Source organism: Sulfitobacter sp. F26169L (assembly GCF_026410285.1).
Taxonomy (GTDB): Bacteria; Pseudomonadota; Alphaproteobacteria; order Rhodobacterales; family Rhodobacteraceae; genus Sulfitobacter.
Genome location: NZ_JAPMLP010000001.1, coordinates 343163 through 400597 on the forward strand (window position 1 = coordinate 343163; position 57435 = coordinate 400597).

Below are 57435 nucleotides of genomic sequence, written 5' to 3' on the forward strand. Positions count from 1 at the left end.
GCGCAAGGCCTGCCATCGTGGTGATGGTGGTCAGCAAAACAGGGCGGATACGCGCCTGCGCGGTGCGAATGATCGCTTCGATCCGCGGCATGTACTGGCTGTATTCTTGGTAGGTGTCGATCAGGATAATGTTGTTGTTCACCACAATCCCGGCCAGCGCGACAATCCCCGTGCCTGTCATGATGATGGAGAACGTCTGGTCCATCACCAGCATTCCGATCAGCACGCCCGTGGTCGACAAAACGACAGCCGTCAGAACCAGTATCGAATTATAGAGCGAGTTGAACTGCGCCAGCAGAATAATAAACATCAACCCAAGTGCAGCGGCAAAGGCGGAACTGAGAAACGCCTGACTTTCGGCCTGTTCTTCCTGATCGCCCGTCCATTCATAGGTGATCCCGTCAGGCAGATCGGCGGTTTCGACCCATTTGGTGATTTCCGCAATCCGCTCGTTGGCGTTGACCGGCACCAGCCGTAGTTTCAACGCATCGTAATCAGCTTGAAAATCCAGTCCCGCAGCCGTCGCCGTGCGGTCGGTGATCTTGTACTGCGTTCCGTCAACTGCGGTAAAATCGGCATCCTGTCCCGCTGGGCGCAGCGTGGCGAGCGTCGGGGCAAGCGCCGCGTTTTCGCCTGCGCGGGTCGCCTTGACGATCTTTACCAATCCCGCCGTTACGTCGGCCTTCACATCCATATAGCGTTTCTGGTCAATGCGGCTGATCTCGGCCAGCTTTGGCACAGGGGTGCGGGTGACAAAGTTTGACAGCGGGATCAGCCCGTCAGGAGTGCGCACCTTTAGCGTATCAAGGGTGGACAGCAGGCGGTCCGCCTCTGGCAGACGGACACGGATTTCGATTTCCTCGTCCGAACTGTCCACGCGCATTGTGTCCAGCAGCAGGCCACGCGTGACCAGTTGCACCATCGCACCGACGCTAAGCACATCCGCGCCGTACTGACCTGCCTTTTCCACATCAACGTCGATCTGCCAGTCAATGCCGGGCAGGGGGCGTGTGTCTTCTATCAGGGTCAGACCGGGCACGGTGTCGAAGTGATCGCGCGCCATCGCTGTGGCCGCCACCAGATCATCGAAACTGTCGCCTTTCAGGCGCAGGTGAACCGGCTTGCCCGATGCCGGCCCCATATCCAGCGATAAAACCTCGATCTGGATACCCGGAATATCCGAAAGCCGCTCTGTCAGTTCGGCAATCACGATGTCGCCGTCCAGTTCCGGCTGGAACATACGGTCTTCCCACGGAATGGTTTCGAATTGTACCTGTCCGATCAGGTCCTTGGGCGCCTGAGAGCCGCCTGTATTGCTGTTCAGTCCGCCTTCCCCGGCAAAGGCAAATGCCGTTGCAATGCCGGGGTGATCCAGCACAATCTGTTCAGCTTGGCGCAGCAGGTCATCTTTTTCATTTAGAGACAGGTTGCCGCGCGCCAGAACATATACGATCGCCTGTTCCGGCTCTGACTCGACAAAGAATTCGACCCCTTTGGAGTTGTTGGAGAAATAGATCATCGTGGTGCCGACGAACACAAAGACAAATCCGCACATCACCAGCGGCATCACCGGATTTCCGGTAATCATTTCGATCAAACGACCGAAGGGCGAGCGTTTGTAGCCTGCATAAATGCGGTCCGGCTCTTTGCGAAACAGCCGCGCGGTAAGCCAGCGGCCCCATTTGCCCATCCGTGTAACCACCGCAAACAGCGCAAGCAAAAGCACCATGAAACCGGCCAGTGCCAGCACCAGCACCGCAACCGCGATCAACACAAGTGCGAACACTTTGGCAAATGTCGGGATCACCGATGTCAGCAGGTCAAGCCCGTCCATCGCCGCGAATTGCATACCGATCCATGAAAATAACAGCCCCGGCGCATTTGGCGCAGAGGGGGCCAGCAGGGAAAGGGCAGGAAAAATCATCAGGAATGCAGCGGGGAAGAACAGGATGTGCAAATACCAGGGCAGGCCGGCGATCCGTGCCATGTTTGCGGACATCCACTGTTCCAGCCGTCCGGTGACACCGCCCATAACCGGCAGATAGACCAGCGCAACCACCAGCGACGCAGATAGAACAAAAATCAGCGTGACCGGCAACATGCCCATAAATTCACCCGGAACACCGGGCCAGAACAGCATCGGCAGGAAGGCACACAACGTCGTTGCCGTAGATGATATCACCGGCCACCACATGCGTTTTGCAGCCTCGACATAGGCCTGCATCGGGCCGGAACCCTTTTGCTGCTGCTGGTCGGCGTATTCCACAATCACAATTGCACTGTCGACCAACATGCCGACAGCCAGAATAAGGCCGAACATTACGATGTTGGAAATTGATATACCCATCAGCGCCAGAAAGGCGAAACACAGCAAGAACGACGTCGGAATCGCAAACCCCACCAGCAGGGCCGCGCGGATACCAAGAGCCGCAAGCACCACGATCATCACCAGCGCAATTGCTGTAAAGACCGAGCCGAGCAGCTGCTGCACCATACTATCTACAACGCGGCTCTGATCGTTTGAGGTGCCAACCTCGACGGCTGTCCGCAACTCTTCGGGCCATTTGGCGCTTTTCTCTGCGACCAGTTCCTTCACCGCAGTCGCCGTGTCGATCAGGTTGAACCCCTTGCGTTTGACAACCTGTAGCGCGACGGAGTTTTCACCGTCAAAGCGGGAGGTGCCAAGCCGGTCTTCGAATGTCAGATGGATTTGCGCAAGATCACCCAAAGTCACCACGCGGTCACCATTGGTTTTTACCGGGAGGTCATAGACATCCTGCGGCTCGTTGAAGCTTGACGGGATCTTGACCGAAAACGTGCCTGTATTGCTTTCAACTTCACCCGCCGCAATCAACTGGTTGTTGTTCTGGACAGTCTGGATCAGCTCGTTTGCCGTAACGTTGTAGGCCTCCAGCTTGAGCGGGTCGATCAACACCTCAAGCATTTCGTCACGGTTGCCCGCAATACCCGCTTCCAGCACCGCATCAAGCCCCTCCAGATCATCCTGAAGCTGCTTTGCATAACGCGCCATCGTGCGTTCCGGCACAGGGCCGGTCAGATTAACGATGATAATCGGGAATTCGGAAAAGTTGATTTCGTTGATCGTATAGGTTTCTGCCCCTTCGGGGAACTGGGCCTCGGCTGTGCTCATCGCGTCGCGCACATCGGCGATGATCGATGTCTTGTCCCATCCGAATTCGAATTCCAGCGCAAGGCCGGCATAATTCTCTGCGGCCGTGCCGGACATTTTTTTCAGACCGTCCAGATCGCTCAACTCGGTTTCCATGGGCTTGAGCAACAGCGTTTCCGCATCCGCTGCCGAAATGCCGGGGAAGGGGACAGAAACAAACAGCGCAGGGATTTCGATGTCTGGCTCACCCTCTTTTGGCAGGGTGGAGTAGGCATAGGCACCAACAACAAGGCTGAGCAGAATAAATGCTACAACCATGCGGGCTCGGGATGCGGCCCAGTCAACGATACCGGTCATTGAACAGCCTCGCGCGGCGTAGGGGCAACTTTCACGCCTGCGATCACGTATTCCTGACCCACAACAATCACGTTGGCCTCAGCCGGTAGTCCTGTAACCCAGACACCTTTGGCCGTGTCGCGCACCAGTTCCACTTCGTAGAATTCAACGATATTATCCGCATCCACCACCCGCAGACCCAGCGAGCCTTCGTCATTCAGCGTCAGCGCGCTTTGCGGCACTAGATGCGCATTCGCCCCGTCCGACGCAATGAGAATTTCGGCTGTCTGGCCGTCACGGATTTTCTGATCGGGGTTGGGTACGTTGATTTCAACACGGAACGTGCGCGTCTGCGGATCGGCAGAGCGCGAGATAAACGTTACTTCGCCCTGCACATCGCCCCCGCCAGCAGCCAGTCGGGCGCTGGCCATTGCGCCGACCTGGATACGGTTCACATCGGTTTCAGGAATGAAACCAACCAGTTTAACGGGGTTGAGCTGGATCACGGTCGCGCACAAAGCCCCCGGTTGCAGCAGTGAACCAAGCTCGGCGGTGTCACTTTCCAGCAGGCCACTGAACGGCGCCTTGATGACCAAACGGTCCAACTCGGCCTCTGCGCCGGCAACGGCGGCCTGCGCGGCCTCAATCCCCGACTGCGCCGCAGTCAGGCCCGATTGCGCGGAGCTGACAGCGGCCTGCGCCGTGGCTACCGCCGCGTCGGAACTGGCCAACCGCGAGTTCGAGGCAAAGCCGTCAGCGTTCAGGCGCGAGGATGCGTTTTGATTGATCTCCGCTTCTTCCAGTTGCGCGCGCGCCTGCTCGACCCGTGCCTGTGCTTCGGGGACGCGTGATTTTGCCTCGGCAAGTTGTGCGCGTGCCTGTTGCAGTGCCGCGCGGCGGGTACCTTCATCCAGCTGGCACATGATTTGGTTTTCTTCGATCTGGGCGCCTTTGCGCAGCGGCTCCGAAATCACCACCGCCGATGTTTCTGCACGCACATCAACCTGACGCGCCGCCGCCGTCTGGCCGCGCAAAACGACCGCACTGTCAATATTCTGGGCATTCAGGCGTTGCGTAACCACCTTGACCAGATTTTCCGCCGGCTGGTCGGTCTTTGCCGGTGTTTCCCCATCTTCGGGCTGCGCGGCCTCTGCGCTGTCAATTCCGAAGAACCCCAACAGAGTGGGGCGTTCGAGAATCGCCATATACATGATTGCGGCCAAAGCTGCTGCGGCTAGAATGGGAAATATACGCATATGATGCCTCGTCTTTTGGGCGACAGTCGCGCTCCTCCTAATGGAGCGCGAACGAGTCTTGTGCGCTAAGTAGTGCAACAAAAGTGAACTGCCCAGTTCCGAATGCACGCTTTTTATCATTTCTGGACCCTCTTCGCCATCTTTTTGCATGGTTTGCGGTGGTGCAGGTCCTGCTTGGGCCTTGGCTTGGGGATGCTGCTTCGTTAAGAGGGGCGAAACCGGTTAGGTAGAGGCAGCCCCTGATGAGCGATAGCGACAGTTTTATCGAAGAAGTTACCGAAGAGTTGCGCCGCGACCAGATGATGGCAAAACTCAAGAAGTATGGCTGGATTGCCGTGCTGGTTGTGCTGCTGATCGTCGGCGGTGCTGCATTTTCGGAATACCGCAAGTCGCAAACGCGTGCGCAGGCCGAGGCGCTCGGCGATGCCATGTTGGCCGCTCTGGATAATGATGATCCCGGCGCCCGTGTTGCAGCATTGCAAGCGGTTGAGGCTGAGGCCCCTCGCGCGTCCGCTGTGCTGGCCCTGCTGACCGCTTCAGAACAGTTGGGCGCAGACGATCAGGAAGGCGCCTTAAGCAACCTGAATGCGGTCGCGACCAACGGCGACGTCCCCGAGATCTACCGCCAGATCGCCCAATTCAAGGCGTTAACCCTTCAGGCAGACACAATGCCTGCCGCTGAACGCAAGCAGGGGTTTGAATCGCTGGCCATGGCGGGGGGCAGCCTGCGCCTGATGGCGCAAGAGCAACTTGCACTGATCGCCATTCAGGAAGGCGAGACTGAAGCTGCGATTGCAACGTATCAGGATATTCTTGCGGATGCACAGGTTACACCGGACTTGCAACAGCGTGCGTTGCAGGTGATTGTGGCCTTGGGCGGGGAGCCTGATCTGAGCGGCGCACCCCAAAACGACAGTAACGGATAACAGGACCGCTGCGCGTAGCCGTGCAGATGGCACCACCGGCGAGACGCAGACCAGAGTGAGCAGGCAATGACACAAACGAGCTTTCCTACGCAGCGCAAACTGACAACGCTGCCCCGTGCCATGATGCTGGGGTTTCTGGGAGCTGCGGCCCTTTTGGCAGCATGTAGCGAACCGGATGTCATCCTGCCGGGACAGCGCGAAGATATCCGTTCGGTTTTGCAGGACCAATCCGACATTAACAATGATGCAGCCACGTTTGAAGGTAATCGGTCACGCGCTATTTCGCTGCCTGCAGCGCGGGTAAATGCCGATTGGTCACATTCCACAGGCAGCGCGGCAACGCGGGTCAGCCATGCGGCGCTGGGCACCAATCTGACACTTGCCTGGGCCGCCGACATTGGCGAAGGCGACAGCCGCAAGCACCGCATCACAGCCGATCCGGTAGTGGCAGGCGGACGGGTATTCACGCTGGATGCGCAATCAGTCGTTTCAGCCACGTCAACCGCCGGCGCGCCACTGTGGCAGGTTGATCTGCGCCCCGCGCGCGATCAGGCCGGTGATGCCTCGGGCGGCGGTTTGGTGGTATCGGGCGGTACGGTGTATGTCTCGGTCGGGATCGGCGTTCTGGCGGCACTGGATGCCAGCAACGGCACCGTGCGCTGGACACAGCAACTGGATGCAAGCGGTTCCGGTACGCCGTCGGTATCTGGCGACCTCGTCTATGTCACGGCTGGCGATAACACCGGTTGGGCCGTAAACCGCAAGGATGGCACGGTCGAGTGGCAAATCGGATCGTCGGGGGACACAAACAATATTCTCGGCGCCCCTGCACCTGCCATAACGGATGATCTGGCGATCTTCGCCTTTGGTTCGGGAGAGCTTCAGGCGGTGTTCCGCCGCGGCGGCCTGAACCGCTGGGACGCATCTGTGCTGGGCAAGCGCGGCGGCCGCGCCCTCAGCAATGTATCCGATGTCACGGCTGCGCCGGTTGTGTCGGGAGATCGCGTGTATGTCGGCAACCAGTCAGGCCGTATCGCCGCGCTGGAACTGGCATCGGGCGCGCGTATCTGGACCGCGCGTGACGGCGCAATCGGCCCTGTCTGGCCCGTGGGCGGCAGTGTCTTTGTGCTAAGCGATCTGAACGAACTGCTGCGTCTTGATGCAAGTGACGGATCGAAAATCTGGGGGGTCGAACTGCCCAACTTTGTGCAGCGCAAACCCAAAAAGCAGGCAGCTGTTTATGCTCACCACGGGCCGATCCTTGCAGGCGGTCGTATTGTTATCGCCTCGGGTGATGGCGCATTGCGCAGCTATGATCCGACCAACGGCGCGCTGGTTGCGTCGGTGGAAATTCCGGGCGGGGCCACAACCGCACCTGTTGTTGCAGGCCGCACGCTTTACGTTGTCTCTGCGGATGGCAAATTGCTGGCCTACCGCTAGGGCGTCAGACCGACAGGGCTTTCGCTGCGCGGCGCTTTGCGCTATGGCGCGTGTCTAACGCCGTTTTCGGAGCCAGCCAGATGTCCTTCACCCTTGCTATCGTGGGCCGCCCCAATGTGGGTAAATCCACGCTGTTTAACCGCCTTGTCGGCAAACGCCTTGCGTTGGTCGATGACCAACCCGGCGTGACGCGTGACTTGCGCGAAGGCGCAGCGCGGCTGGCCGATCTGCGGTTTACCGTGATTGATACCGCCGGTCTGGAAGAAGTCACCGACGACAGCCTTCAGGGGCGTATGCGCCGCCTGACCGAACGGGCCGTGGATATGGCTGATGTCTGCCTGTTCATGATTGACGCCCGTGTCGGCGTCACGCCCTCGGATCTTGTATTCGCTGACATCCTGCGCAAACGCTCGGCTCATGTTATTCTGGCTGCAAACAAGGCTGAAGGCAACGCTGCCGAAGCTGGCGTTCTGGAAGCCTATTCGCTGGGGCTGGGGGAACCTGTGCGCCTGTCTGCCGAACACGGGGAGGGTTTTCCCGATCTCTATTCCATTCTGATGCCGCTGGCGGACCAGTTTGCCGAACGTGCGAATGACGACTCGCCCGAAGTGGATGTCGACATTGACGAAGAAGATGACGGAGACGTTGATGCCGCGCGCGTGCCAACATTGGCGCGCCCGCTACAGGTTGCCGTAGTCGGGCGACCCAATGCTGGTAAATCGACACTGATCAACCAGATATTAAAAGAAGATCGTTTGCTGACCGGTCCCGAAGCGGGAATCACCCGCGATGCGATATCGTTGACCACGATGTGGGACGACGTGCCGATGCGTATTTTTGATACAGCCGGAATGCGCAAAAAGGCCAAGATACAGGAGAAGCTGGAAAAACTCAGTGTTAGCGACGGCTTGCGCGCAGTAAAGTTTGCCGAAGTAGTGGTTGTGCTGCTGGATGCGGAAATTCCGTTTGAACAGCAGGATTTGCGCATCGCCGATCTGGCCGAGCGTGAAGGCCGCGCTGTCGTGGTTGCGGTGAATAAATGGGACATTGAGGAAGACCGTCAGGGCAAGTTGAAAGAGCTTAAAGAAAGCTTCGAGCGGTTGTTGCCGCAGTTGCGCGGCGCGCCGCTGATCACGGTATCGGCCAAAACGGGCAGAGGGCTGGACCGCCTGCATCAGGCCATAATGCGTGCCTATGAGATGTGGAACCGCCGCGTGACGACGGCACAGTTGAACCGCTGGCTTTCCGGTATGATGGAGGCGCACCCGCCCCCCGCACCGCAGGGTAAGCGCATCAAAATGCGCTACATGACCCAAGCCAAAACCCGTCCGCCGGGGTTCGTGGTGATGTGTAGCCATCCTGACAAAGTGCCCGAAAGCTACAGCCGCTATCTGGTGAACGGTCTGCGGGTTGATTTCGACATGCCCGGCACGCCGATCCGTCTGTGGATGCGCGGCCAGTCCGATGCGAACCCCTACAAAGGGCGCAAAAAGGCGGCACCGTCCAAATTGCGCAAACACACCGACGGGCGGCGCAAAGATCCGAAAACCGGCCGCAATGTATGAACCGTCAGGCGCGCCTTATACGGTGGCGCGCCACGCCTTGTATGTCGGCATCAGCATCGCCAGCGCGCCACCGGCGGCCAGTGCTGCGACGGTGCTGTTAACGCCAAGGTTCTGCACCACCACAGCAACAAGCGCCCAGATCACGGCAATGCCGTAGCTGGGTGCACGGCCAAGCTGGCTCTGCACACCTGACGCGATGACCAGCGCCAGAAACACCATCGCCAAAGCTGCTGTCGACGCATCCAGCAGGCCGTAGCCTGCAAGCAACAGCCCAAGCGAGACGCAGGAGGCGGCACTGAGCCACCCCGCATACAGCCCCACAGGCAAGGACGCGAACCAGCGATCCTCGACAGGGCTGCGAAACAGCGCCACCAGCGCGCTGATCAGCATCACCCAGATCAGCACCGTGGCCCAGATCGCGCTGTTCATCGCGACAACCAGCCAGATTGCGCCGACGGCAAGCGAGGGGATCAGCGCGGTGCGCATAGGATGCCAGCGCGCATCATCGCGCCGTTTCCACAGGCCGTATCCCATGCCAACCACCAGCCACAGATAAATGACGCCCCAGATTGCAAACGCATAACCGGCAGGTTGAACAGGAGGATCGACTTGCGGGATCGGGAACAGTTCGGGATCGAAGCCGCCAAAATCCTCCACCATCAGGGGCGACAGGGCAAACAGCCCTGCCAGAATAAAAACAACAATCGCGATGACTTTGCGTGACATGGTATTCTTTCTGGTCAAAACTGTTTCCTGCTTTCAAAGATATTGCACAAAGGAATTTTGCCAATGGCCAAAATCGCTATTTTTTGCGACGGAACGTGGAACAGTCCGACGATGAAACAGCCCACCCATGTTGTGCGCCTATTTGAAAAAACCCGCCAGACAAACGCCCAGCATACGCATTATTTCGAAGGCGTGGGAAGCGGCGGTGGCGAGGTCAACTTTCTGGCCAGAACCCTGATGAAGATCGGCGGCGGTGCCTTTGGCTGGGGACTGAACGAAAATATCAAACGCGCCTACGCGGCGGTCTGCGAAGATTACGAAGCGGGAGACGAAATTTTTATCTTCGGGTTTTCGCGCGGCGCCTATACGGCCCGCTCGCTTGCGGGAATGATCCGCAAATGCGGCATCCTTTCCGATCCGACACCGCAGAACCTGAGCGAGGCGTTTCGTCTTTATCGTAAACCGGGACCGGAAAACCACCCCGATGCGCTGCGTGTCCTGAATGCACGGCGCAAACTGTCCCCGCGGTTTGCGACCTCGCGCGCGGATATGGATTGGCGTCAGGTCAACCCGTGGCGCGATGATCCTGCGCAGATGCACAAGGTTGAAATCGCCTATCTGGGCATCTGGGACACAGTTGGTTCACTGGGTATTCCCGCGCCGCTATTGGGGCCTATAGCCACCCTTTGGAACAAGAAATTCCGCTTTCACGACACGCTGCTCAGCTCGCTTGTGAAATCCGCCCGCCATGCGGTGGCACTGGACGAGCGGCGGGTGTTTTACCGTCCCACCCTGTGGGACAATCTGGAAGCATCACGCGATGACGAGGGGCTAAATCGCGGTGACCGCAGTGAAATGCGCCCGTACCAGCAGGTGTGGTTCACCGGCACGCATGCCATTGTCGGCGGCTCTGCGCCCAAGGCGCGCGCGCTGACGGGGCAATCCTTGCAGTGGATTGCAGAAGGCGCGCAGGCAGCAGGACTGGATATTGACATGGATGATCTTCTGGACCGTGTGCCCGATCCCATGGCCGATAGCGCCACGTTGAGCCAGCCACCATGGCTGTACACCGTGGCAGGGCAGTGGCTGAAATGGCGCAAAGGGCCGGGGCATCCGATTGATCTGCATCCAAGCGCGGACAAGCGGGTAAAGGGGCGGCGCGATTACCGGCCCAGATCGTTGAAAAGCCTGCTGCCGGAATTGTTTGGCGAAGCGCCTATCACGCCGCCACCGCGCAGGCGGAGCGAGCCGGAGCGCTAGGCCCCGACCCGAAACGGTTTACGCAAGCGTGCCGTCCAGCGTGAGCGTGGTCTTGCCGCCAAGATAGGGCGCAAGCACAGCAGGTAGCTTTACGGTGCCGTCTTCCTGCTGACCGTTTTCCAGCACGGCGATCAGGCAGCGCCCGACCGCAAGGCCGGATCCGTTGAGCGTATGCACAAACTGCGGCTTGCCACCATCGGCGGGCTTGAACCGCGCGTTCATGCGGCGCGCCTGAAAATCTCCTGTGGTCGAAACAGAACTGATTTCGCGGTAGGTGTTCTGGCCGGGCAACCACGCCTCGATGTCATAGGTGCGCCGTGCGCCGAACCCCATATCGCCGGTGCACAGGATAATTGTGCGGTAGGGCACTTCAAGCGCCTCAAGGATGCCTTCGGCACAGGCCAGCATCCGCTTTTGCTCGGCGTCTGACTCTTCGGGCAGGGTGATCGACACCATTTCGACCTTCTCGAACTGGTGCTGGCGCAGCATACCGGATGTGTCACGCCCCGCACTCCCCGCCTCCGAACGGAAGCAAACGGTGTGCGCAGTCATGCGGCGGGGCAGATCGGCGGCGTCCAGCGTATCATTTGCAACCGTGTAGGTCAGGGGTACTTCCGAGGTGGGCACCAGCCACATGCCGTCTTCGGTGCGATAGCTGTCACTGCCAAATTTGGGCAGCTTGTCGGTGCCATACATCGCCTCGTCACGCACCAGAACAGGCGAATTCACTTCGGTCAGACCGTTCTGATCGACATGGGTATCCAGCATGAACTGGCCAAGCGCGCGGTGGATCCGCGCCACACCGCGTTTGAGCATGACAAACCGCGCGCCGGATGTTTTGGCTGCCGTTTCGAAATCCATCGAGGCGGCGACACAGTCCAGATCGTAATGCTCGCGCGGGGTGAAGCTGAAGGATGGCACATCCCCCCAGCGCTTTATCTCGACGTTGCTGTCCTCGTCCGGACCGTCGGGCACATCATCGGCGGGAATGTTGGGGATGCGCGCCAGCATATCGGTCAGCTTGGCATCCAGCTCCTTGGCTTCCGTCTGCATTGCGGCCACTTCGGCCTTTTTGTCAGATACTAGCGCACGCAGGCGTTCGAATTCTGCGTCATCACCCTTGGCCTTTGCTGCGCCCACCTGCTTGGAGGCAGCGTTCTGTTCGGCTTGTGCGGCTTCGGCAGCCTGAATTTTTGCGCGCCGCGCAGTGTCGAGTTCTAGGATAGAGGACGACAGCGCCGCATCGCCGCGCCGCGCTAGCGCTGCGTCAAAAGCATCGGGGTTTTCGCGTATGGCACGAATATCATGCATCTGTCTGTCCTTCGTTGAATGAATCGTCTACGCCGCGTTATGGCCGATAATTCCGCCCTAGAATAGAGGGGGGCCGTGCGCCGTGTCGAAACTTGTGCAAATGGGCTGTTTTGCGCGGTGCGGTGCCTTGCAAACCGCCTGTCCCGCGCATAGGTTCCAGCGAACTTTGAACCAAAGGGGCATCCCCCCCTGCAAGCCGTATAAAAGGACTATTCCATGTCAGGCATTGAGCAATTTATCCCGCTGATCCTTATTTTCGGGATCATGTATTTCCTGCTGATCCGTCCACAGCAGAAAAAGCTCAAGGATCATCAGGCGATGGTTGCGGCCCTGCGCCGTGGTGATCAAGTGGTCACCCAAGGCGGAATCGTGGGTAAGGTTGTGAAAGTCAAAGATGACGGCGAGGTCGAAGTTGAAATTGCCGATGGCATCAAGGTGCGCGTGATCCAGAGCACAATCGCAACTGTGATCAACAAGACCGAACCGGCCAAGTAACCCTTCCAACACGACAAGAGATAAAGGCGGGCGGCTCATGCTCCAGATATCCGTATGGAAACGCATCGCCATTTGGCTGACCTGTGCTGTTGGTCTGCTGCTGGCGGCGCCCAATGGTTTTTACACCGTGGTCGAAAGCCACAATGACGCGGTAAAGGAAATCGAGGTGTCGGGGAGCACGCCCGAACTTGAAGCGCAGCGCGCGCTTTGGCCCGACTTCCTGCCAAACGGCTTGGTAAATCTGGGTCTTGATCTGCGCGGCGGTGCGCATCTGTTGGCAGAGGTGCGGGTGCAGGATGTCTACGCCGCGCGGCTGGAGGCGTTGTGGCCCGAGGTGCGCGATGCCCTGCGTGGACTGACACCCGTGCGCCGTCAGGATGCCGTTGCCGGAGAACTGAAAGTCCGCCTGAGTGATGTGGACAAGATGGGCGAGGCCATGGCGATTGTGCGCGGCCTTGCGCGCCCCGTTCAAACACTGACAGGGGCAGGGGCCAGCGATATCGAAGTAGCAGGCGACAGCGGTGTCATCACCATCGTGCTGTCAGAAGCAGAGAAAAGCGCCACGGATGAGCGCACGATGCAGCAATCGCTCGAAATTATCCGCCGCCGCATTGACGAGGTTGGCACCCGTGAACCTACGATCCAGAGGCAGGGTAGTGACCGCATTCTCATTCAGGTGCCCGGCATTGGATCGGCAGCCGAGTTGAAAGAGATTATCGGGACCACTGCGCAACTGACTTTCAACCCTGTTGTGCGGCGCAGCACGGATGGCGCGGAAAGTGCGGGCATCGGGAACAAGATCATTCCCTCACTCGACCAGCCCGGGCTGTTCTACGTGATCGAAAGTGCGCCGGTGGTGACCGGTGAAGAACTGGTCGATGCCCAGCCAAGCTTTGACCAGAACGGCGGCCCTGCGGTCAGCTTCCGCTTTAACACCTCCGGCGCGCGCAAGTTTGGCGATTATACCGCCGAAAACATCGGGTCACCCTTTGCGATTGTGCTCGATGACGAAGTTGTCAGCGCCCCCACCATCCAGAGCCATATTCCCGGCGGGTCGGGCATCATTACCGGCAGCTTTACGGTCGAAGACTCCACCCGCCTTGCGGTGCTGCTGCGCGCTGGCGCACTTCCGGCAAAGCTCGACTTTCTCGAAGAGCGCACAATCGGGCCGGAACTGGGGCAGGACAGCATTGATGCGGGCAAGATCGCAACCATGGTTGCCTTCACTGCGGTGCTATTTTTTATGTGGGCAGCATACGGGCTTTTCGGCATTTTCGCTAACATCGCGTTGATTATCAACGTAGGTCTGATGTTCGGCCTGCTCAGCCTGATCGGCGCCACGCTCACCCTCCCCGGTATCGCCGGAATCGTCTTGACAGTTGGTATGGCTGTGGATGCCAACGTATTGATCTTCGAGCGTATTCGCGAAGAACTTCAAACCGCAAAGGGACCGGCGCGCGCCATCGCGCTGGGGTATGAAAAAGCGCTGAGCGCTATTCTGGATGCCAACATCACCACGTTCATAACGGCGGTGATCCTGTTTGCCATGGGTTCGGGGCCCGTGCGCGGTTTCGCGATTACGCTGGGTCTTGGAATTCTCACGTCGGTCTTTACGGCGATCTTTGTAACACGTCTGATGGTGGTCATCTGGTATGAACGCCGCCGTCCCAAAACGATTGAGCTTTGATATGCGCCTGAGACTGGTAAAACAAAACACCAACTTCGATTTCTTCTCCCGCTGGAAGCTCTGGCTGGGTATTTCCGGCATCATGATGGTTGTGGCGCTGGCTTCCTTCCTGTTGCAGGGGCTGAACTACGGTATCGATTTCAGAGGCGGCACCACCATCCGCACCGAAAGCCCGCGCCCTGTTGTTATCGCAGAATACCGCGATGCGATGGACACGCTGGGATTGGGCGACATCACCATAACCGAGGTGTTCGATCCTACATTCGGGCCGGAACAGAACGTTGCGATGATCCGGATTCAGGCGCAGGACGATCAGGAAGCGGTCACGCCCGAACTGATCGAAGCGGTTGAAAGCGCGCTGCAAACGGCACGTCCGGATATCAAATTCATCTCCGTCGAATCCGTAGGCCCGAAAGTATCGGGCGAATTGATCAACACCGCAATCATCGCGGTGAGTTTGGCAATGGCAGCGGTGCTGATCTATATCTGGCTACGATTTGAATGGCAGTTTGCGGCGGGTGCCGTTCTGGCGCTGGTCCATGATGTTGTGCTGACCATCGGTGTGTTTTCCGAAGTGCAGATCCGTTTTGATCTGGCGATCATTGCGGCCTTGCTGACAATTGTGGGCTATTCGCTGAATGATACGGTGGTGGTATTCGACCGCGTGCGAGAGAACCTGCGTAAATACAAGAACCGCCCGCTGAAAGAGGTGTTGAACCTGTCGATCAACGAAACATTGAGCCGGACATTTATGACATCTTTTACTACGCTGCTGGCGCTGGTTGCGCTGTTTGTTCTGGGCGGCGATGTGATCCGCGGATTTGTGTTTGCCATGATCTGGGGCGTGATTGTGGGCACTTATTCATCGGTTTTTGTGGCTACGGCTGTGCTGCTTTATCTCGGGGTTAAGCGCGACTGGACCAAGCCCGATGCAAATGCCGGCAACCAGTACGCCAACATAGATGCCTGATCTGCTGGTATCAGCCCTCGCAACTGACGGGCTGATCTGGTTGGTGATAGCGGTATGTGTTGCAGGTGTGGTGCGCGGTTTTGCGGGATTTGGCTCGGCGATGATCATCATGCCGGTCGCCAGTTCGGTCCTGGCCCCAGTCGAGGCTGTTATTTTCCTGATCTGTGCAGAGCTGGTTGGCCCGCTGCCCAACGCCGCGGCAGCATGGCGCGACGGCGCGCCGCGTGACGTGGGGCTGTTGCTGGCGGGGGCGATCCTTGCGATGCCGCTAGGGGTTTGGTCGCTCAGCGCAATTGATAGTGTGGTTTTCGGCTGGACGGTGTCGGTGGCCGTGGTGGTATTGTCGATCCTCACGATATCCGGCTGGCGGTTGAAACAGGTTCTGACCGCAAAACTGACGGTCCTGACCGGCGCGGTTGGCGGGTTTATGACCGGATTCGCGGGTATCCCGGGGCCGCCTGTGATCATGCTGTATATGGCCAGTCGTTTGCCTGCTGCCGTGATCCGCGCCAATTTCCTGCTGTATCTGCTGGCGATTGACCTGTTGCTGTTTCCGCTTTTATGGATGATGGGCCTGATGAATTGGCCGATTGCGTTTCTGGGGGTGCTGGTTGGCATTCCCAACCTGATTGCAAATATGATCGGCGCGCGTCTATTTGACCCATCGGCCGAGCGTATTTTTCGCGCCGTGGCCTATCTCGTCATTGCGGCTTCGGCTATTATCGGCCTGCCGATCTGGAAAGGATAATCCATGCGTCTGAATGAAGTTGTGTTCAACGATGCCAAACCGGTGGAAGGGTATGGCCCCGGATTTTTCCGTATCGGGGGGCAGGTTGTGCATGGTCCCGTGATCGCCGCTCCGTCGGGCACGCGCACTTGGGGCGGATTGGATGATATCGCCGCACTGGAGGCGCTGGCGGGGGAAAGTGATGTGATCTTTATCGGTACAGGAGCCGAGATCGCCCATCTGCCTGCCGGATTGCGCAGCCAGCTTGAAAACGCCGGTGTCGGGGTGGAGGCAATGGCATCCCCCGCCGCCGCCCGTACCTACAACGTGCTGCTGAGCGAGGGCCGCCGCGTGTCCCTTGCCATGCTGCCGATCTGACCGCATGGCCCTAAGCCTGTCAGATTTAGCCGTGGCGCGCGGCGGTGTGCCGGTGCTGAGCGGTGTGTCGTTTACGCTGGATGCGGGGCAAGCGCTGGTCATTCGCGGGCCGAACGGCTCTGGCAAGACAACGTTGCTGCGCACGATCGCAGGTTTGCAGCCCGCATTGTCCGGCAGCATTGAGGGTGCGGATGATACCGTAGCCTATGCAGGCCATGCAGACGGGTTAAAGGCGATGCTGAGCGTGGCAGAAAACCTGACTTTCTGGGCCGCTGTCTATGGTCGGCGCAATATTGATGCAGCACTTGCAGCCTATGCGCTGGCGCCGCTGAAGGACCGGCTGACAGGAACATTGTCAGCGGGGCAGAAGCGCCGCGCAGGGCTGGCGCGTCTGATGGTGACGGGGCGGCCGATCTGGGTACTGGACGAGCCGACAGTCTCGCTTGACACACACGCGGTCGGGCTGTTTGCGGATGCAGTGCGCGCCCATTTGCGGGCAGGGGGCATGGCGCTGCTGGCAACACATATAGATCTGGGGCTGGACGCCGACGTGCTGGATGTGACCCCGCTGCTTGCGCAGGCCAACACCCTGCACGGTGCCAGCGACGAGGCATTCCTGTGATTGCCCTGCTGGTGCGTGATTTGCGTCTGGCTTTTCGCGCAGGCGGCGGCTTTGGCCTCGGGTTGGCGTTTTTCTTGATCCTTGTTGTGCTGGTGCCGTTCAGCATCGGGCCGCAAAGCGCGTTGCTGGCGTCTATTGCGCCGGGTATTTTGTGGCTTGGCGCGCTGCTGGCTTGCCTGTTGTCGCTTGACCGGTTGCTAGCGCTTGATTTTGAAGACGGCACGCTGGATGTGCTGGCCACAGCCCCCTTGCCGCTAGAGGCTGCATTGGCGGTGAAAGGTCTGGCGCACTGGATCACCACAGGTTTGCCGCTGGTATTGGCCGCGCCGGTACTGGGCGTGTTGCTGAACCTCCCCGCACAGGGGTTTGGCTGGCTGGTTGTGTCGTTGGTGCTGGGCACGCCTGCGCTGTCGATGATCGGTACGTTTGGCGCGGCCCTGACCGTGGGGATCAAGCGCGGCGGCTTGTTGATGTCTTTGCTGGTGTTGCCTCTCTACGTGCCAACCCTGATTTTCGGGGCAGAAGCGGCCCGCCGTGGGGCTGTCGGCATGGCGGTGGAAACGCCTTTGCTGCTGCTGGCGGGCATTAGCCTCGGCGCGATTGCGCTGTTGCCCTTTGCCGCTGCCGCCGCTTTGCGGATGACAATCCGGTGATCCCGTCCTTTCCGATTGAGCCTTCTGTAACGGAGTATTAGATACCTCATATGTCACTTTGGGAATATGCAAATCCGGTCAAGTTTCTGGCCCTCAGCGCGCGTGTGCAGCCTTTTGCCTGGGCCGCCGCGGCTATCGGTATCTTTGTCGGTCTGGCGTGGGGTTTTTTTGCGACCCCTGATGATTTCCGCCAAGGGTCGACTGTGAAGATCATCTACATCCACGTACCCGCCGCATGGATTGCGATCAACGCGTGGATCATGATGCTGGTGGCCTCCTTGGTCTGGCTTGTTCGCCGCCACCATGTCAGCGCGCTGGCTGCCAAAGCGGCAGCACCGGTGGGGTTGGTGATGACCGTAATCGGCCTGCTGACAGGCGCCATCTGGGGCCAGCCGATGTGGGGCACATGGTGGGCATGGGACCCGCGCCTGACCTCGTTCCTGATCCTGTTTCTGTTTTATCTCGGCTACATCGCCCTTTGGGAAGCGGTTGAGGACCCCGACACCGCTGCCGATCTAACCTCGGTACTTTGCCTTGTCGGCTCGGTCTTTGCGCTGCTGTCACGCTACGCGGTGCTGTTCTGGAGCCAGGGCCTGCATCAGGGGGCCTCCCTGAGTCTTGATAAGGAAGAGAACATTTCAAACGTGTTCTGGTTGCCGCTGGTGGTGTCTATCGGCGGGTTCACCTTGCTGTTTCTGGCACTGGTCCTTTACCGCACCGGAACCGAAATTGCCTTGCGCCGTACCCGCGCGCTTGGCGTAAGACTGGACAGACACACATGATACCCGATCTTGGAAAATATGCCGAAGCGGTGCTGGGCGCCTATGGCCTTTCGCTGTTGCTGCTTGCTGCGCTGCTGATACTGACCCTGCGGCGCGGCAAGAAAGCCCGCGCTGCCCTGCGCCGGATCGAAGAGGAGACTGCACGCCATGGCAAAGGTTAGCCCGTTGATGATGGCCCCGCCGCTGATTTTTGCGGCGTTCGTGGGTTTGGCGTTTGTTGGCATGTACCGCGATGATCCCGAAGGGCTGCCCTCGCAATTGATGGGGCAGGCGGCACCCGGTGTGCCGGAACGTGCGCTGAGCGGTTTTCCCAAAGCAACAGATGCGATGCTGGCGACGGGTGAAGTGACGCTGGTGAATTTCTGGGCCAGCTGGTGCCCGCCGTGTCGCGCAGAACACCCCAAGCTGATGGAGATGAGCGCCCAAGGCATGAACATCGTCGGGATCAATTTCAAAGATACCGAGCGCGCGGCCACAACTTATCTGGTGAACGACGACAACCCGTTTGCAGGTGTCGGGTTTGACCCGCAGGGGCGCACGGCAATTGATTGGGGGGTAACCGCACCGCCCGAAACATTTATTTTGGACGGTGACGGCACAGTTCTGTTCCGCTTTGCCGGACCACTGGTTGGCAGCGATTATGAACAGCGGTTTGTGCCCGCGCTGGAAGAAGCGCAGGCACAGCTGGCTAGATAAACGTAAGCCCGAGGCCGATGATCACACCGGAAATCACAAGGTGGATCACACAGAACCCCATGATATCCTTGGCGCGCAGACCCGCGATGCCAAGGATCGGCAACGCCCAGAACGGCTGCACCATATTTGTCCATGCATCACCCCACGCCACAGCCATAGAGGCCCGCGCAAAATCAACGCCCAACGCTTCGGCGGCGGGCAGGATGATAGGCGCCTGAACCGCCCACTGGCCCCCGCCCGAGGGTACGAAAAAGTTCACGATACCGGCAGAGAGGAAGGTAAACAGCGGCAGCGTTATTTCACTGGCAAGATTGACCAGACCGGTCGAAATCGTGGCCGCAAGGCCGGTCTGAACCATAATTGCCATGATGCCTGCATAAAACGGGAACTGGATCACAATACCCGCACCGCCCTTGACCGCTTCGTTCAGCGCGCCCAGCAAGTTGCGCGGTGTGCCATGCAACAGAATTGCCAGCGTCAAAAAGGCAAAGTTAATCACGTTCAGCGACAGGCCGCTGCCCTTCATGAAGTGCTGGAGCAGCCAGGCCACACCAGCCACACCGATCAGCATGGACAGATAGGGCGTTGTCTCCAAATAATCCGCTGGTGTGCGATTTTCGGTCACTTCGGGCACATCGTCTTTCAGCAGGGCCGGATCGATGTAAACGCTGTCTTGGTCACGTGGCATCATGCCTCTGTTGACCAGCGGGATGGCTATAAACAGCGCCACGAGAATCGCGATGTTGAAAAGTGAGAAAATCGTAGCCGAGGTCGGAATGACACCGATGATGTCGGCAAACGGGTGCCCCTCTGTCGCGATGGACAGCGGCACAGACCCCGCCAGGCCACCATGCCAAACGATAAAGCCCGAATAGGCCGATGCCACCAGCAGGCGATAATCAACGCGCACCAGACGGGCCAGCTCTTTGGCGAACAAAGCACCCACAACAAGACCGAAACCCCAGTTGATCCAGCTGGCGGCAAGCGAGACAAAGCTGACCAGCAGAATTGCCGCACCAGGCGAAGAGGCCATTCCCGCAAGTGCCTGCAACCCGCGCTTCACCAACGGGGTGGAGGCCATCATATAGCCGGTAACAAGCACCAGCAGCATCTGCATCGAAAACGAAAGCAATCCCCAAAAACCATCACCCCAGTAGGTGATCACATCCATTGGTTTGCTGCCCTGTATCGCAACCGCAGCAATTGCGGCAATCAGCGTAAGGGCTGCAACAAAAACAAAGGGGTCGGGTAAATACCGGTCTACAATCCGCACCATCGGTCGGGAAACAGCGTTTAGCATGAATTTGGCTCCTTTTGCTTGCAGGTCCGTATTGAAAACGGTGTCGGACCCTCAACTGTCTATGGGACAGTTCCCGTATCAGTGGAAGTGCAGCGCAACCTTGCGCGATCACATGCTTACCTAAGGTAACATAAATGACATAGACACAAAAAAGCCCCCGCCGCCAATGCGGTAGGGGCCTTTGTTTTTCCGGAGTTAGCGGCGCGTTATTCGGCCGCGACGCCTCTGTTTGCCAGATCACGCAGCACGTAGTGCAACACACCACCGTGTTCGATGTACTCAATCTCGATCGCGGTATCGATGCGGCATTTCAGAGTGATTTCTTTCACCGTCCCATCGGCCATAGTGATCGTGCAGGGCACTTCCTGAAGTGGCTTGATAGTATCAAGACCGGAAATGCTGACGGTTTCGTCACCGGTCAGGCCCAGCGTTTTGCGCGTGTCGCCATTGGTGAATTCAAACGGAATAACACCCATCCCCACGAGGTTGGAGCGGTGGATACGTTCGAAGTTTTCCGCAATCACGGCACGCACACCCAGCAGGGCTGTACCTTTGGCCGCCCAGTCACGGGACGAACCTGCGCCGTATTGCTCACCACCGAAGATCACCAGCGGCGTGCCGGCTTCCTGATGTGCCATGGCAGCATCGAAGATGGAGGTCTGCTCGCCGTCGGGGCCTTTGGTATAACCGCCCTCAACACCGTCCAGCATCTCGTTCTTGATGCGGATGTTGGCGAATGTGCCGCGCATCATAACTTCGTGGTTACCACGGCGCGATCCGTAGGAGTTGAACTCGCGCACCGGCACCTGACGTTCGATCAGATACTGACCGGCAGGGGTGTCCTGCTTGAACGATCCCGCAGGGCTGATGTGGTCGGTTGTGATCATGTCGCCCAGAACCGCCAGCACTTTTGCGCCTTCGATGTTGGTGATCTTGCCGGGGTCCTTGCTCATCCCCTGGAAGTAGGGCGGGTTCTGCACATAGGTCGATTGTGGCGGCCAGTCATATGTCTTGGCGTCTGTCGTTTCAACGCCCTGCCACTTTTCATCACCTTTGAAGACATCCGCATATTTCGACTGGAACGCTTCGCGGGTGACGGTCTGCTCGACCAGTTCCGCAATTTCCTGTGTGGAAGGCCAGATATCTTTCAGATAGACGTCGTTGCCGTTCTGGTCCTGACCCAGCGGGCTGCCGGCCAGATCGTGGTTCATGTCACCTACCAGCGCATAGGCTACAACCAGCGGTGGCGATGCTAGATAGTTGGCGCGAACGTCGGGCGAAATACGACCTTCAAAGTTGCGGTTGCCCGACAGAACAGACGTACCGATCAGATCGTAATCGTTGATTGCCTTGCTGATCGCAGGGTCCAGCGGGCCGGAGTTACCGATACAGGTGGTGCAACCGTAGCCGACAAGGTTGAAACCGATGGCGTCAAGATCCTCTTGCAGATTGGCTGCTTCAAGATAGGCGGAAACCACCTGCGATCCGGGGGCAAGCGATGTTTTCACCCAAGGCTTGCGGGTCAGACCCAGTGCACGCGCTTTGCGCGCCACAAGGCCCGCGCCGATCATCACGTAAGGGTTGGACGTGTTGGTGCAGGAGGTGATCGAGGCGATCACGATCGAGCCGTCGTGCAACTGGTAATTTTCCTCGCCTTCAACGGTCGCAACATATCCGCGCTGATGGTGACCGGTATCGCCCGGAATTTCACGCTCGGGGGCGGGCATTCCGCCCTCGGCTTCCCAGCGGCCCTTTTGTTTCTCGTTGGCTTTGTAGCCTTTACGCTCGCCTTGGACGTAATCTGCAAAGGCTGTGTGCGCTTCGGTCAGCGCGATATAGTCCTGCGGACGTTTCGGGCCGGAAATTGCAGACACGATTGTGCCCATATCCAGCGACAGCGTGTCGGTGTAGATCGGGGCGTAATCATCGCCGCGCCACATGCCGTTTTCCTTGGCATAGGCTTCGACCAGCGCGATGCGGTCTTCGTCCCGGCCTGTTGTGCGCATGTAACGCAGCGTTTCACCGTCGATCGGGAAGAAGCCGCAGGTTGCGCCGTATTCGGGCGCCATGTTGGCGATGGTTGCACGGTCTGCCAGCGGCAGGTTGTCCAGACCCTTGCCGTAAAATTCGACAAACTTCCCGACCACGCCTTTTTCGCGCAGCATTTCGACCACTTTCAACACCAGATCGGTGCCGGTTGTGCCTTCCATCATCTGGCCTGTCAGTTCAAACCCGACAACTTCGGGGATCAGCATGGAAATCGGCTGGCCCAGCATTGCCGCTTCGGCCTCGATCCCGCCGACACCCCAGCCCAGAACGGCCATACCGTTCACCATGGTGGTGTGGCTGTCTGTGCCGACCAGCGTGTCGGGATAGGCAACTTCTTCACCGTTCTGGTCTTTGTCCGTCCAGACGGTCTGTGCCAGATATTCAAGGTTTACCTGATGGCAGATACCGGTCCCGGGGGGAACAACGCGGAAGTTGTTAAATGCCTTCTGGCCCCACTTCAGGAATGTGTACCGCTCCATGTTGCGCTCGTACTCGCGGTCGACGTTCATCTGGAACGCGCGCGGGTTGCCGAATTCGTCGATCATAACCGAGTGGTCGATGACCAGATCGACAGGGTTCAGCGGGTTGATCTGCTCTGCATCCCCACCCAGCGCAACAAGACCGTCACGCATGGCGGCAAGATCGACCACCGCTGGAACACCGGTAAAGTCCTGCATCAGAACGCGGGCAGGGCGGTAGGCGATTTCACGCGGGTTCTTGCCGCCCTTGGAACCCCATTCGGCAAATGCCTTGATGTCGTCCACTGTGACGGTTTTCCCATCTTCGAACCGCAGCATATTTTCCAGAACCACCTTCAGCGCGGCAGGCAGGTTTGAAAAATCCCCCAAGCCTGCTTCCTGCGCGGCGGGGATGGAGTAATACGCGATGGATTGATCACCCGCCTTGATCGTCTTGCGGGTCTTGGTGGTGTCCTGACCTACGATGATTGTCATATGTGGCTCCGTTCATGGGGTTGGCTACAAAATATGGGTTGTGCCCTGAATGGCCTATATCGGCGGTGTTTTCAACCTCAATCAGCGGAATTGTATACCGTTGTACACAAGAATTTCCATAATTCCGCCACAGGTCATCTCTACACGTATGACTCTCGAAACCTTGATTGGTTATTTCAGAATTGGACCGCTAGTTAGACGGGGTAAGCAGCCTCGATAGGAATCACATGTCCCGCGCCTCAACTATTCTGACAGTGGCCGCATTGGGCTTTGGCCTGTGTGCGGCACCCCCCGCCGCGGCCGAGCAGGTGCCTGTGGTGGTCGAGCTTTATACCTCGCAGGGATGTTCAAGCTGCCCCCCTGCAGACGCGATTTTTTCCAAGTTGTCGGAGCGCGATGACGTAATCGCGATTGCGCTGCATGTGGATTATTGGGACTATATCGGCTGGAAGGACGAGTTCGGCCATCCGGCTTATGCAGAGCGTCAGCGCAAGTATGCCAGCAAAGGCGGGCGCCGCTCGGTCTATACGCCGGAAATGGTGATCAACGGGCAAACAGATATCGTGGGATCAGACGCCATGGAGCTTTTCAAGGCGATCGCGCATTACAAGGAAACACCGCCGCCCATGTCGCTGGATATCACGCGCGAGGGGGGCAATCTGCACATGCAGGGCAGTGTCCCCGCAGGGGGCGCTGTGCCGATGGAAATCCATGTGTTGCGTGTGAAGCCCAGCCACACCAGCAAAATCACCCGCGGCGAAAACAGCGGCAAAACCATACAGTATTCAAACATCGCCCACGACTGGCGCGTTGCCGGATCATGGAACGGGCAGGCCCCGCTAGATCTGTCGTTTGAGGTGACGGGGGATGATCCGGTCGTTGTACTGGTGCAGGAAACAGGGGCAGGCCCGATTGTTGCAGCGGCGCGCGTGGATTAATCTTCCGGCCGCCAGCGGCGGTGCACCCAGAACCATTGGGTAGGGTCGGCCCGTACCCGCGCGGCCAGACTGTCGGTAATGGCTTGGGTCATTGTCATGGCATCTGTGGCAGGAACGGGTGCTTCCAGCACGGTTTCAAATGTCAAACCGTCCGGCTGACGGATGCCATAAAACGGAATAAGCGCGGCGTCATAGCGCAGTGCAAGTTCCGCCGCCGATAGTGCGGTGTTTGCTGGCTGGCCCAGAAAATCAAACGCAGGGGCGTCGAAAACATGCTGGTCAAACAGCAGCACTAACTGCCCCCCGCTTTTGAGATGGCGGACAAAGCCAGCGGTGCCGCGCCTGCCTTGAGGGAAGACCGGGCCGCCAAATGCCTCCATCGTCTTGACGTAGTGGGCGTTGAAGTAGGGGTTTTTCATATCGCGGTACAAACCGCCGATATCCAGCCCCCGCGCCACCAGTGCTGCGCGTGTCGCTTCGTAGTTTCCATAATGACCGGTTACCAGTATAACCGGTTTGCCGGCTGCAACCGCTTTGTCCAGCGCATCGACACCTTCGCCTGTAACCTCGTTTTGCGCCATACGTTGGGGGAAATCACGGGCCGAATAGTTTTCGATAAAACTGCGGCCCACATTGTTGAGGCATTTCGTTGCAATCTCCGCCCGCCGTTCGGGCGGCATTTCAGGCCAGATCAGCGCCAGATTGTCGAGCGCGCGGCGGCGATACCCTGCCAGCGGTCCGATTACTTTCTCTACGGCAGCCCCCATCAGGCGCACCCGCGTGGCATAGGGAAGCATCAGCGCAACCCGGATCAATCCGACAATCGCAAGATTGCTCAGGTAATGGCCGATCTTGCGGGGCAGGCCGGATTTTTGTGGGTCATTCAAAGAAGTCATAAGCGCCTGATGCAATTTGCGTAGTGGCACACTTAAACCCCGTTCCGGTCTCCAACAAGGGCGGTCTTAGGTGTTATCCTCCTCCTCTTCTTCCTCTTCGATCAGAACCAGATCACCACGGTTTTCCATATCGCGGATTGCAGCAACCACGGCCGACATAGCCTCATCTGCTGCTGCGGGTTTGATCTTGCCTGCTTCTGCCATCTCCTCGCGCAGTTGGTCGGCCATGCGGCCGGACATGTTTTCAAGGATAAAATCCCGCTGCATCGCGAAACCGGCGGCCTCTGCGCCTGCGATTGCGGTCAGCAGGGTTGCCGCATCCACTTCGCGCAGTACGCGGGGAACATCGCGCGGTGAAATACGTTCGGGGATATTGCCAAAGGTAAAGATCGCTTTGCGCACGGCACTGGCAAGCACCTGATCACTTTCGTCAAGGCCGCTTAGCACATCGTCGCGCGTGGGGGTGGAGGAGGAATTGAGGATCGCGCCCAGCCTTTCAACAGCGCCAGACATGAACGCAGGCACTTTCTGCTCGTCCAGTTGGGCCGCAAGCGACAGGCCGATACGATCAACAGCGTCAGGGGTGACATCACTGGTGAGCGAGATCGCGTAGGTGATCCGCCGCGCATCCGGGCCTGACAAGCGGCCCAGCAAGCCGGCTGCAACAGGCACATCAAGTTTCGAAAGTAAAACAGCGGCAACTTCGGTGCTTTCGGCTTTCAGAATTTTCACCAGATCATCGGCGGGCAGCGCGCGCAGCCGCTTCCAAGGGTCACCCGCCGCGCGCACGCCCGCTTCCTTGCGCAGTCGTGCAGCCGTCTCGCGCCCGATCCGCCCCTCAAGCGCGTCAAGTGCCCCTGCAATTCCGCCCGGAAACGACAGGCCAATTGATTCCAGCGCTTCGGTGAACTCTTCGACAACGGCGGCAAGCGTGACACGGTCCACCACCCGCATTGCGCCCATCTGCTGTGTCAACTGGGCCTGCAACTCGGGCGGCAGATCTTCCAGCGCGATGTCCGCCCCCTCGTTGATCAGCAGGCGCACAACGATGGCTGCTTTTGCGCGCTTGCTCAGGTTGGGTTGCGGAACAATGCGCGGCATGGACGCCGCAGAACCGGAAGCGGGGAGGGTGGATACTACATTCATCAGCGCCGATCTTTCACAAAATGGAATGATCAACCTATCGCGCGAAATGATGAAAAAATGCTAAAGCGCCTTTGACAAACGGGGCTGCCAGATAATCCGCATCTCTGCTTACCAGTTAAACGTCTGCCCCGTTGCAATTGCTGTACGCAAGGAAGCTTCGGCCCAAGTGCCGGTACCGCCATGGGACCGGATTGCGCGCAACTGTTTCAGCGCCGCCGAAATATCGCCATCTTCTACCAGCCCCTGACCCATGTAGGATCGTGCAAGTATATTAGCCGGATTTTGCGCCAGCGCGCGGCTGTAATAGAGGTTTGCTGCCGCTACATTGCCCGTTTTCCGATGGGTGAATCCCAAATAGGTCAGCGTGCGATCATCGTTCGCGGGCATCTGGGCAAGCAATGTTTGGGCATCCTCGTAACGCTCGACATAGGCCAGCGCACGTACCTGCTGGTATAGGGAATCTGTATCCAGGCTGTGCCCGTTGGAACTGACACAAGATTTGGTCTTTTTATCGTAAACAAAGCCGCTTTCACATTTCGGCTTTTTGGGCGGCGCTGTTTCGTCACTTGCGGCGAAGGCCGATAGGGGAAGGAAAATTGACAGGGCGGCCGCAAGAAAAATACGCATCACAAATGCTCCGATAAGATAATGTATCCAATGCACTCAATTTAGCGCGTGATGACGCGTGGTAAAGAAAATAGCGCCGCACGGGCCATCACGATTATTTTTTGACTGTCGCGGTTGTCAGGCTGAGACGGCAATACAGCTGTGGCTTGCCGAATCGTAAACAGTGCCTTCGGCGCAAGACATCGCTTGTTTGCCGTAGCTGCATCCGGCAGCAAAGCTAATGCTCGGCAGCAGGATCAACGCAATTGTAGAAAGTGCAATCTTCATTTTCATGTCTATCACTCCTTTTGATACATTACGCATGGTAAAGCAAATCGGCGCGATTTCAAAAGAAATCGCGCCGTACGTAATCTCGCCGCGTTTGGTGTTGAGCTATTGAGAATTGGCCAGAGCGCTTTGATCAGTCGCCGAACACCCGCTTGAAGATCGTGTCAACATGCTTGGTGTGATAACCCATATCGAATTTTTCCTCGATCTCGTCAGCACTTAGCGCGGCGCGCACTTCATCATCCGCCAACAGTTCGGTTTTGAAATCCTTACCATGTTCCCAGACTTTCATCGCGTTGCGTTGCACCAGCTTGTAGCTGTCTTCGCGGCTGACGCCTGCTTGGGTCAGCGCCAGCAATACACGCTGTGACATGACAAGGCCGCTGAATTTGTTCATATTGGCCAGCATGTTGTCAGGGTAAATCAGCATATTGTCGATAACGCCGGTCAGGCGGTGCAGCGCGAAATCGAGGGTGATGGTGGTATCCGGCCCGATCGCCCGCTCAACCGAGGAGTGCGAAATGTCGCGCTCGTGCCAGAGGGTCACGTTTTCCATCGCGGGGATCACCGCCATGCGGATGATGCGTGCAAGACCCGTCAGGTTTTCCGTCAGCACGGGGTTTTTCTTGTGCGGCATCGCCGACGAACCCTTCTGCCCGGCCGAGAAAAACTCCGCTCCTTCCAGCACTTCGGTGCGTTGCATGTGGCGCACTTCGGTTGCTACATTTTCAATGGAACTGGCGATAACACCCAGCGTGGCAAAGAACGCGGCGTGACGGTCACGCGGGATCACCTGGGTGCTGATCGGTTCGGGCGTGAGGCCCAGCTTTTCGCACACGTGTTCTTCTACAGCAGGGTCGATATTGGCAAACGTCCCTACCGCGCCTGAAATCGCACCGGTGGCGATTTCTGCACGCGCTGTTTTCAGACGGGTCAGGTTGCGGTCCATTTCGGCGTAAAAGCGCGCGAATGTCAGGCCCATGGTGGTGGGTTCGGCGTGGATGCCATGGCTGCGCCCCACGCGCAGGGTGTCTTTATGCTCAAGCGCGCGGCGCTTAAGGGCAGCAAGTAGCAGCTCCATATCCGCGATCAGAATGTCGGCGGCGCGGGTCAGCTGCACGTTGAAACACGTATCTAACACATCCGATGATGTCATGCCTTGATGCACAAACCGCGCTTCGTCACTGCCCACATGTTCGGCCAGATGGGTCAGGAACGCGATGACGTCATGTTTGGTCACCGCTTCGATTTCGTCAATGCGCGCCACATCGAACTCGACGTCTTTCGCCTTCCACACGGCTTCGGCGTTTTCGCGCGGGATCACCCCGATGTCGGCCATTGCGTCACAGGCATGCGCCTCGATCTCGTACCAGATGCGGAATTTCGTGGCAGGTGACCAGATGGAGACCATTTCAGGGCGGGAGTAGCGGGGGATCATTGCAATACCTTTTTGTGACTATGCAGGAAACGTCTGTTCAAGGGACACGGGCGCAATAGACCGTGGCGCGCCGAAGAACAAGGCGCACACAATGTTTGTGCGCCTTTTGCGGCAGGCCCGCGGCCGCCCTTGAATGCAGCCGCGCCATCACTCCGCCAGCGTTGTCTCGACCTTGGAGGTCCGTTCAAGCGTGCGGTGGACAGGGCATCGATCTGCGATTTCCAGCAGTCGCGCGCGTTGCTCGGCGGTCAGTTCGGCACCGGCGATGGTGATAATCCGCTTAAAGCTGTCGATTTTTTCCTTTGCCCCTGTTGCCGCGTCTTGGGCATGCACCTTGTCGTGGCTCACATCTACCTGCACATGCTCCAGCGGCCATTCCTTGCGCCGGGCATACATGCGGATTGTCATGGATGTACAAGCACCAAGGCTGGCGGACAAAAACCCGTAGGGCGACATGCCCATGTTTGTCCCGCCATAGGCCAGCGGTTCATCCGCCAGCAGGTGGATATGGCTGCCTGATGTGATGTCTTGCAAATATCCGCTGCGGTCGGCTTCTGACACACGCACTATGCCTTCGGGCGCGCCCGCAGGGGGGGCGGGGAGGGGGCGTTTGATATAGCGCGAAGCCCATGCTGCGATTATCTCGGCCGCATATTCCGCATCTTCGGCGCGGCTGATCAAGTGGTTAGCACTATCGAGCGATACGAAACTTTTCGGATGTTTCTTGGCAATAAAAATCTGCGTGGCGCTGTCGATGCTTACCGTGTCGTCAAGCGGGGCATGCATTACAAGAAGGGCAGCTTTCAGCGACCCGAGCACCTGCGTCAGTTCTACGCTTCCGGTATCCTCGATAAAAGACTTCCCGATGGAAAAGGGCCGGCCGCCTAACGTCACTTCGGCAGAGCCCTTTTCTTCAATTTCCGGCAAAGCATCTGAAAAGTGGTGCGTCACATGGGACGGATCAAAGGGGGCGGCGATGGTTACAACGGCTTTTATCCCGTCGAGCATTCCCGCGGCTTTGATCACAGCAGCACCGCCCAGCGAATGGCCGATTAACATACTGGGGGGCATACCCTCTTTCGTTGCCCAAGATGCAGCAGCCACCAGATCATCAACGTTGCTGGTAAACGAAGTGTTCGAAAACTCGCCTTCAGAATGGCCCAAGCCTGTGAAATCAAACCGCAGCACGGCAATGCCCATAGCGGCCAGACGCGCAGCGATACGACGCGCGGCGGGAATATCCTTACCACAGGTAAAGCAGTGGGCAAATATCGCCGTCGCAAGATGCGGACCTGATGGCAGGTCAAGACGCGCGGCAAGTTGCGATCCGTCGTGACCGGGGAAAGTAATACGCTTGGCAGCCATGAAATTCTCCTATGATAGAGTATGGCACCAAGTTGGCGTATGACGGCATCAGGTACAAGACCGTGACACCGGCTTCACACCGACGTGACACAGTGTTTGCGCCGGATGCGCGCGCAGCGTAACTGTTTCGCGAAGCCCGATGAAAGAACAGCAATAGCGGAGTGCGCGCAATGGCCCCCAACGATCTCGATAAACTTCACCCTGCGACCATCGCAGCACAGGCAGCGGGTATGCTGGATGATGCCACAGGCGGTGTTGTGCCACCGATCCACCCCGCCACAACATTTGTGCGCGACGAATCCTATGTGCCCGCCGTCGATGGCAATATCTATGCCCGTTCCCATGCGCCCAATGGCCGGATGGTTGAAAAGGTGCTTGCCCAACTGGAAGGCGCAGCCGAAGCGATGGTGTTCCCCTCCGGCATGGCGGCAGTGGCGGCTGTGTTTCGGGCGCTTCCCGCAGGGGCGTGCGTGCTGGTGCAAAGCCAGATCTATTGGGGCACTACCGCGTGGATACGTGATTTCTGCACCCGCCGCGGGATCACTCTTGTGGAGGTTGAGGCAGCAGATACAGAAGCATTCACCGCGGCTTGCGCGGCGCATAAACCTGCTCTTGCGTGGGTTGAAACGCCGTCAAACCCGTGGTTGCGCATCGTTGACATCAGCGCATGTGCGGATGCTGTGCATCGCGCGGGAGGGCTGCTGGTTGCGGATATGACCACCTCTACCCCCGTTCTGACGCGTGCGTTGTCATTTGGTGCGGATATTGCCATGCATTCCGCCACCAAGGGGTTGAACGGCCATTCCGATGTGCTCGCCGGTGCGCTGTCATCCGCGAATGCTGACTCAGCGTTTTGGCAGGCAATTCGCACAGACCGCGACACTGCCGGCGCGGTTCTGGGCCCGTTCGAGGCATGGTTGCTGTTACGCGGTATGCGCACCCTGCCGCTTCGGGTGGAGCGGATGTCGACAAATGCCCAAAAACTGGCCGAATACCTCCGCGATCATCCCCGCGTAGATACCGTCCTCTATCCGGGGTTGCCGGATCACACGGGACACGCCCTTGCCTGTGCGCAGATGCAAGGCGGGTTCGGGCCGCTGCTTTCTTTTGTGGTGAAAGGTGGAGCCGAGGCCGCGCTGGACGCGGTTGCGCGGTTGCAACTGTTTCACCGTGCGACATCACTTGGCGGGGTGGAAAGCCTTGTCGAGCATCGCCACACAATCGAGCAGCATACAGGCATTCCCGAAGGTCTGTTGCGTCTTTCTGTCGGGATAGAGAACGCTGATGATCTGATAGATGATCTCGGTCAGGCCCTAGGCCAGTAAAAGGCACGATAACACGCCGACGAACCGGACGTGTATCTCCTCCGAATGCATCCTGGGGCGCGTGTGATCACGCAGCCCTGATGCGATTGCGGACAGATCTGCCAAATTTTCGACGATCATTGTCTTATCAATTACATAGATTTGACCAATTTTGGTGCGAGCATGACTAAAGTTCATTCGCGGCACTGCTTTTTGGGGATCTTGGAAAATGCCAACGACGTTTAACGTTATTAGCCTTGGCAATCAGGTAAACATCGATCCGACTGAAGGTAATAATACCGCCGAGAATGCCAGTGCCTTGACCGGCCTGACGTTTGGCACACTTTTCGATCCCCTTTGGGAAAGTGTCCGGTCGTTCTCACCTGGGACCGGCGGATATTCCGGCGGCACCAGCACTGCCTATGATCAGAACAATTCAGTCTCGAGCGAAAGGTTTCGCATTGATGGAGGGCCGAATCAGACTTTTGACAGCTCTGCGATATATAATGCAACCATCACCTATACAGACGGCAGTACCGCCAACATTTCCGCAGTCGTTTTCCAGGATACGGCAGGAAATACATATCTCGCGCCGGAGTTTTCAGCGAATAGTGACCAGACTGCGCTAGAAGCGGGCGCAATCCGGACACTGACGTTGAACAGTTTGGCCGGTAATGTGTATTCGGGCATGTCCGGCTCCCGTCAGACAAGCAATTTTGCAGTCTGTTTCGCGCAAGGAACGCTGATCCGTACTCCTGAAGGTGACGTCGCTGTAGAAAAGCTTTCTGCGGGCGATCTGGTTGAAACTGTCGACAATGGCCCACAGGCAATACGCTGGATCGGTGGGCGTACTTCGCTTGCGGTAGCCTCATACGCGCCTATTTCATTTGAAAAGGGATCGCTGGGTAACGGCATGCCCCGTCAGCGGCTTTTGGTATCGCGTCAGCATAGGATGTTGGTGAACTCTGCAGTTTCTCGCCGGATGTTTGGTGAAAGTGAAACATTAATCGCCGCGAACAAGCTGGTTGGCTTGGCTGGCGTTGAAACAGTAACCGACTTTGGATTTGTGACGTATTGGCATTTTATGTGCGACAAGCACGAAATTGTTTTCGCAAATGACGCACCTGCGGAAACTCTGTATTTGGGGGCGCAGGCACGCCGAAGTCTAAGTGATGTGGCTCTGAACGAGATTATCGGATTATACCCCGAGCTGCTTTGCGCTAACCACGAGATGCAAAGTGCGCGCGCCCTTCCATCCAGCAAACGCCAACGAAATTTTACACGACGGTTGATAGAAAATAACAAAAAGCCGATTGAAATTGGCTGTTAACCGGAAAATTTATGGCAACGATGGAATTGAAGTCAGAACGCGGAGCAAGTCCGGAGTTCTGGTGCAAACGTTAGCCGCGAAAATATAACAGACGATATTTGAAGGCGTTCTTGCAGATTTAAAACGCCCAGCAACAACACATGCGAAAATGGTCTTTGCGAATACGCAAAAATTACTCTGCTAATCCGATATACGAGGCTGACACTAGGCTCCCATTAGCGCCGGATCAAACGGGAATTTTGTCAGGTTTTCGAACCCGTCTTCGGTGATCAATACCTGATCTTCCAGCTTTATCGAAAAATCACCACCTTCGGGGCTGACCAGTGCCTCGACGCACAGCACCATGCCTTCTTGCAGCGGATAGTCATATGCCCCCTCAACCGCGTGATCGGGGTAGGCAACAAGGGGCCATTCATCACACAGACCGACACCATGCATCAGACAGCCGTATTTCTGCGCCTGAAACTGTGCATCCAGCACATGGGTGTTGGCGGAGAGTTCGGGGATCATCACACCGGGTTTCAGCATCTGCATGTTCTGCCTGATATGGTCGACCGCGTGCTGCATGGCATAAATCATATCGGGGCGGGGCGGCTGATCACCAATCCACCAACTGCGCGAAATATCGACACAAATGCCGTAGCTGCCGACCAAGTCGGTATCAAAGCTGATGATTTCGTTGTTTTGCGTGATGCGCGGGCCGCATTCCTGAAACCAAGGGTTTGTGCGCGGACCGGAGGTGAGCAGCCGTGTCTCGATCCATTCGCCACCACGGCGGATATTTTCGGCGTGCATCACTGCCCAGATATCATCTTCGCTGGTCTGCCCGAGTGGCACATTTGCGCGGGCAAATTCCTCCATCAGCCGGACAGAGGTTTCGCAGGCATGGCTGGCGCAGCGCATTGCCAAAATTTCATCGGGACCTTTGATGCTGCGCGATTTCTCGGTGACCTCCTCACCATCCATCACCTCAAATCCGGCACGTTCCAGCGCGCGCAGGCCGTGCAGCATCACCTTGTCCACGGCCAGCCGCATTTCGCCGCCACCATGCGCGATAATCAAATCCCTGATTTCACCCGCTAAATTATCCGCAGCCACCCCCACCTTGTCACCCCGGTCAAAATAGAACAGATCCGCGCCGGAGCGTTGTTCACGCACCAATGGATTGAATTCGCTCAGAAAAGGTGAGTTTTTATAGTCCCACATGACCATGTAGCCATCGGCGCACAGCAGCACCGCCCGAAACGGATTATGCGTGTTCCAAAGCTGCATATTGGTGCTGTCGGTTGCGTAACGGATATTGAGCGGATCAAACATCAGCAAACCGCCATAGCGGCGATCCACGATATGCTGCGTCAATCTCTCCCACCGGTAGCGGCGCATTTTGCCCAGATCGGGCAGCACCAGTCCTGCCGCCTCCCACTCGCGAAAGGCCAGTTGCGTTGGCCCGATTTCGACGCGATCCGCATCATTGGGCGAGCCGTCGGGCAGGGTTGCGCCACGTGCCGGATCAATCTTGCGGGTTTCGCGATAATGCTGGTTCATCCACTGGCTCCTGCGTACCCCGTCAGCGTGGTGAAAAATCGCAGTTCCGCTTTGCAAAATGCGACACGATCTGGTGTCGCATTTTGCCGCTAATCATCACCGGTGTCTGGCTGAGGGGGGACAAAGCGCGATAGCGCCCGACAGACGCCGCTGCCGGACGCACTGTGTCTATTCTGGCCGGATCACCATATGCGGTTGCCCGTCGGAAGTTTTTTGCGGCGATTCACCACGTGCATTTACGGTGGTGCTGATCTGCTGGCGCAGCGAGGTGAAGTGCGCGGATGTAACCACATCCACCGCATTATCGAAACGCACCGTCAGCGACCAAAACCCAGACGAGGCAAGGCGCGCGGCCTTGATAACGCCGTTAAACGGATGCCCCAGATAGCGCCCTGTTGCCCGCTGGCCGGGATACCATTGCGGCGTTGATGTAGCTGCTCTGGCCGCCAGAGTATTCCAGTCGCGCGCGCCCCACTGGTGGGCAACTGTTTCAAGTGCTGCCGCATGGGTCAGTTCCGTGCCATGGGTGCGCATTTGCGCGCGCAGGCGTTTTGCCTGTGCCTTAAGCACATCGCGGGAAGGTATTTGTGTCATGTCCATCACTCCAATTGCGTGTGTCAAAGGTGCCCGCGTTGCCTGAGGACCACGTATCGGTGTGGTTGAGGACTTGGAAATGTATTGACAGGACTTCACCGGAATGCGGACGGCAGGGGCCTGACCCTTGATCTGCAAATAGGATGAGGATGCCCGCAACGCAAGACCCCGACCGCATCGGGCCGGGGTCTGTGGTATTCCGGTTCCGGTCAGACCGGTTTAACTGTCGATCTTTGCGCCCATGATCGCAATGGCCTGCTGATACACCGTGGCCGCGTTCCATTGTTTGATCACGTTAAAGTTGGGCTGGCCTTGCTGGTATCCCTGTCCCGGCTTCCAGCCTTTCTTGCGCAGGAAATTGGCGGTCGAAGCCATAGCATCGGTGAGGTTGTACAGATCAACGCGACCATCGCCGTTGCCGTCCACCCCGTAGCGCAACGCGTTGCCCGGCAGGAACTGGGTGTGACCCAACTCACCGTGTTTCGCACCCTTGGTGTTGCTGGTGATCGACCCGCGGTCCACCAACATCAACGCGCCAATTGCGTGGGGTACAAAGAACGCCGAGCGGCGGCAATCATAGGCCAGAGTGGTGATCGCGGAGACCACTTTGGAACTGCCCATAAACCCGCCAAATCCGGTTTCCATGCCGTGAATTGCCAGTAAAACACCGGCAGGCACGCCGTATTGACGCTCTAGCGAGCTGTAGAACCCCGCGTTGCTTGCCTTGCGTTTGCGGCCCTGACTAACGATCGTATTTGCGCCCCGCACGCTCATGAATTTTTCAAGCGAATATTTGAAGGATTTCTGGTTCCGATCCGCCTGAATGGTCGCTGTGGCGTATTGGGCATTTGCCAAGGCTTCAAGACCGCGCTGCTTGACGCCCGCCTTCTGCGCTTCGGCGGCAAAGGCGTTTTTCCATGCGCCAAAACCGCCCGCGTTGTTACCGCATTGGGCGGCAATGGCAGGCGCGGCAAGACTGGCCGAAAGGGCTAATGAAATCGCAATGGTTTTTATCGAACGCATGGGTGTCTACCTCTGGTGATGTTTGCACGCAGGTTAAACGACCTTGGGGCGGTTGCAAGAGCATAGCATCTGATGAGCAAGCCCGCGCTAAAAGATGGCTGTGGATATGGCCATTAAAAAAGCAAAGGCGCCCCGTGTGACAGGGCGCCTCTTTGTTAACTACAACTGCCCGTGATCAGCAGCTGTAATACATGCCGAATTCTACAGGGTGGGGTGTCTGCTCGAATTTGTGAACCTCGTCCATTTTCAAGGTGATATAGCCCTGAACCTGATCACGCGTGAACACATCACCCGCCAGCAGGTAATCCATATCTTTTTCCAGCTCGTCCAACGCTTCGCGCAGGCTGCCGCAAACGGTGGGGATACCGGCCAGTTCTTCGGCTGGCAAATCATAGAGGTTCTTGTCCATGGCTTCGCCGGGATCGATCTTGTTCTTGATCCCGTCAAGGCCGGCCATCAACAGCGCTGCAAAGCACAGGTAGGGGTTGGCCGCCGGATCGGGGAAACGCGCCTCGACACGTTTGGCTTTCGGGCTTTCCGTCCATGGGATACGCACACAGCCCGAACGGTTGCGCGCGGAATAGGCGCGCAGAACGGGCGCTTCGAAACCGGGCACCAAACGTTTGTAGCTATTGGTAGTCGGGTTGGTAAACGCGTTGAGCGATTTCGCGTGGGACAGGATGCCGCCGATGAAATACAGCGCCTCTTGCGACAAATCGGCATACTTATCACCCGCAAACAACGGCTTGCCATCTTTCCAGATCGACATGTTTACGTGCATCCCCGAGCCGTTATCGCCGTAAATCGGCTTTGGCATAAAGGTGGCAGATTTACCGTAGGCATGGGCCACATTGTGAATGATATATTTAAACTTCTGCAACTCGTCCGCCTGCTCGGTGAGCGAGCCGAAGATCAGGCCCAGTTCATGCTGGCAGGAGCCGACTTCGTGGTGATGCTTGTCCACTTTCATGCCCAACCGCTTCATTGTCGAGAGCATTTCGCCGCGCAGGTCTTGGGCCTCGTCAATGGGGTTCACAGGGAAGTACCCGCCTTTAAGGCCGGGACGGTGGCCCATATTGCCCATCTCGTAGTCCGTGTCGGTGTTCCAGGATCCGTCCGATGCATCGACTTCGTAAGACACCTTGTTGATCGTATTGGAAAACTTGACGTTGTCGAACAGAAAGAACTCGGCTTCAGGTCCGAAATACGCAGCATCACCGATGCCGGAGGATTTCAGATATGCTTCGGCTTTTTGCGCTGTCCCGCGCGGGTCCCGCTCATAAGGCTCGTTTGTGTCCGGTTCTACGATCGAGCAGTGAATGCAGATCGTTTTTTCGGCGTAGAAGGGATCGATATAGGCGGTGGATACATCGGGCATCAGCTTCATGTCCGACGATTCAATGGACTTCCAACCGGCAATCGACGATCCGTCAAACATAAACCCTTCTTCAAGGAAATCCTCGTCTACCAGATCGTTGACAAGGGTTACGTGCTGCACGGTGCCGCGTGTGTCTGTAAAACGGATATCGACGTAATCGATTTCTTCGTCCTTGATCCGTTTCAACAGGTCTGCATTGCTGCTCATGATGATGTCCTTTTATATTTCGTATGGTTTTAAAGAGCGTCTGAACCGGCCTCACCGGTGCGGATGCGAATGGTTTGTTCTACAGGGCTAACGAAAATCTTGCCGTCACCGATTTTTCCGGTCTTTGCCGCATTTACAATAGCTTCTATGGCCGCATCGACCTGATCATCGTCAAGTACGATTTCGACTTTCACTTTCGGTAGGAAATCAACAACATACTCAGCACCGCGGTACAGTTCCGTATGGCCTTTCTGGCGACCGAAACCTTTGACCTCAATGACAGAGAGGCCCTGAACTCCGACATCCTGAAGCGCTTCCTTCACCTCGTCGAGCTTGAATGGTTTGATGATCGCTTCGATCTTTTTCACCGCCGTGACTCCCTGTGGTTCGTTTCATCGAACACATGTCATTGTGGCCAACAGGAAATCCAGTCAGATCGGGTTGCGGTTGATCGAGTGGCGACAATTAACCATCTAGTTGCATGATTTTTGTGCGCACTGATTAATTATTAGGCGAAATTGAAACGGTGTGCTCTTGCCGGCCGGTTAGGACGAACAGAAGGGGGCGATTGCCTGCCTCACAGCAAGAAAGGCCCCGAAAACATTCGGAGCCTTGGGTCTAGACAAGGGGAGGGGGGATCAGGCGGCGTGCAAAACCTGTCCGCGCGCGCGCGCGCCGTCAGCGGTGCTGACTTCAAGCCCGTCTGCATAGAGAATATGCGGCCCGTCACAGAATATCTGAACCAGTGTTTGCTCTTGCATACCCAAATCGCGAATGAATTCGCCATCAACCAGCGTACGTGCGGCCACCAAAGCGCGGTCAGCGCCGAACATGGCCTGCGCGCGCCAGTCGCGTATCAGGCACATCTGATCACCGGCGAGAACCGCATCACGCTCGGGGCGGGTATGACCTAGCGATCCGGCTGCAAGTGCAATAGTATGCACGGTGCGGGTTGTGCGCTGGATGTGTTCCACCTTCGCGATGCCGCTGTCACGTGTAATGATTTTATCACCGACGGTCAAAAATTCGACAGGCATTTCGCCTTCGAGTGTCAGTAACATGGTGCCTTGCAGCAGTCCCGTATCACGGGATGCGTAAGGCGCGTATTGGCCCGTTTGTGGATTTACACCACCAACGCGCCCGACCGTTTTCGGTTTCATGGGCGTCTCTCTTCTTGTCTAAACCTACCTCAGGTTATTCATTAGAATATGACAAAAAGAAGTTAATGTCTTGCCCTTTTTGAGGGAGGGCGCAGATAATTAACGGAAACTTTGATATTTTAACAAGCGCATCATCGCGTCTGATTGCTATCGCATTATTCAGGTCCGGTGTTCACAGTGAATTGCGGATAGCTGCGCAATCCCTGAAAACGGTACTCTCTCCGCATCAGACGATCCAGAAATCACCAGAAGGGTAAAGTTTGTTGATCTACGCGGAATAACCCTGAACCCTGCTCCTTTAGCGACATATTTTTGAGCAGCGCAGAAATGGGTGGCGGAACATCCATTGACTTCACTGTCGCCCCCAGTATGTAAGGCGACATGCGGGTGTGGCGGAATTGGTAGACGCACCAGATTTAGGTTCTGGCGCCTATGGCGTGGGGGTTCGAGTCCCTTCACCCGCACCACTCTTTCCCCTTGAAGTTAAACGATTAAGCGCCAAATAGGTCTATCTATTGCGCCGGTTTAATTCGATGCTTTGGAGGCTATACGCCGTTCGGGCGCTGGCAACTTCATTGCAGGTGGCGCATACCTGACGGCATTGATTCCCATGGACAGATTTATGATGAAGCAGGGCAAAACGGACGGGGCGCTGACGGTTATCGGGTGGCATGAATGTATCAGCCTTCCCGAACTCGGCCTAAAGGATTTCGCGGTAAAGGTGGATACCGGTGCCAAGACAACTGCCTTGCATGCGGATGACATCGAAACCTTTTTCAAGGGAGATATCGAATGGGTCCGCTTTCGCAGCCCCCGAATTGCGGGCACCCCCGCGCGCATCTGTGAGTTTGAGGTATTCACAAACCGTGACATCACAAACACCAGCGGCCAGCCCCAGACGCGCATAGTGATCCGCACGCCTATGATACTGGCAGGGCGGAAATGGAAGATCGACATTTCCCTGACCGACCGTGGCACGATGCGCTTTCCGCTCATTCTGGGGCGGCGCGCGCTGCGCCGTCACAATATCGCGGTTCACCCCGGTAAATCCTATCTGGTGAGCACAAAACCCAATCTTGAAGGATAAAAACCATGAAAATGGCAATGCTTGCGCGAAACCCTGATTTATACACCCACAAGCGCCTGAAAGAAGCGGCAGAGGCGCGGGGCCATAGGCTGGACATCATCAACACGTTGCGTTGCTACATGAACATCGCATCGCGCCGACCCGAAGTGTATTACAACGGCGAAAAGCTGGAGGGGTACGAGGCGATCATTCCGCGCATCGGCGCATCGGTTACTTTTTACGGTATGGCGGTGCTGCGCCAGTTCGAGATGCAAGGCGTCTATCCGCTGAACGAAAGCGTGGCGATCGGGCGGTCGCGCGACAAGCTGCGTTCGATGCAGCTGTTGGCGCGTGACGGTATCGGCTTGCCCGTAACAACATTTGCCCATGACCCCAAACAGACCGACGAGGTGCTGGAGCTTGCCGGAGGTGCGCCTGTGGTGATCAAGTTGTTAGAGGGCACCCAGGGGATCGGGGTGGTGCTGGCCGATACAAGGCGATCTGCCAAATCGGTTGTCGAAGCGTTTCGCGGTGCCGGTGTGAACATCCTGCTGCAGGAATTCATCAAAGAGGCAGGCGGCACCGACATCCGCGCGATTGTGGTCGGTGGCAAGGTAGTTGCGGCGATGAAGCGGACCGGGGCAGAGGGCGATTTCCGTTCGAACCTGCATCGTGGCGGGTCCGCCGAGGTGATCAAACTGTCACCCGAGGAACGCTCGACCGCTGTACGCTCTGCCAAGGCGATGGGGCTGAACGTGTGCGGTGTGGACATGCTGCGCGCCAATCACGGTCCTGTGGTGATGGAGGTAAACTCCTCTCCCGGACTTGAAGGTGTTGAAAAAGCAACCGGTCTGGATATCGCGGGCAAGATCATCGAATATATCGAAAAGAACGCAAAACCCAACGCGACCAAGACAAAAGGCAAAGGATGACCAAACGCCCCGATTTCGTGCTTGCGGGAACACCGGTTCCCGCTGGCAGCCGCAAAACGGTGAATATCCCCGTAAGCACCCTGTCTGATCACACGCCTGTCACCTTGTCTGCGCATGTGATCCACGGGCGCGGGGACGGGCCGGTGATGTTTGTCAGCGCCGGCATTCACGGTGACGAGGTGATCGGAGTCGAGATTGTGCGCAGGCTCCTGCGTGCCAAAAATCTGAAATCGCTCAAGGGCACGCTGATCATTGTGCCGATTGTGAACACTTTCGGTTTCCTGAACCATTCTCGTTATTTGCCGGACCGTCGCGATCTTAATCGCTGCTTTCCCGGCTCGTCCAACGGCTCGCTCGGCTCGCGGCTGGCGCATATCTTTCTCAACGATATCGTGTCGCTTTGTTCTCTCGGGATTGATCTGCACTCGGCTGCGGTTCACCGGATGAACCTGCCGCAAATCCGCGTATCGGCGAATAATACCGAAACCATGCGGCTGGCTCATGTGTTCGGTGCGCCCGTCATCCTGACCAGTGCCTTGCGCGATGGCAGTTTGCGCCAGGAAGCCAAGAAGATCGGTGTGGATGTGCTGCTGTACGAAGCGGGCGAAGGCATGCGTTTTGACGAAATGTCGGTGCGCGCCGGTCTGGCGGGCATTTTGCGGGTGATCAAGGAAAAGGGAATGCTCCCCTCTGCCGGAATTGCTGCGCCGCGCGCAAAATCGCTGGTGTGTTCAAACAGCAATTGGTTGCGTGCCCCTGTGGGCGGATTGTTGCGCCTGTTCAAGGCGGAAGGGGATGTCGTTGAAAAGGGGGATATTGTCGCTGCGATATCCGACCCCTTCGGAGATGCGGAAATAGAAGTCGTCACCCGCAACAGCGGCATCATTGTCGGGCGTGCCGTTATGCCGATTGTGCATGAAGGTGATGCGCTGTTTCACATCGCGGCGGTAAAATCATCCGGTGCTGCGGAAGCGGCGGTTGACGATCTGGCCAGCCAGTTGGAAGAGGCACCGCTGTTTGACGAAGACGAAATCATCTAGTCCTGTAGCTATGTGCCTGACGATGGGCCGTCCGCGCCACTACCTGAACGCGAACCTGCTCCGTTTCGTCAACAATACCAAAAAGAATGGCTAGTTTGCTTGAAAATCGGTGCCAAAGTCATTTTTCCGACACATTTTTCAAGAAGATAGTAGTTTGTAGTTTGGCTAATACAGGTGGGTTTCGAGATGATGCGTTTTGCAATTTCCGGCTTTTTCATGGTCTTTTGTGTAGCAGCGTTAAAAACCGCTCTGGTGGTCACTTTCATTCTTGATCCGGCCTATGCCGGTATTGCCACCACATCAGGTTTGTTTGCGCTGTTCTTTGCGCTGACAAGCGGTGTGGCGTATCTGTGCTTTACCCAAGTGAAATCGTACATGGACGGCCAGCATAAAAAGCGCCTTGCTCCCGGAGAAGGGACACCGGCGGCCAAGGAAAGCGTGATCGCGCGCTATGCGCCGGACTGGGGTTTGTCGCGCGCTGAAGCAGATGTCGCGATTTTTGTCGCGAAAGGCTTTTCGAACAGCGAGGTTGCAGAGATGCGCGGTTGCGCTATTGCGACTGTGAAATCGCAGCTTGGGAGCATTTATCAGAAATCGGGGCTGGGGTCGCGATACCAGCTTATTTCCTTTGTAACAGATGAAGTTTGCGCCATGGCGAATGAAATTGATGACGGGGCGGGGGCGCGTAGAGGTACTGTTGAAACTCGCAGCATCCTTCCACTGTCCGGTCGTGCAAAGTTTCGCGAACAGGCCGAAATGGAAGCCTAAGATATACCATTCATTGTTAAGGCGGGCCGATATCGGCCCGATTTTTTTGTGTGTAATGGATGCGCGCGATCATTGTACCAGCCTGACAAGTTCGCAGTGATGGCCGGTCAACGCCAGCTCTCCCTCACCCAGACGCACGCCAACACCGTCGAGCGTGGTATCAAGAACCGCGTCCAGAGGCGCGGTAAGGGCGGCCAATAGTTGAGCGGGAAGGGCGGCCAGCACGGTGCCCAGCACCGGCGCAGCAACCGCCGAAATCAGCCCTTCCTGGCCGGGTTTCACGCGAATCTCCGTATTGGCCGGAGACAGCAGGCTAGAAACACCAGAGGACAGCAGATTACCCGAACCGAAGTGTTTTGTCGTCTGACCAGCAGCGATCTCGCTGTGGGTAAAGCTGATCGTGTCAGTCTGCGATGCGCCAAGCGACACGTTCGAGCGCGCCTGTAGAGTAATTCCGGGTATGACGATCTCGGTTAGCAGCAGTTCGATCCGTATGCTGATGTCCATAAAGTCAGCAAAGCCGAGGTCTGAGGGCATGATCGGCCCATTGGCGAATGTATCCTCGTCCAATTTCCCCAGATAAAGGGACGCAACCGAGGCTCCGTTACGCGGATTTTGCGTCGAGAACCGCGCAGCGGTGGCAGTCGGGTCTGAGGCGTTGCAATTTATTTCTTCCAGAGTGGCGGATGCCCCTGCAACCTCCAAATAAAGCGGCAGGTTCAGGCTGGTCACAGATACACCAACCCCAAGATCTCCCAGGAGATCGGGTGCAAGCGTAATCTCGTTTTGGAGCCTTATTGCCGCGCGGTGCAATTGCACATCTTCTTCGCCCATCGCAATCCAGCCCGAATGTGCAGGCGGGTCGCCCATGGCGAGGCGGGTCGTCACCGAGGTGACACCGGGCACGGCGACATTGAGGCCCAGACTGGCGGGGTTGTCGTATCCGTTTGCGCTGGCCACCGCGTTGATCACATCCAGCGCTGACAAATCTATTTCAGATGCGAACTCCACCGCCGTCAGCCCGAGCGCGCTGTCAATACCACCGATTATTGCCGAGACGGGCAAGTCTGGTGTTCCTGTGTCGGGAATGATCGCCCCCAAAACACCTGCTGCCCCCGATGGCAGCAGGGTTTGCAACGCGCCCAGAACTTCCCCCGCGCTTGCTTGCTCGTCCAGAATTGCCGCAGGATTGCGAGCGGCGTTGCCGGTGATCTGGCGCAGGCCTGCCAGCAAATCACCTATATTGACATTAATATCCGACAAAAGCTGGATCTCGCCCACACTCAGCATGACAGGTGTGCCCAGAACATCCGACAAGACTGCATTGAGCGCGGTGCGATCCAGCCGCAGCACATTGCTGTCCAGTGAAAAGCTGGCGGCACCTGTGCGAATCGCGGTCGAGGTGCGCGTCAGCCCCAAACTGTCCTGATCGGCAAAGATTTTTGCGAAATGCAGCGGTGTTGTGTCTTTTACCGTGACGGACACCGCATTGATGCGCGCATCACCTGCTGGCAGTGTAGTGAAGCGGTCTTCGCGCGCGATGGCGGGATTGCGCAGAAACCTGCCCGTCTGCAAAATGGTCAGCGTATCACCGGACCTGTTGTTTTGTTCCAGCGTATCGGTCGCGCGTGTGGTGGCGTTAGCAATGTTTGCAACACTGCTCATCGCGGCAAGATCACTGTCTGCCTGTAGCTTTGCCCGCTCGCGGTAAAGTGAGGCCACGTCGACGCCAAGCGCGACAAAACCGATCAGCATGACCAGCAGAAGCGACACGATGACGGCAACTGCACCGCGCTCGTCGTGCGCAAAGGACGCGGGATATCTGGGATTAATAGGCAATGTATGCACTTTCCCTGATGTCTGCGATGTTCATCCGCAACAGGCTGTTCGCTACATCGAGAATTGTTCCGTCGACTGTGTAGGTGACATTGACTGTCATCGCAGGCGGATTTGACGAACTGGTGACAATCTCGGGCGTGATAGAAGATTGCACGAGCAGCGGATAGGTCGTGCTGGCCTGCGCCAGATAGTCCGTGGCCAGCTCGCGGCGTTCGCGCATGTCCAGCCCCGCAACCGAGGCGCGAGCCGCATCGCTTGCAAGCTGCGCCACTGAATGGCTGACGCCGATGAAATACCCGGTCACAATGATGCCAAACACAAGAGCGAATAGCAAAGGTGCGATCAGCACAAATTCAACCGCGACCGCGCCGGATTGCCCGCGTCGGAAGCTGGCAATGTGTCTGAGAGGGTTAAGAGCCATATCGCGTCTCACCCTCCGGCTATGATGTTGTCAAACACGCTCAGCCCCGCAGGTCCGACAAGCACCACAAAGACCGCAGGCATGATACAGAAGATCAGTGGGAGCGTCATAAGTACGGGCAGGCGGGCCGCCTTTTCCTCGATCGCCATCAAACGATTGCCGCGCTGTTCGATAATCAGCGTGCGCATGGCGCGCGAAAACGGGGTGCCGTAGCGGTCAGACTGGTCCAGTGTTTGTGTGAATACGCCAACTTCAGGCAGCGGGACGCGGGTGTTAAGCTTTTCATATGCGCCGCGGAAATCGTTGGTCATCGACATCTCCGACACCATTTGCAGAAGCTCTCGGGCCAGTTCGGGATGCGCAAGGGACATCTCGTGCGCGACCCGTTGCAGCGCGGGCTGCGGGCCAAGCCCCGCTTCGGAGGTAATTACGATCAGTTCCAGCATGTCGGGAAAACTGGCGCGGATACGGTCCAAGCGCTGCTTGCGGCGCATCCCGACAAAATAATCTACCCCCTTTGAAAGGGCCAGTGCTGATGCGATTACAATCGCCATGAGGATGACCATATCAACCCCGAAAGCTGTAGTGAGAGCAACGCGGATGGTTCCAACAATCAACGCGGCCAGCGGCAGGACCGTTTTCAGGAACGCATAGATCAACAGCGCATCACGGCTGCGGTATCCGGCCGAGGAAAGCTCGGCCGCTGTTTCGCGCGCTTCGCCACCCAGAACCACCGACAGACGCTGCCCGACCGTGATAACAATATGGCGTAGCTTGGCGGTAAAGTTTGAGATTACACCGCGTGACGGGGCCACGCCTGCGCCGCGCCGCGCCTGCGTGCTGCCATTGGCGCGGCGCAGACGCGCGGTGCGCTGGCTGCGCTGGCGTTCAGAATGCAGCAAAGCGGTAAGTGCCAGCATTGCTGTGCTAATCCCCACAAAGGCGAGCCAGAAAACCTGCAAAAGACCATCAGACATCAAGCTTTCCCATCCGCATCATAATGAAAATTCCTACGCCGATACTGGTGAGCGCGCCCAGTGACATGATCTGCCCTCTGGGATCGGTATAGAGCGGTTCAAGATACGCAGCGTTCAGCACCGCCAGCAGCAGGGTCACGGCAAACGGCAGCGATGCCAGAATGAACGCACTTGCACGGGCTTCTGACGACAATGCGCGGGCTTTTTTGCGCAGCTTGCGACGTTCGCGCAGCTGGTTGGCAAGGTTCTCCATAGTTTCGATCAGGTTACCGCCTGTTTCAGCTTGAAGCGCGGTCGAGACAGCAAAGAATGTGACTTCGGGAACCGGTAAACGCGCGCTGAGCCGCTCAAGGCTTTCGGGCAGGGACGTGCCCATGCGCACTTCGTCATGGCAGCGGGTGAATTCACGCAGGATGGGGCCTTTGGAATTATCAACAACAATTGCCATCGAATCCATTACGGGACGGCCCGCGCGCAGACCTCGCGCAAAAATATCCAGCGCCTCTGGCAGATCGGCTGAAAAGGCGGCCCTGTACCGGTTTTGCGCGATGTTTAGGATGCTGATGATCGAACCGGCTACTGCAATCGCGCTCACCGGCAGGGCAAGCAATGGATGGATGTGTAACACGAGCACCAAAAGGGCATAGACCGCCAAAAGGGCAATTCCCGCCTGGGTTAAAACCTCGCCCACGCCGAAACGCAAACTGGTCTGGTCAAGCTGCCGTTCAATGAACGCCACGCAACGTTCGACACGGTTGCTTGGGCGGGTCATTGCGCGCTTTTTGCCTTTCAGCTTGATGGGGGCTGCCTTTTCCTGCTGGCTTGCGCCGCGGTTCAAGCGTGCAATATGGCGGCGGCGCTGACGGTCTGCGATGATGAAACCACACAACAACAATGCAGCATTCACGACAAAACCTGCGGCCAGAAGAAGGGTAATCAGCGACATCCGGATCAGCCCCCCAGTATCGCATCAAGTTCATCGGAAACGCCGTAATCTGCGGCGCGGCTTGCAAATTTCGGACGGTAACCGGAAAAAACATGTTCTCCGGTCACTTTTGCGCGGGTGCTTTCGGGATCGGTGCGAAATGAAAACAGCTCCTGTAGGGTGATTACATCACCAGAGATGCCTGCAATTTCCGAAATCGAGGTGACCCGCCGCTTGCCATCGCGCATACGCGACACCTGAACAATCAGATGTACTGCGTCGGCAAGCTGTCGACGTACCACGCCTCCTCCAGGAGCGAACCCTGCCAGTGCTGCCATGCTTTCCACGCGGGTCAGCGCCTCGGCGGGGGTGTTAGCGTGAAGCGTACTCATGGAGCCGTCGTGACCGGTATTCATCGCCTGAAGCAGATCCAGCACCTCGTCGCCGCGCACCTCACCGATGATGATACGATCAGGACGCATGCGCAGTGCGTTGCGCACCAATGTGCGCATCGTGATTTCGCCCGCACCTTCCACATTTGGCGGACGGGTTTCAAAACGCACGACATGGCTTTGTTGAAAACGCAATTCGGCGGCGTCTTCGATTGTGACAATCCGCTCGCCTTCCGGAATAAACGCCGACATCGCGTTCATCAGCGTCGTCTTTCCCGATCCTGTCCCCCCGGACACCAGCACATTCAGTCGCAGATAGGCCGCAAGCGCCAGAAAACGGCTCATCTGTGAGGTCATGCTGCCGCCGGCTACAAGAGCATCAAGTTTGACGGGAGCGGACGGGAATTTACGAATGGTAATTGTCGGCCCGTCGATCGCCAAAGGTGGCACCGTGATATTGACGCGGCTGCCGTCACTCAGGCGGGCATCCACCATCGGTTGGGACTCATCAATGCGGCGACCCACAGCCGCTGCGATCCGGCTGGCCACTGCGAACACATGGGCATTGTCACGAAACCTGATGCCCGTCAGTTCCAGTTTGCCACCGCGTTCGACATAAATTTTTTCGGCGCCGTTCACCATAATATCGGTAATCCGGTCATCGGCCAGAAGTGCTTCAAGCGGCCCAAGACCTAACATATCCGCCAGAACGGCGGTAACCAGTTCGGATATTTCCCGCCCGTTCAGATGCAACTTGTTCTGCGCAGACAGCGCCTCGATACCACTGCGGATCAGGCTCTCCTGTTCACTACGCGGCTTTGATGCCAGTTCGGTGAAATCGAGGAATTCCAGAAGCGATCGCACAACCTCGTTGGCAAGCGTGAGCATTTTCATCGAGGGGGCGCTGGCGGGCGCGGTCTTAACTACCGGCTCGCTCTGCGGAGTTTGCAGCGGGGCTTGTTTCTTCAGCTCGGGGGCAGGCGTTTTGACTGCCTTCTGCGGTGTCATGTCCGGCGCCGGTACGTCCGGTGCTGCGTTCACATTCTGCGGCTCAAGTTCAGCAATGGCTTGGGTCAGGATCTGGCGTTGCAAGGCAAGGGGCCACAAGAATTCGCCCTGTTCCACGACATAAGACACTGCAGCATTCGCCCGATCGGATGCCGAGTATCCGGCGGCATCTATCTGCTGTGCGATTTCCACAACCTGTCGCACTGCGTCACGAAGGGACGGTTGGTTGACGTGCAGAGTCATACTGTTGCCCTCCTAAAAATGCGGCGTTTGGATTTCGGCGAGGGGTGCGCGCGTGGAACTGCTCCGGCTGCGCTGTCCCAAATGGCGCGGGTCGCCTTGGCGTGGGGGCTGCGCGGCTGGGTTTCCAGCAGCGGTTTGGCGGCGCGGTGCGCTTTGCGGATCGCCGCCCCGCTATCAGGGATCACCGCAGCCAGATCCCGCCCTATGGCTTTGCTTATATCCTTGGCCGACAGTTTTGCATCTTGGCGGAATTCGGACAGGACAGGCAGGATATTCAAATCCGGCGCTTGGGATTTCAGAAGTGCGATCATCCGGCTGGCAACATTCACACCGGCGTATCCTGCGGGGATCACAAGCACCAGCGCGTCAAGTTCATTGGCAAAGTGCGGCTGTCGCAACAATGCAGCGCGCGGTAGATCCACAACCAGCGCTTCAAATCCGTTCTTCATAGAGCGGACCAGTTGCGCAAACGCCACCTCCAGTTCGTCGGTGTCCTGGCTGATGTGCGCCTGCTGGGAGTACAGCATCAAACGTTCGTTTAGAGGCTCCATCGTGGCGCTCAGAAATGTTTCGTCCACGCGGTCGGGGGAGGATAATGCCTCGGTCAAGCCGGGTGTGTCTTTGCGGTCCAGATCTATCGCCTGCGAGCCAAAGCGCAGATCTGCGTCAACCAGTGCAGTGCGCAGTTTAGCACCCGTCATGGATGCGCTGTGATATGCCAGACTTTGGGCGAGAAGGCTGGCGCCGACACCGCCGTTGCAGCCCGTCACCGCGATGCAAAGACCGTCGGTGCGGCGGATTTCGGTATCAGGCCGCGATGCGGTCGCGGCCGATGTTTGCCGCTGCGCCGCCGCTTCGGTGTACGCCGCAATGATTTCATCATCGCTGGCGGGAAAGGCAAAATATTCAGTGGCGCCGGCCGTGCGCAAAGCGCGGTAGGTGGCAAGATCGGGCTTGTCGCCCAGCACGACAAGTATCGCGCCGCTTTGCGCCAGTTCGCGCACACATTCGCATGCTGCATCCAATGACATATTGCCCATTTCGGTAAGGATCATCTGGGCCAAGGGCGCGCCAGTACAGATACGCGCCGCACCGCCCAGCCCGCCCCCGTGCATGGCAGCGTTATCCCCAGACAATTGCGCCCCGACATCACGCGCAACTTCCGCACCTTGATCGGTGCAGACATAGGCGGCGAATGGATCAACCGCTACGGTGCCAGAGGATGAGTGGGTCATTGGGAATGTGCCTTGGGAAATGGGTATGGGGACGCAGATGGGCATGTGCATGCGGCAACAGGTGCCGCATGCACGACGGATTAACCGGCTGGGGCTTCTTCGCCGCCTGCACCTTCAATGGTTGTGCCAACACTATCGAACTTGTTGTTTGTCTTGGTTCCCAGTGACCCAGCACCAACTACAATCACAGCACCAACAAGAGCCACCATCAGGGCGTATTCAATAGCGGTTGCGCCGTCTTCGTCTTTTGCAAAAGTTCTCAGGGCAGCGTTCAGGGCTTTGCGAGTATAGGACATGTTGTTTTCTTTCTTCGGGTTGTGAGGATCGGAAGTGATCCGGGGGAATTAGTGGATCGGAAGTGATCCGGTATGGGCTACTAATTGTCAGAAAGTTCGTCCGGAGAATATCCGTCTCTGGTGTGAAATCGCTGCTATCAACCTGCAGGATCAGGCCTATCATACCAAAGGATGATAGGGGTCTGACCGCTTTGCGGCAGGCAGCGGACGCAATGAGGGCAGCACTGTGGCAACGCAAAATCCGGTCGGAAAACGGTTCGGATGGGCAGGTTAAAGTCCGACAAAACGAGCTTCAGAAACGGCGGATTTCTAGGATTTTTGGCGCTCGTGACAGACCGATTCCCGTCCCGCTCGACAGGATTCGCGCACAGTGCCCCAGCGGCACAGATGACAGGACCACCATCATCGATCCAGTGGACCATTACCTCGGCGAGTGCGTGGCACGCTTTGATAAATGCCGCTTCGATGCAGGCATAATCTGGGCCACAACAGTTGACGATGCGATGGGCTCAATGTGCTGCTGCCCTGTGATGTCTGGTCTTTGCGCGGATATTTTATCCGGCCTCAGAAGACCTTTTTCCCGCTTTGTAAAATCAGCAGAACACCAGGACCCTGGTTATTGCCGGGCGCCAGCGCAAGGGTTTCGAATTTCTAGCCAAACGCAAGAACCTGTCATCCCCGTCTTTCGCACCAACGCAAACCCGGAGTTATGGGACCCGATCAAGAGGCGTGGAGCCGGAATGTCACGAAAGTGCAGCCGATTGGAGAGCTGGTTTATATAGGCAAGTGTTGCAAGCTGGGTTGCATGATTGTCGATGTGCCTGTGTTCCGCATGGGGCGGTGAGGTTTTTGCATAAAATCGGGTCTTATATTGTCGGTGAATGGCGGCATGTTCTGGTGCAAAGGTTTGGTAATCAACGTTCAGCTGTTTTCTTTTGCAGATCGCATGCAGAACGTCGCCATGCAGACAGGTCTGCAACGCGCCTCATACCGCGAAAAATGCCTGCCTGAATGGCTCAGCTTAACGCCCGCCTGGCTGCAAATTGTATACGGGACAGTCTTTGTTCTCTGACCCACAGGTCAACTTTATGGGTTTTGGTACGCTGGAACTGGTACGTTTGAAAACGGGGCTAATTGTTACAGGTCATGCTCCCAAAGGGGATGGGCCATGATGTTGAGGTTATCTCTCTGTACACTTGCGTTGTCGCTGGTGTGTGGTGCGGGGGCAGCGAAGAAATTTCGCCGATACCTTTAATGAGTCTGCACGGTGGGCACATGGCGGGGCGGCAACATGACAACGATATTGAACAACATCCGCGGCGTTCGCCCGCTATAAGATCAAATTGAGCTGTCTGTCCGTGGTCCAGTGTGGGAATGGCAGCAGGATCGCACTTCGTGCAGATCGCCATATGTACCCGCAGTGGTTACTTGCCGCATTTTATTCTGCCTAAAAAATCTGCGCCAGCACCTGCTTTGATGGCCAGCTTTAAATCATCGTAGGCGCGTGCCTGCTATCTTCCGGCCTAATGCCACCGTCACTTCTAATGGTGGACGTGTCAGTCGCTGATGCGCCGTGGCCAAGCGCTCTTACTTCTGGGCCAGACGACGCGCCAAACGACATGCCTTCGATGGTGATCAGAATATCCAAATGGTTAGGACACTCTGCATAGAGGCTCCATTTTATGGGACGTTTCATATTTTATGAAGCCGCATTCCAGCGGGAAACGCCAAATTGTAGCCCCTAGGAACAGCAGCACGCCGACTAAGCGCATCCTTGGCTTTGGGTATTTGGGATCAAGAATTTTCTACGGTGTCTGACTGGCGCTGTTGGCCCGTGTGTGCAATTTTTTGTTTGTCTAGCGCAGGCCGGTTTTCTGTAGGTTGATTGTCTGCATCCGAAGGGCCTTTTCGGTGAGGTATTATTGCTCCGGACAGGGATGGCAACGTTCTCCGGCTTGCTGAATTGTGCAGGTGTTGCAGGTTTGACAAGACGCTAGAACTAAAACGTCATGAAGGTTTTGCCTTACTTAACAGCGCAGGGCAGTCGATCTGGGAATTGGCTTATTTCTGTTAATCTGCTGTGCAAGGATATTCCTGCAACCCGTAATCCGGCCTGCATGGACGTCGTCCTGACGCGGCTCAGGCCACCGAACAGGCGGCGTCAAGCAGTGTATGATGCAGTGACGCGGCTGATGCCCGTGGCCCCAAAATGCGAACATGATCGTCTGCTACGCAGCGTATCACAAAACAGCCTAACTGATGGATGACGGTGCGTTGTACACAGCCTGCCTGCATCCGCCGGATGGGCACGGCACAGACCCGCTCGCACAGATCCGGCATGGCGGGGCCTGTGATGTCGAAACACACCCATGCGCCTGATTGCTCTGTCACCGATGCGGCATCGCCAAGCAGTGATTTCAACTGATCGGCAAGCAATTCGTGTGTGTCACGCGGCGCGCCCAGCATCCACTGATCCGGCCCCGTCCAGAATCCCGCCTCCGGATCGTGCAGCACGGCTTTGCCAACCTCGGGCACAGCGCCCAGCAGCTTTTTCAGCACTTGGTGGCATTTCTTTTCATGCCCCATGCGCGCCGCGACCGAGGCAAGCGCCACACCGTCATTTTCGCTGATGGTTACGTGGGCAAAAGCGTCGACACGTGGCGTATTACCCCCAAGTGCGGTTACGGTTTTAAGATCATGCACGAAGCCGCTCTCCCTCTGGATCAATGAAATGGGCGCTGACGATTTCTATCTCTACATCGACACCGGTTAGCGGACTGACCAGCCGCATCCGCTCTCCAAGACGGTTTGCGCCGTCTTTTAGGAACCCCAGCGCAATCGCATGACCAAGGTTGGGCGAATGGCACGCCGAGGTGACATAGCCCTGACTGTGCGACGCATCCACCGGCCCGTCGGCATCCATCAAATGGGCGCCCGCCGGAACCGGGTTTTCAGGATCAACCGGCTTGATCCCGACCAGACGCAGATCATCCGCGCGGTTCAGGCCCTCACGTTCGGATAGTATGGAGCCGATACTGTCTTTCGCCTTGCTCACCATGCGGCCCATGCCAAGGTTTTGCGCCGTCGTGGTGCCGTTCAATTCGTTGCCTGTTGCATGGCCTTTTTCAATTCGCAAAACTCCCAGGGCTTCGGTGCCGTAGGGGGTTACGCCAAATTCAGCACCGGCCTCCATAATCCTGCGCATCAGCGCGTCGCCATAAGCGGTGGGCACGGCGATTTCATAGGCCAGCTCGCCACTGAAAGAGATACGGAACAGCCGCGTGCGCAGCCCGCCGCATATGGTGATATTGGCGCAGGCCATGAACGGGAACGCCTCGTTCGAGATGTCCACATCAACGATTTTCTGCAACAGTTTTCGGCTGTTGGGGCCTGCAACAGCGTATTGTGCCCAACCTTCGGTTGTCGAGATCAGCTGCACATCCATGTCGGGAAACAGGCACTGGCGGACAAATTCCATATGGCGATAGACGGGCAGGGCATTGGCGGTGGTGGTTGTGACGACAAAGTGATCTGGCGCCAGCCGCGCGGCTGTCCCGTCATCCATGACAATCCCGTCCTCACGCAGCATCAACCCATAGCGGACCTTGCCAACTGCAAGTTTTGCAAACCCGTTACAGTATATTTTATTCAGGAAGGCAGCGGCATCGCTGCCCTGTACGTCGATCTTGCCCAATGTGGTTACATCACAGATCCCGACCGATTTGCGCGTCGCGAGAACCTCGCGGTCCACACTCTGCCGCCAGGTGGTTTCACCTGCGCGCGGGAACCACTGCGCGCGCAGCCAGTTGCCAACCTCGACAAATACCGCGCCTTGTTCCGTGGCCCATTTGTGCGATGGGGTCAGGCGCGTGGGGTGAAAGGCCGCTCCGCGGGAGCGGCCCGCGAAGGCGGCGATCGCTGTCGGGGTGTAGGGCGGGCGAAAGATGGTTGTACCGACGTCGGGTATGGTTTTGCCTGCCATTTCGGCCATGATCGCAAGGCCGCCCATGTTTGATGTCTTGCCCTGATCGGTTGCCATGCCCAGCGTTGTATATCGCTTCAGATGCTCGACCGAGCGGAAGCCTTCCTGATGACTCAGCTTGATATCCTTGACGGTGACATCGTTTTGCTGGTCCAGCCACGCGCGGCTGCATCCCTGCACATACCAGAAAGGAGTAATGTTTACAGGCGCATCCTCGGATTGGGGCAGGGCGGGCAGGCGCCCCTTGATCCCCAGCGCCTTTTTCGCCGCAGCGGCCCCGCCGCGCAGCGCGCCAGCCGTGGACAGATCACCGTTTGCCGCACCTGCAACCGACATCCCCGGTGGCAATGTGCCGCCCGGGACAAAGGCGGCAAGGGTTTCGTTCCAGATAGGGCGGCCGCGCTGGTGACATGTCAGATGCACATTGGGGTTCCAGCCGCCCGACACCCCCAGCGCGCCGCATTCCAGCGTGCGCATACTGCCATCCGCAAGGCGTACTTCGGCGAAGGTCAGGCCGAGGCGACCTTTGGTGTCGATCACCTCACCCTGCAACACTTCGTAATCCGTGCTGCGCGGGATGTCGGGGCGCACGTCTATCACAGCGGCGATTCTGACGCCTTTCGCGTGTAGATCAGCGGCGGTGCGGTGGCCGTCATCATTGTTGGTAAAGATCGCAACGCGCTTGTCTGCTGTCACTGCGTAACGGTTGGCGTAGGTGCGCAGGGCAGAGGCCAGCATAATGCCTGGCCGATCGTTGTTTTCAAAGGCGATAGGCCGCTCTATTGCGCCGGCGGCAAGGATGCTCTGCCTGGTATAGATGCGCCATAAAACCTGACGGGGCTTGCCCTCGGCAGGGGTTGGCAAATGGTCGCTGATCCGTTCAACGGCACCGAAAATGCCATGATCAAAAGCGCCGATGACGGTTGTACGATTCATAAAGCGCACATTCGGCATATTGGATAGCTCGCCCACGGTGGCAGCAGCCCATTCGGCGCCCGATTGATCGCCGACAGCAAATGTTTCGCTGTTCAGACGCCCGCCCATGCGGAAATCTTCATCGGCAAGGATCACATCCGCGCCCCTGCGCGCAGCTGTCAGCGCGGCAGACAGCCCCGCCGGACCCGCACCGATGATCAACAGATCGCAGTGCAGAAAGCCTTTGTCATAAACATCGGGATCGTCCTGCAAGGACAGCGATCCGAGGCCTGCGGCCTTGCGGATGAGCGGTTCGTAAATCTTTTCCCAGAAGGCGGCGGGCCACATGAAGGTTTTGTAATAGAAACCGGCAGTAAGGAAATTTGAAAAGCGGTCGTTGATAGAAAGCAGATCGAATTTCAGGGATCCCAGCCGGTTCTGGCTTTTTGAAACCAGTCCGTCAAAAAGCTCGGCAGTGGTGGCGCGTGTGTTCGGTTCCTGGCGCGCACCGCTGCGCAACTCAACCAACGCATTTGGTTCTTCGGAGCCTGCGGTCAACGGGCCACGGGGGCGGTGGTATTTGAACGAACGCCCCATCAGGCGAACCCCGTTGGCCAGCAGCGCAGAGGCAAGCGTATCACCGGGGTGGCCGGTGTAGGACTTGCCATCAAAAGTGAATTTGTACGTCTTGTCAGTGTCGATTTGCCCGCCTGTCAGCCTGTTGATCTGGCTCATTTGCTGCGCCCCCTGCTGCGCGCCACATCACGGGCAAGCGCCACGTTCGATATTTCGTGTGTGAGAGTGTTGCGCGTCACCACCAGCCACGACCGGTCCCCCGCTTCGTGAAACCACAGCTCTTCATGCCATCCGGCGGGATTGTCGCGCAGGTAGCCGTACGCAAAGAACTCCTGCGCGGCGGTGTCCGATTGCGGATCGGGGCGGTCTATCAGGCGCGCGTCCCCCATATAGGTGAACTCGGCGCTGTCGCGGGGGCCTAGAAGGGGGTGATTGATAATCATCTTCGGGTGCTCGCGGATAAGATAGGAGTGAGTTTAGTGGAAAAATGAAGAGGCGGTCAGTGCAGGTTCGGCTGGTTGCCCACGCCTTTTTCGTCGATCATGAGGCCTTTTTCAAAGCGGTCAAACCGGTAGGCGGTTGCGTTTGGATGGGGGGTGTCGCGGGCCAGCAGATGGGCAAAGCACATGCCCGAGGCCGGCGTGGCCTTGAAACCACCATAACACCAGCCGCCATTGAAATAGAGCCCGTCAATGTGGGTTTTGTCGATGATGGGGGAGCCGTCCATCGACATGTCCATCACGCCGCCCCACATGCGCAGCACACGCGCGCGCCCGAAGGCAGGGAAAATTGCCATGCCGCCTTCGCAGACGTCTTCGACAACGGGCAGGTTGCCGCGCTGGGCGTAGGAGTTGTAACCATCCAGATCGCCACCGAATACAAGCCCGCCCTTGTCCGACTGGCTGCAATAGAAGTGGCCGGCGCCGAAGGTCACAACCCCCGGCATGACGGGTTTGAGCCCCTCTGACACGAACGCCTGCAAGACGTGGCTTTCGATGGGCAAACGCATGTTGGCGTGGGCCATCAGGCGACCGGACGACCCTGCCACAGCACAGCCGATTTTACCCGCGCCGATATAGCCGCGTGAGGTTTCAACGCCGAGCGCGTTGCCGTTTTCGATTTTGAAACCGGTGACCTCGCAGTTCTGGATAATGTCGACACCGTGGCTGTCTGCGCCGCGTGCATAGCCCCATGCAACCGCGTCATGGCGCACGGTCCCGCCGCGATGCTGGGCCAGGCCGCCTTTTATGGGAAAGCGGGCATCGTCGGTATTAAGGTACGGATAGCGCGCCTTGATCTGCTCGGTTGTGAGCATTTCGGCATCCGCGCCATTCAGGATCATCGCATTTCCGCGGCGAATGAACGCGTCGCGCTGGGCGTCCGAATGGATCAGGTTCAGAATGCCCCGCTGGGAAACCATGGCGTTGAAATTGAAATCCTGCTCCAGCCCTTCCCAGAGTTTCAGGGACATCTCATAGAAGGGTTCGTTTCCATCGAGCAGGTAGTTCGAGCGGATGATTGTGGTGTTGCGCCCGACGTTGCCGCCGCCGATCCAGCCTTTTTCCAGCACAGCGATCCGCTTTTGCTTAAACTCTTTGGCGAGGTAGTACGCTGTGGCGAGACCATGACCGCCGCCACCGATGATGATGATGTCATAGTGCGCCTGCGGTTCGGGATCACGCCAGACGGGCGTCCAGCCCTTGTGCCCTGTCAGTGCCTCTTTAATGACCCGTAGACCCGAAAATCGCATAGTTTCACACCCTCTTTGGTAAACGATGGGCCTGTGCTGCGATTGTGTCCATGCAAGTTTTGACATGAAATGATCAAAATGCGTCAGAACGGTGTATTTCTGCTATGAAATAATGCCATTTTCAGAGAGTTGATTGAAGTTTGGTATCACAGGTCGGGAGCCGCGAGGAGATAAGGGAATCACAAAACAGCTTTTCGAACTTGTATGGCGCGTGATCCCGGATGAAAATTATCTGCTGGGCAAAAATCGAACAACGTGCACTGAGGGGGGCAGCGGCACCGAAATCCGGCAGGCGGAAAAATTACGCTACGTGATGGATGCGGCAATTTCAGAGATTAGCGGTAGACTCAAAGAACGATCTTTGGCCTATTTTTGTTCTAAGGTGCGCTGGTACATAGCCTGTTTGCCCCAAGGGAGGAAACAAGATGTCTTATGATTACGTTATTGTCGGCGGCGGGTCGGGTGGTGCAACTCTTGCTGCTCGGCTAAGTGAAAATCCGGATGTAACCGTTTGCCTGCTCGAAGCAGGCGGTGATGGGAAGCACCTGTTAATCCGCACGCCTGCTGCTGTTGTCGCCATGATGCCGGGA

52 protein-coding genes and 1 tRNA gene (2 of these 53 only partly in view) are annotated in these 57435 nt (G+C 57.4%); 24 read left to right on the top strand and 29 right to left on the bottom strand.

Translation table 11 applies throughout. The features are described 5' to 3' along the window. Positions 1-3487 carry the 5' portion of an efflux RND transporter permease subunit gene (locus OS189_RS01590; protein WP_267165525.1) on the bottom strand. Its footprint begins 341 nt before the window's first position, so 3487 of the gene's 3828 nt are visible here — the first part of the coding sequence; it begins with the start codon at positions 3485-3487; its stop codon lies off the left edge, out of view. Continuing rightward, positions 3484-4722: an efflux RND transporter periplasmic adaptor subunit gene (locus tag OS189_RS01595; RefSeq protein WP_267165526.1), complete on the bottom strand. Its 1239-nt coding sequence runs from the start codon at positions 4720-4722 to the stop codon at positions 3484-3486. Before OS189_RS01595 ends, OS189_RS01590 begins: the two co-directional genes overlap by 4 nt. Positions 4723-4964: 242 nt before the next feature. Between OS189_RS01595 and OS189_RS01600 the strand changes: the two genes are divergently transcribed. From OS189_RS01600 to der, 3 genes are all read left to right on the top strand, one after another. Further along, complete coding sequence (locus OS189_RS01600; protein ID WP_267165527.1) at positions 4965-5648, top strand: hypothetical protein; 684 nt, start codon at positions 4965-4967, stop codon at positions 5646-5648. A 66-nt stretch (positions 5649-5714) separates the two neighbouring features. Then, on the top strand, positions 5715-7088 hold the full coding sequence (locus OS189_RS01605; protein WP_267165528.1) for a PQQ-like beta-propeller repeat protein: 1374 nt from the start codon (positions 5715-5717) through the stop codon (positions 7086-7088). Between the two features lie 80 nt (positions 7089-7168). Then, on the top strand, positions 7169-8653 hold the full coding sequence (gene der / locus OS189_RS01610) for a ribosome biogenesis GTPase Der (RefSeq protein ID WP_267165529.1): 1485 nt from the start codon (positions 7169-7171) through the stop codon (positions 8651-8653). A 15-nt stretch (positions 8654-8668) separates the two neighbouring features. Here der and OS189_RS01615 read toward each other — a convergent pair whose 3' ends face one another. Then, positions 8669-9379 carry a TspO-related membrane protein gene (locus tag OS189_RS01615; RefSeq protein WP_267165530.1) on the bottom strand — a complete coding sequence of 237 codons (711 nt, stop codon included), beginning with the start codon at positions 9377-9379 and terminating at the stop codon, positions 8669-8671. A 63-nt stretch (positions 9380-9442) separates the two neighbouring features. On the opposite strand from OS189_RS01615, the gene OS189_RS01620 reads away from it, so the two are divergent. Continuing rightward, positions 9443-10639, top strand: coding sequence for a T6SS phospholipase effector Tle1-like catalytic domain-containing protein (locus OS189_RS01620; protein WP_267165531.1), 1197 nt, complete (start codon positions 9443-9445; stop codon positions 10637-10639). Between the two features lie 18 nt (positions 10640-10657). Here the strand turns inward: OS189_RS01620 and serS are convergent, their stop codons facing one another. Beyond that, on the bottom strand, positions 10658-11950 hold the full coding sequence (serS, locus tag OS189_RS01625; RefSeq protein WP_267165532.1) for a serine--tRNA ligase: 1293 nt from the start codon (positions 11948-11950) through the stop codon (positions 10658-10660). Positions 11951-12166: 216 nt separating this feature from the next. Here serS and yajC point away from each other — a divergent pair, with 216 nt between their 5' ends. The 10 genes from yajC to OS189_RS01675 are packed head-to-tail and all read left to right on the top strand — an operon-like array spanning position 12167 to position 18960. Further along, on the top strand, positions 12167-12445 hold the full coding sequence (gene yajC / locus OS189_RS01630) for a preprotein translocase subunit YajC (protein ID WP_267165533.1): 279 nt from the start codon (positions 12167-12169) through the stop codon (positions 12443-12445). A gap of 37 nt (positions 12446-12482) precedes the next feature. After that, positions 12483-14132, top strand: coding sequence for a protein translocase subunit SecD (secD, locus tag OS189_RS01635; protein WP_267165534.1), 1650 nt, complete (start codon positions 12483-12485; stop codon positions 14130-14132). A gap of 1 nt (position 14133) precedes the next feature. Next, positions 14134-15102, top strand: a complete 969-nt coding sequence (gene secF, locus OS189_RS01640; protein WP_267165535.1) for a protein translocase subunit SecF — start codon at positions 14134-14136, stop codon at positions 15100-15102. Then, entirely contained in the window at positions 15095-15850 is a 756-nt protein-coding gene (locus tag OS189_RS01645) for a sulfite exporter TauE/SafE family protein (RefSeq protein WP_267165536.1), read from the top strand. The genes secF and OS189_RS01645 overlap by 8 nt, the downstream gene beginning before the upstream one ends. A gap of 3 nt (positions 15851-15853) precedes the next feature. Further along, the gene (locus tag OS189_RS01650) at positions 15854-16207 is read left to right on the top strand and encodes an Mth938-like domain-containing protein (protein WP_267165537.1); all 354 of its coding nucleotides are present in this window, start codon (positions 15854-15856) and stop codon (positions 16205-16207) included. A 4-nt stretch (positions 16208-16211) separates the two neighbouring features. Further along, a complete protein-coding gene (ccmA, locus tag OS189_RS01655; RefSeq protein WP_267165538.1) occupies positions 16212-16829 on the top strand; it encodes a heme ABC exporter ATP-binding protein CcmA in 618 nt (205 codons plus the stop codon). Continuing rightward, positions 16826-17482, top strand: a complete 657-nt coding sequence (gene ccmB / locus OS189_RS01660) for a heme exporter protein CcmB (RefSeq protein WP_267165539.1) — start codon at positions 16826-16828, stop codon at positions 17480-17482. Before ccmA ends, ccmB begins: the two co-directional genes overlap by 4 nt. 50 nt (positions 17483-17532) lie before the next feature. Then, positions 17533-18264, top strand: a complete 732-nt coding sequence (locus tag OS189_RS01665) for a heme ABC transporter permease (RefSeq protein ID WP_267165540.1) — start codon at positions 17533-17535, stop codon at positions 18262-18264. Beyond that, positions 18261-18425, top strand: coding sequence for a heme exporter protein CcmD (gene ccmD / locus OS189_RS01670; protein ID WP_416237433.1), 165 nt, complete (start codon positions 18261-18263; stop codon positions 18423-18425). Before OS189_RS01665 ends, ccmD begins: the two co-directional genes overlap by 4 nt. Next, complete coding sequence (locus OS189_RS01675) at positions 18412-18960, top strand: DsbE family thiol:disulfide interchange protein (protein ID WP_267165541.1); 549 nt, start codon at positions 18412-18414, stop codon at positions 18958-18960. The genes ccmD and OS189_RS01675 overlap by 14 nt, the downstream gene beginning before the upstream one ends. Here OS189_RS01675 and OS189_RS01680 read toward each other — a convergent pair. Both OS189_RS01680 and acnA read right to left on the bottom strand, forming a co-directional pair. Further along, positions 18953-20260 (bottom strand): short-chain fatty acid transporter, encoded by a 1308-nt coding sequence (locus OS189_RS01680; RefSeq protein ID WP_267165542.1) that lies wholly within the window; start codon positions 20258-20260, stop codon positions 18953-18955. The two genes, OS189_RS01675 and OS189_RS01680, sit on opposite strands and share 8 nt — an antisense overlap. 206 nt (positions 20261-20466) lie before the next feature. Then, positions 20467-23262 (bottom strand): aconitate hydratase AcnA, encoded by a 2796-nt coding sequence (gene acnA / locus OS189_RS01685; RefSeq protein ID WP_267165543.1) that lies wholly within the window; start codon positions 23260-23262, stop codon positions 20467-20469. Positions 23263-23489: 227 nt separating this feature from the next. On the opposite strand from acnA, the gene OS189_RS01690 reads away from it, so the two are divergent. Next, positions 23490-24200, top strand: coding sequence for a DUF1223 domain-containing protein (locus tag OS189_RS01690; RefSeq protein ID WP_267165544.1), 711 nt, complete (start codon positions 23490-23492; stop codon positions 24198-24200). On the opposite strand, the gene OS189_RS01695 is transcribed toward OS189_RS01690, so the two are convergent. The 6 genes from OS189_RS01695 to OS189_RS01720 form a co-directional block, all read right to left on the bottom strand. Beyond that, a complete protein-coding gene (locus tag OS189_RS01695; RefSeq protein WP_267165545.1) occupies positions 24197-25096 on the bottom strand; it encodes a lysophospholipid acyltransferase family protein in 900 nt (299 codons plus the stop codon). The genes OS189_RS01690 and OS189_RS01695 overlap by 4 nt on opposite strands. 66 nt (positions 25097-25162) lie before the next feature. Further along, the gene (locus OS189_RS01700) at positions 25163-26242 is read right to left on the bottom strand and encodes a flagellar motor switch protein FliG (RefSeq protein WP_267165546.1); all 1080 of its coding nucleotides are present in this window, start codon (positions 26240-26242) and stop codon (positions 25163-25165) included. A 108-nt stretch (positions 26243-26350) separates the two neighbouring features. Beyond that, positions 26351-26869: a tetratricopeptide repeat protein gene (locus OS189_RS01705; RefSeq protein WP_267165547.1), complete on the bottom strand. Its 519-nt coding sequence runs from the start codon at positions 26867-26869 to the stop codon at positions 26351-26353. A gap of 117 nt (positions 26870-26986) precedes the next feature. Next, entirely contained in the window at positions 26987-27142 is a 156-nt protein-coding gene (locus tag OS189_RS01710; RefSeq protein WP_267165548.1) for a hypothetical protein, read from the bottom strand. A 127-nt stretch (positions 27143-27269) separates the two neighbouring features. Next, on the bottom strand, positions 27270-28574 hold the full coding sequence (gene purB / locus OS189_RS01715) for an adenylosuccinate lyase (protein ID WP_267165549.1): 1305 nt from the start codon (positions 28572-28574) through the stop codon (positions 27270-27272). A gap of 147 nt (positions 28575-28721) precedes the next feature. Further along, the gene (locus OS189_RS01720; protein WP_267165550.1) at positions 28722-29939 is read right to left on the bottom strand and encodes a bifunctional alpha/beta hydrolase/OsmC family protein; all 1218 of its coding nucleotides are present in this window, start codon (positions 29937-29939) and stop codon (positions 28722-28724) included. 170 nt (positions 29940-30109) lie between these two features. Between OS189_RS01720 and OS189_RS01725 the strand changes: the two genes are divergently transcribed. Together OS189_RS01725 and OS189_RS01730 are read left to right on the top strand one after the other, a co-directional pair. Continuing rightward, positions 30110-31264 (top strand): trans-sulfuration enzyme family protein, encoded by a 1155-nt coding sequence (locus OS189_RS01725; RefSeq protein ID WP_267165551.1) that lies wholly within the window; start codon positions 30110-30112, stop codon positions 31262-31264. 208 nt (positions 31265-31472) lie between these two features. After that, positions 31473-32573, top strand: coding sequence for a Hint domain-containing protein (locus tag OS189_RS01730; protein WP_267165552.1), 1101 nt, complete (start codon positions 31473-31475; stop codon positions 32571-32573). 204 nt (positions 32574-32777) lie between these two features. On the opposite strand, the gene dddP is transcribed toward OS189_RS01730, so the two are convergent. The 6 genes from dddP to OS189_RS01760 form a co-directional block, all read right to left on the bottom strand. Then, positions 32778-34118 (bottom strand): dimethylsulfonioproprionate lyase DddP, encoded by a 1341-nt coding sequence (gene dddP / locus OS189_RS01735; protein ID WP_267165553.1) that lies wholly within the window; start codon positions 34116-34118, stop codon positions 32778-32780. A gap of 168 nt (positions 34119-34286) precedes the next feature. Beyond that, positions 34287-34712: a glyoxalase superfamily protein gene (locus tag OS189_RS01740; protein WP_267165554.1), complete on the bottom strand. Its 426-nt coding sequence runs from the start codon at positions 34710-34712 to the stop codon at positions 34287-34289. Positions 34713-34931: 219 nt separating this feature from the next. Beyond that, on the bottom strand, positions 34932-35735 hold the full coding sequence (locus OS189_RS01745; protein WP_267165555.1) for a lytic murein transglycosylase: 804 nt from the start codon (positions 35733-35735) through the stop codon (positions 34932-34934). A 175-nt stretch (positions 35736-35910) separates the two neighbouring features. Next, complete coding sequence (gene glnA / locus OS189_RS01750) at positions 35911-37320, bottom strand: type I glutamate--ammonia ligase (RefSeq protein ID WP_267165556.1); 1410 nt, start codon at positions 37318-37320, stop codon at positions 35911-35913. A gap of 29 nt (positions 37321-37349) precedes the next feature. Then, positions 37350-37688: a P-II family nitrogen regulator gene (locus tag OS189_RS01755; RefSeq protein WP_267165557.1), complete on the bottom strand. Its 339-nt coding sequence runs from the start codon at positions 37686-37688 to the stop codon at positions 37350-37352. A gap of 270 nt (positions 37689-37958) precedes the next feature. After that, a complete protein-coding gene (locus tag OS189_RS01760) occupies positions 37959-38480 on the bottom strand; it encodes a Hint domain-containing protein (protein ID WP_267165558.1) in 522 nt (173 codons plus the stop codon). Positions 38481-38863: 383 nt separating this feature from the next. Between OS189_RS01760 and OS189_RS01765 the strand changes: the two genes are divergently transcribed. The 5 genes from OS189_RS01765 to OS189_RS01785 all read left to right on the top strand — a co-directional run bounded on the left by OS189_RS01765 (position 38864) and on the right by OS189_RS01785 (position 42286). Further along, positions 38864-38947, top strand: a tRNA-Leu gene (locus OS189_RS01765). A 143-nt stretch (positions 38948-39090) separates the two neighbouring features. Then, positions 39091-39567 carry an ATP-dependent zinc protease family protein gene (locus OS189_RS01770; RefSeq protein ID WP_267165559.1) on the top strand — a complete coding sequence of 159 codons (477 nt, stop codon included), beginning with the start codon at positions 39091-39093 and terminating at the stop codon, positions 39565-39567. Positions 39568-39572: 5 nt separating this feature from the next. Continuing rightward, the gene (gene rimK / locus OS189_RS01775) at positions 39573-40478 is read left to right on the top strand and encodes a 30S ribosomal protein S6--L-glutamate ligase (RefSeq protein WP_267165560.1); all 906 of its coding nucleotides are present in this window, start codon (positions 39573-39575) and stop codon (positions 40476-40478) included. Next, complete coding sequence (locus tag OS189_RS01780; protein WP_267165561.1) at positions 40475-41518, top strand: succinylglutamate desuccinylase/aspartoacylase family protein; 1044 nt, start codon at positions 40475-40477, stop codon at positions 41516-41518. Before rimK ends, OS189_RS01780 begins: the two co-directional genes overlap by 4 nt. 186 nt (positions 41519-41704) lie before the next feature. Beyond that, positions 41705-42286 carry a helix-turn-helix transcriptional regulator gene (locus tag OS189_RS01785; RefSeq protein WP_267165562.1) on the top strand — a complete coding sequence of 194 codons (582 nt, stop codon included), beginning with the start codon at positions 41705-41707 and terminating at the stop codon, positions 42284-42286. Between the two features lie 69 nt (positions 42287-42355). Here OS189_RS01785 and OS189_RS01790 read toward each other — a convergent pair whose 3' ends face one another. The 11 genes from OS189_RS01790 to OS189_RS01840 all read right to left on the bottom strand — a co-directional run bounded on the left by OS189_RS01790 (position 42356) and on the right by OS189_RS01840 (position 56845). Further along, positions 42356-44134 carry a pilus assembly protein TadG-related protein gene (locus OS189_RS01790; RefSeq protein WP_267165563.1) on the bottom strand — a complete coding sequence of 593 codons (1779 nt, stop codon included), beginning with the start codon at positions 44132-44134 and terminating at the stop codon, positions 42356-42358. Further along, complete coding sequence (locus tag OS189_RS01795; RefSeq protein WP_267165564.1) at positions 44115-44546, bottom strand: TadE/TadG family type IV pilus assembly protein; 432 nt, start codon at positions 44544-44546, stop codon at positions 44115-44117. The genes OS189_RS01790 and OS189_RS01795 overlap by 20 nt, the downstream gene beginning before the upstream one ends. An 8-nt stretch (positions 44547-44554) precedes the next feature. Beyond that, positions 44555-45523: a type II secretion system F family protein gene (locus OS189_RS01800; RefSeq protein WP_267165565.1), complete on the bottom strand. Its 969-nt coding sequence runs from the start codon at positions 45521-45523 to the stop codon at positions 44555-44557. Next, positions 45516-46469, bottom strand: coding sequence for a type II secretion system F family protein (locus OS189_RS01805; RefSeq protein ID WP_267165566.1), 954 nt, complete (start codon positions 46467-46469; stop codon positions 45516-45518). Before OS189_RS01805 ends, OS189_RS01800 begins: the two co-directional genes overlap by 8 nt. Before the next feature lie 5 nt (positions 46470-46474). Next, positions 46475-48091, bottom strand: a complete 1617-nt coding sequence (locus tag OS189_RS01810; RefSeq protein WP_267165567.1) for a TadA family conjugal transfer-associated ATPase — start codon at positions 48089-48091, stop codon at positions 46475-46477. Further along, positions 48088-49326, bottom strand: a complete 1239-nt coding sequence (locus tag OS189_RS01815; protein ID WP_267165568.1) for a CpaE/TadZ family protein — start codon at positions 49324-49326, stop codon at positions 48088-48090. The genes OS189_RS01810 and OS189_RS01815 overlap by 4 nt, the downstream gene beginning before the upstream one ends. Before the next feature lie 80 nt (positions 49327-49406). After that, the gene (locus OS189_RS01820; RefSeq protein WP_267165569.1) at positions 49407-49622 is read right to left on the bottom strand and encodes a Flp family type IVb pilin; all 216 of its coding nucleotides are present in this window, start codon (positions 49620-49622) and stop codon (positions 49407-49409) included. 2139 nt (positions 49623-51761) lie between these two features. Further along, positions 51762-52325: a sarcosine oxidase subunit gamma gene (locus OS189_RS01825; RefSeq protein WP_267165570.1), complete on the bottom strand. Its 564-nt coding sequence runs from the start codon at positions 52323-52325 to the stop codon at positions 51762-51764. Next, positions 52318-55254, bottom strand: a complete 2937-nt coding sequence (locus OS189_RS01830; RefSeq protein ID WP_267165571.1) for a sarcosine oxidase subunit alpha family protein — start codon at positions 55252-55254, stop codon at positions 52318-52320. The genes OS189_RS01825 and OS189_RS01830 overlap by 8 nt, the downstream gene beginning before the upstream one ends. Continuing rightward, the gene (locus OS189_RS01835) at positions 55251-55538 is read right to left on the bottom strand and encodes a sarcosine oxidase subunit delta (protein ID WP_267165572.1); all 288 of its coding nucleotides are present in this window, start codon (positions 55536-55538) and stop codon (positions 55251-55253) included. The genes OS189_RS01830 and OS189_RS01835 overlap by 4 nt, the downstream gene beginning before the upstream one ends. Positions 55539-55594: 56 nt before the next feature. Continuing rightward, positions 55595-56845: a sarcosine oxidase subunit beta family protein gene (locus tag OS189_RS01840; protein ID WP_267165573.1), complete on the bottom strand. Its 1251-nt coding sequence runs from the start codon at positions 56843-56845 to the stop codon at positions 55595-55597. A 133-nt stretch (positions 56846-56978) separates the two neighbouring features. Between OS189_RS01840 and OS189_RS01845 the strand changes: the two genes are divergently transcribed. Both OS189_RS01845 and OS189_RS01850 read left to right on the top strand, forming a co-directional pair. Continuing rightward, positions 56979-57281, top strand: a complete 303-nt coding sequence (locus tag OS189_RS01845; RefSeq protein ID WP_267165574.1) for a hypothetical protein — start codon at positions 56979-56981, stop codon at positions 57279-57281. Beyond that, positions 57271-57435 carry the start of a GMC family oxidoreductase gene (locus tag OS189_RS01850; RefSeq protein ID WP_267165575.1) on the top strand. The gene runs 1464 nt beyond the window's last position, so the window shows 165 of its 1629 coding nt (coding positions 1-165); the start codon lies at positions 57271-57273; its stop codon lies off the right edge, out of view. The genes OS189_RS01845 and OS189_RS01850 overlap by 11 nt, the downstream gene beginning before the upstream one ends.

What these genes read in the sequence shown, in the direction of transcription:
- OS189_RS01680 (WP_267165542.1), bottom strand. Translation starts at nt 20,260, where the DNA reads ATGCTAAACGCTGTTTCCCGACCGATGGTGCGGATTGTAGACCGGTAT.
- OS189_RS01795 (WP_267165564.1), bottom strand. Translation starts at nt 44,546, where the DNA reads ATGGCTCTTAACCCTCTCAGACACATTGCCAGCTTCCGACGCGGGCAA.
- secD (WP_267165534.1), top strand. Translation starts at nt 12,483, where the DNA reads ATGCTCCAGATATCCGTATGGAAACGCATCGCCATTTGGCTGACCTGT.
- OS189_RS01645 (WP_267165536.1), top strand. Translation starts at nt 15,095, where the DNA reads ATGCCTGATCTGCTGGTATCAGCCCTCGCAACTGACGGGCTGATCTGG.
- OS189_RS01690 (WP_267165544.1), top strand. Translation starts at nt 23,490, where the DNA reads ATGTCCCGCGCCTCAACTATTCTGACAGTGGCCGCATTGGGCTTTGGC.
- OS189_RS01835 (WP_267165572.1), bottom strand. Translation starts at nt 55,538, where the DNA reads ATGATTATCAATCACCCCCTTCTAGGCCCCCGCGACAGCGCCGAGTTC.
- OS189_RS01600 (WP_267165527.1), top strand. Translation starts at nt 4,965, where the DNA reads ATGAGCGATAGCGACAGTTTTATCGAAGAAGTTACCGAAGAGTTGCGC.
- serS (WP_267165532.1), bottom strand. Translation starts at nt 11,950, where the DNA reads ATGCATGATATTCGTGCCATACGCGAAAACCCCGATGCTTTTGACGCA.
- glnA (WP_267165556.1), bottom strand. Translation starts at nt 37,320, where the DNA reads ATGAGCAGCAATGCAGACCTGTTGAAACGGATCAAGGACGAAGAAATC.
- ccmA (WP_267165538.1), top strand. Translation starts at nt 16,212, where the DNA reads ATGGCCCTAAGCCTGTCAGATTTAGCCGTGGCGCGCGGCGGTGTGCCG.
- ccmD (WP_416237433.1), top strand. Translation starts at nt 18,261, where the DNA reads ATGATACCCGATCTTGGAAAATATGCCGAAGCGGTGCTGGGCGCCTAT.
- OS189_RS01705 (WP_267165547.1), bottom strand. Translation starts at nt 26,869, where the DNA reads ATGCGTATTTTTCTTGCGGCCGCCCTGTCAATTTTCCTTCCCCTATCG.
- secF (WP_267165535.1), top strand. Translation starts at nt 14,134, where the DNA reads ATGCGCCTGAGACTGGTAAAACAAAACACCAACTTCGATTTCTTCTCC.
- dddP (WP_267165553.1), bottom strand. Translation starts at nt 34,118, where the DNA reads ATGAACCAGCATTATCGCGAAACCCGCAAGATTGATCCGGCACGTGGC.
- OS189_RS01730 (WP_267165552.1), top strand. Translation starts at nt 31,473, where the DNA reads ATGCCAACGACGTTTAACGTTATTAGCCTTGGCAATCAGGTAAACATC.
- OS189_RS01830 (WP_267165571.1), bottom strand. Translation starts at nt 55,254, where the DNA reads ATGAGCCAGATCAACAGGCTGACAGGCGGGCAAATCGACACTGACAAG.
- OS189_RS01605 (WP_267165528.1), top strand. Translation starts at nt 5,715, where the DNA reads ATGACACAAACGAGCTTTCCTACGCAGCGCAAACTGACAACGCTGCCC.
- rimK (WP_267165560.1), top strand. Translation starts at nt 39,573, where the DNA reads ATGAAAATGGCAATGCTTGCGCGAAACCCTGATTTATACACCCACAAG.
- OS189_RS01745 (WP_267165555.1), bottom strand. Translation starts at nt 35,735, where the DNA reads ATGCGTTCGATAAAAACCATTGCGATTTCATTAGCCCTTTCGGCCAGT.
- OS189_RS01770 (WP_267165559.1), top strand. Translation starts at nt 39,091, where the DNA reads ATGGACAGATTTATGATGAAGCAGGGCAAAACGGACGGGGCGCTGACG.
- OS189_RS01620 (WP_267165531.1), top strand. Translation starts at nt 9,443, where the DNA reads ATGGCCAAAATCGCTATTTTTTGCGACGGAACGTGGAACAGTCCGACG.
- yajC (WP_267165533.1), top strand. Translation starts at nt 12,167, where the DNA reads ATGTCAGGCATTGAGCAATTTATCCCGCTGATCCTTATTTTCGGGATC.
- OS189_RS01840 (WP_267165573.1), bottom strand. Translation starts at nt 56,845, where the DNA reads ATGCGATTTTCGGGTCTACGGGTCATTAAAGAGGCACTGACAGGGCAC.
- OS189_RS01810 (WP_267165567.1), bottom strand. Translation starts at nt 48,091, where the DNA reads ATGACTCTGCACGTCAACCAACCGTCCCTTCGTGACGCAGTGCGACAG.
- OS189_RS01700 (WP_267165546.1), bottom strand. Translation starts at nt 26,242, where the DNA reads ATGAATGTAGTATCCACCCTCCCCGCTTCCGGTTCTGCGGCGTCCATG.
- OS189_RS01675 (WP_267165541.1), top strand. Translation starts at nt 18,412, where the DNA reads ATGGCAAAGGTTAGCCCGTTGATGATGGCCCCGCCGCTGATTTTTGCG.
- OS189_RS01805 (WP_267165566.1), bottom strand. Translation starts at nt 46,469, where the DNA reads ATGTCGCTGATTACCCTTCTTCTGGCCGCAGGTTTTGTCGTGAATGCT.
- OS189_RS01665 (WP_267165540.1), top strand. Translation starts at nt 17,533, where the DNA reads ATGTCACTTTGGGAATATGCAAATCCGGTCAAGTTTCTGGCCCTCAGC.
- der (WP_267165529.1), top strand. Translation starts at nt 7,169, where the DNA reads ATGTCCTTCACCCTTGCTATCGTGGGCCGCCCCAATGTGGGTAAATCC.
- OS189_RS01820 (WP_267165569.1), bottom strand. Translation starts at nt 49,622, where the DNA reads ATGTCCTATACTCGCAAAGCCCTGAACGCTGCCCTGAGAACTTTTGCA.
- OS189_RS01615 (WP_267165530.1), bottom strand. Translation starts at nt 9,379, where the DNA reads ATGTCACGCAAAGTCATCGCGATTGTTGTTTTTATTCTGGCAGGGCTG.
- OS189_RS01815 (WP_267165568.1), bottom strand. Translation starts at nt 49,326, where the DNA reads ATGACCCACTCATCCTCTGGCACCGTAGCGGTTGATCCATTCGCCGCC.
- OS189_RS01725 (WP_267165551.1), top strand. Translation starts at nt 30,110, where the DNA reads ATGGCCCCCAACGATCTCGATAAACTTCACCCTGCGACCATCGCAGCA.
- OS189_RS01785 (WP_267165562.1), top strand. Translation starts at nt 41,705, where the DNA reads ATGATGCGTTTTGCAATTTCCGGCTTTTTCATGGTCTTTTGTGTAGCA.
- OS189_RS01800 (WP_267165565.1), bottom strand. Translation starts at nt 45,523, where the DNA reads ATGTCTGATGGTCTTTTGCAGGTTTTCTGGCTCGCCTTTGTGGGGATT.
- purB (WP_267165549.1), bottom strand. Translation starts at nt 28,574, where the DNA reads ATGATCCCCCGCTACTCCCGCCCTGAAATGGTCTCCATCTGGTCACCT.
- OS189_RS01650 (WP_267165537.1), top strand. Translation starts at nt 15,854, where the DNA reads ATGCGTCTGAATGAAGTTGTGTTCAACGATGCCAAACCGGTGGAAGGG.
- OS189_RS01595 (WP_267165526.1), bottom strand. Translation starts at nt 4,722, where the DNA reads ATGCGTATATTTCCCATTCTAGCCGCAGCAGCTTTGGCCGCAATCATG.
- OS189_RS01760 (WP_267165558.1), bottom strand. Translation starts at nt 38,480, where the DNA reads ATGAAACCGAAAACGGTCGGGCGCGTTGGTGGTGTAAATCCACAAACG.
- OS189_RS01740 (WP_267165554.1), bottom strand. Translation starts at nt 34,712, where the DNA reads ATGACACAAATACCTTCCCGCGATGTGCTTAAGGCACAGGCAAAACGC.
- OS189_RS01720 (WP_267165550.1), bottom strand. Translation starts at nt 29,939, where the DNA reads ATGGCTGCCAAGCGTATTACTTTCCCCGGTCACGACGGATCGCAACTT.
- OS189_RS01710 (WP_267165548.1), bottom strand. Translation starts at nt 27,142, where the DNA reads ATGAAAATGAAGATTGCACTTTCTACAATTGCGTTGATCCTGCTGCCG.
- OS189_RS01695 (WP_267165545.1), bottom strand. Translation starts at nt 25,096, where the DNA reads ATGACTTCTTTGAATGACCCACAAAAATCCGGCCTGCCCCGCAAGATC.
- acnA (WP_267165543.1), bottom strand. Translation starts at nt 23,262, where the DNA reads ATGACAATCATCGTAGGTCAGGACACCACCAAGACCCGCAAGACGATC.
- OS189_RS01780 (WP_267165561.1), top strand. Translation starts at nt 40,475, where the DNA reads ATGACCAAACGCCCCGATTTCGTGCTTGCGGGAACACCGGTTCCCGCT.